Consider the following 50850-nt stretch of genomic DNA (forward strand, 5'->3'; position numbering starts at 1 on the left):
TTTTTTTTGTAGAATGCCAACTTCATTACAAATTTTAAGGAGAAATCATGGGATTTAAAAAGAGTATAAAGACAAGTGTTTTATCATTGGCACTTATTTCTAGTATGGCTTATGCCGATGGATTAAAAGAGGAAAAAAGTGGTGGTTTTGTTGGTTTGCAGGCTGGGACTTCGCTTTTGCAACAGAAAAATGAGTATCATTGGAACAATCCATATAATAGAAATATTTCTAAATACAACTATACAACTGCAGCGTATGGTGTGCTTGGTGGTTATGAATATTGGTTTAGTAATAGTTTGGGTGCGCGTGGTTATGCACTCTTTAGTGGGGGCTAATTTCTATGTTATGCAATTTGGAGTTGGTGCTGATGTGATATATAACATTACAAATGTTGCTGATGGGAATCTAGGCGTTATAGCTGGTTTGCAATTAGGCGGTGTGTATTGGCTAAACTCATGGTATTGGTGGGGTAGCTCTAGTAATCAAAACTCACTAGCATTTGATATGGCATTAAATATTGGTGTGCGTTGGACTCAAAATGAGCATGTGATAGAAGTGCTTGGTAAGATTCCATTTATAGAGGCACATACTGGCACATATCTTTATAGTGATGGCGATAAAAACGAATATTATTCAAAAGAGACTTTCTCATTTGTTGCGCGTTATATGTATAGATTCTAGATTTATTATCTAACTTCACTTTTCGCCATGTTGTCATGGCATTTATCCTTATTTATGATTGCGTTGCTATTTTGTCAGATTATCAACGCAAGCTTTCCTTATCAAACAATAAAATGGCATAATAAACCTGCATTGCAATATACAATATATAGTGCATAAAATACACAAAATACATATTTACAATGCTTTTATGCTATAAAAAAGACAACTTTTTGTTTTTTTGTGTATGATATTTACGCTTACTTGTTTATCATAATATAAAAGGCTACTCAATGACAAAACTAGGAATCAACGCAAAGGTATCAATTAGCACGACTTTAATGGTGCTTGTGAGTTTTAGCATTTTGGCGTGGTTTGTGTATTTTAACGCACAAAAGACCATTACACTCATTGAGTATGAGACGCAAGAAAAGCAAGTAACGCAATTAGAAAATCTCATAGATGTCTATATTGATGAGAAAAAGCGGTTAATTCAAAAACTCGCAAAAGAAGCCCTTGCAAGTGGCTTAAATGAATCTCAAATGACACAAAATCTCCGCCTTATCCAAGAATCTGGCGATTTTAATCTCACTTATATCGGTATAGAATCTAGCGGGAGAATGCTACGGGGTAATGGCAAACACCAATACCCACAAGATGGCTATGACCCCCGCATAAGAAGTTGGTATCAAATCCCTAAAAATTCACTTAAAGATGAAGTGCTAAGTGAGCCGTGGATACAAAACTCATATAAGATTCCAGTTTTTGGCTTTGCTTCCCCACTGATTGAAAATGGTAAATTCATCGGTGTGGCTAGTAGCGATATTGCCCTAAAATCACTCAATGCCTATATCCACGCACAAGATGAGAATACAAGCGAACAAGAGATTATCATCATAGACAAAAATGGCAATTATGTCAGCCATAATGATGAGAGTAAGATTTTGCAAAGTGATGATTTTTCTAAGGCGATAAAAAGTAGCTTTAGCGCGGACACACCGACTTTTAAACTAGATTCTAATATCGCAACTTGCAAGGTAGAATCTCAAACGCAATGGCTGCTTTGCTCCATTATCCCAGAATCTCGCATTGCCGATAAGCTTAGTCAAAACAACAAGCCTATTTTCATTATGCTAGGCATTTTTGCCCTTATTCTCGTTGTCGCACTCTATGTGATTTTGGCGTATTTGCTAAAGCCCATTAGACGCATTAAAAAGAGTTTGCTAGAGTTTTTTGACTTTTTAAATCGCAAGCAAAAAAGTGTGAATCCTTTGAAACTCCGCAGCAGCGATGAGTTTCAAGAAATGGCAGAAGTGATTAATGAAAATGTAGAGACGATTCAGCAGAATCTCTTAAAGGATACAAAGAGTTTGGAAGACTTTTTTCAAGCGGTTGAGAGTATCAAGCAGGGGCATTTGCATTTGCAGATACAGACAAATGCGAACAATCCGCAATTAACCCAGCTTGGCGTGCTGTTTAATGAAATGCTAACTTCCCTTGATGAGAATGTCTCGCGTGTGCTTGTGATTTTGAAGCGATATGCAGACAATGACTTCCAAAAGCAAGAGAGTGAGTCGGCACAGAATCTGCAAGGCGAACTTCAAGCGATGAATGAAGGTGTGGGGTATTTGGGCGAAGAGATACGCAAAATGCTTTTTACTAGCCTTGATTTTGCAAAATCGCTAAATCTTAAGGCAAAAGAGCTAGAAGATTCTGTAATGGCGATGAGTGAAAGCACACAGAAGCAAAGTAAGTCGCTAGAAGAGACGGCAAATGCGGTAAGAGAGATTACAGAATCTATGCAGGGTGTTGATAGTAAGGCGCAAGAAGTGGTGCAGCAAGGCGATGATATTAAAAAGATTCTAGGATTTATCGCAGAGATTGCTGATCAAACTAATCTTTTAGCACTAAATGCAGCGATTGAAGCAGCAAGGGCAGGGGAGCACGGGCGGGGCTTTGCAGTCGTAGCCGATGAAGTGAGAAACTTGGCTGAACGCACACAAAAGAGTCTTGGCGAGATAGGGGCAAGTGTGAATTTGCTTGTGCAAAGCATTAATGATATGGGCGAGTCCATTAAGGTGCAAATGGAGGGTATTGAGCATATTAATGAAAGTATTGTTGAGCTAGAAGAGATAACAAGTCATAACACGCAAACCGCACATAAGACGCAAGAGATTAGCTTAGGTGTAGAACACATCGCACAAGATATTTTACAAGATGCAAATATGAAGAAGTTTTAGGGCTTTGGGGTATTGTGTTTGTAGGCTAAGATTCTAAGATTTTAGGAATCTTTGTTGAATTACAAGCAAGAAATTTTATTCCAAAAACTCTATTTTTTGTAGCGGTATAAAATAACTGCCTTAAAATCCCAAAGTAGAGTGGAATAAAATTTTAGTTAAATAACTCGCCATATTTACTTGAATCTTGTTAAGTCATTTGGGGGTAGGGATTTAAATTTAAGCATTAGATTAAACAAAAAACTTTTTTGTGTGAGCTAGAATTGCTTGGTTTGCGTTAAGAACACCCGCTTCTAAGTGTTTGGCAAAAGTTGGGGTGATTTATGAATCTATATGGATTTGTATAAGTTTTGGGATAGATTTTAAAACTTTGGAAAGTAAAATGAAAGGCTAGATTCTTATATTTTGAGTGGTTTAAGCGATGAGATTCTAGGCTTTGTGTTAGGTTTTACAAAGCCTATTTCTTTGTATGCTTGAATCTACGCACTTGCTTGATTTCCCACGCTCACTTGATTTTCCACATTTGCCCTACATATTTAATCTACATACCTAGCATTCCGGCAAAATCATTTTCAACACCAAGTATATCAAGCGCACCTGCAATCTGTCCGCGATGATGTGTAGCGTGATTTAATAACGCAAGGATTAAATGCGCCCTTGTTTTGCTAAAAGAGAGATTTTGCCCCAAATGCAAAGTCTCCACTTTATTAAAATCACTCATATTTGTGATAAGCTCTATCATCGCTGTGTCTGTGTCATCTTGAAGTGTTTGAAGGGCATTTAAATCCTGCAATAATGAATCTTTAAGCGTAAAGTCTTGCTGCAAATGTTGCAGTAAAGATTCTAATTTATTTGGTTTTTGCCACGCAAATGCACTAAATTGCCCCAAAAACAGCCCAATACTCCCGCAAAGGCTATGAGCCGCAGTGCCAATAATGCTTTTATAAAACAAGCCGCAATCTTTATAAAGCAAATCTTTTTTGCCATTTTTCACCATATCATTAAACACTGCAAACATCGCTCTATCCGCCATTTGATTGTATCTCGCCTGTAATATCAGCATATCTTTCATCTTCTCTCCTTTAGGTTGTTGTAGCCGTATTCTATCCTAGAAGCTTTTTTAAAAAATTAATATTGTATAAATTTATAGAATCTTTAAAATCACTTAAACAAAGCAATGCAAAGCTTAGAATCATATCTAACCCACAGATTCTAAACTTTTTTGCCAACCTTAAATAACCTTGTAAAAATATTCATAATGCCACCTTGATTTGTTTATTTTGCAAACAGAGATTCTGTTATATAAACATTACGATTAAAACTGATGTTTGTTATTCTGCATGAAAACTCAAAAATATTTGTGAATTTTTCACAGAATACTTAATTTAGAAAAACAAAACCTAAAACTTCTCCCATTCTGTGTGTTCTTTGCTTTTATCCATTATAGCTATACCCATATTTTCTAGAGTATTTCGTATAGAATCTGCTTTTACAAAGTCTTTTGCTGCCTTTGCTTCTAGTCGCTCTTTTATGAGAGTTTCAATCTTTAGCTTTTCTTCATCGCTTACACCAAGCTGAAAATATTCGCTATAACTTAAAGTCCCAAGTCCTAGCACAAAGTCGATTAATGCTAGATTTGCCTTTGCTTTTATCTTATAGGCTTTATCTTTTGGCTGTGTGTCAAGTCGCTCATTTGCCTCTTTTATGAACTCTTCAATTACACTCAAAGCAAGTGAGATATTTAAATCATCACTAAGAGATTCTAAAAACTTTTCACTAAAATCTTTTGTAGCTTGTTTTAGAATCTCACTCATATAAGGCTTAAAAAACTCTTCCCATTCACTTGCTTTTATAGAATCTGTGTCATTAGAAAATGGTAAAAATTTAGGTATAGAATCTTTTTCATAACCAAGCCTTTTTTTAAGGCGATATATTTTATCAAGCCTTTTTTTTGATTGCAATAAATCTTCTTCATTAAAATGCAGTGGGCTTCTGTAATGTGTGCCTATGAGATAGTTACGCAGTATTTCGCCATGATATACTTTCAATGCGTCTTTTATAAAAAAGCTATTTCCTAGACTCTTACTCATTTTCTCACCATTAATGGTAACAAAGCCATTATGTAGCCAATATTTCGCAAGCTCCTTGTTATGCAAACAGCGAGTTTGTGAGGCTTCATTCTCATGATGTGGGAAGAATAAATCCTGCCCACCAGCATGTATATCAATGCAAAATTCCTTGTCTTTATATGCTAATACAGAATCAATCATAGCAGAACATTCAATATGCCAACCGGGTCTGCCTTTACCTAGTATGCTTTCATAGCCTATATCATTTTCTCCCTTGTATGCTTTCCATAATACAAAGTCCCTTTGATCTCTCTTGCCCTCTTCTACCTCAACTCTATGCACTGAATCTGTATCATCTAAATGCTTACTTAATGTGCCATAACTCTTATCTTTACTCACTTCAAGGCAAATATCTCCATTAGGCAAACGATAGGCTATATCTTTTTGCAGTAAAGATTCTATAAAATTTGACATAGATTCTAAAAACTCTGTTGCACGAGGCTCAAAGTGGGCTCTTCTCACATTTAAAGATTCCATATCTTGCAAGTATTTATCGATATAATGCTTTGCTAGTTCATTGAGTGGAGTTTTAGTTTGAAAGGATTTATTAATCAGCTTATCATCAATATCTGTGAAGTTTTTAGCGACTATGACTTTATAGCCCTTTGTCTCTAAGAATCTTGCGAGTAAATCAAAGCTAATAGCACTTCTAGCATGTCCTAAATGCGCATCATCATAGACCGTCGGACCGCATATATACATGCGTATTTCATTTGAATTAAGCGGAACAAGATCTATTTTATCTCTATGTTTTGAATCATAAACTTTCATTGTCTTCCTTAGTGTTATGTAATGTGAAAAAATTGCTTGAAAATTTGTAATATACTAAATGTTACGCCAAGCGCTAAAAGTAGGTAAAAGGCGTATTTTTTATGCGAGATTATAGCTAAAAAATTGTGAATCCCAAATGCTTTTATATTGAAAACAAAAAGCACAACACCACCGATACTCCCAGCCAGTGCAACTATAAAATAACGCAATTCCCAAAGTATGCCATCTGTAATACTAAAATATCGCATGAAAAAAATAAAGATTCCAGAAAGCAGCGTGCCAACCGCAAGTGCGATGACAGAGTATTTTGCCGCTTTTGCTTGTTGCTTTTTCGCATAAAGCCAGAGGGAGAAAATCCGCGTTAAGCCAAAGGCTAAGAGTCCTGCCATATAGCCGATAAACGCCCATGCAACTTGCAGGGTATCTTCTCTTACAAAGTTTTTTCGCTCAAACAAAAGCCATACGATTTCATTACTCAACATAATGCCACCAAGCGTGCAAATAGAAAGCGTTATGAATAGAAACCAAAAAGCTGTTTTTAGATTCGCTAAAGCTATCTTTTCATCTTTTCGCTCAATCGCCTTTGCAATGGTTGGGAATAATGCACTAGAGATAGCAATAGCAAAGATGGCTAAAGGTAGCTGAAAGATTCTATTTGCAAAGTTTAGTGTGCTAACGCCTCCATCTGAATTTGGCAAAAGTGTGATAAGACTAGAGTCAATAATAGCAATAATTTGTGCGGTAGAAGCCCCAAGCATAGCAGGGAAAAATGCTTTAAAAAAGGCTTTAATGTCAGCAAGTAAGCGTAAGACATTATGTTTTGCTTTTGTATAGAATCTTTGATTCTGCGTTGTCTCTTTACTAAAGAAACTGCGGCTTTGCCTTGTTTTGGTGCTTTTAGTGGATTGTTCGCTCAAGGCTCGCTCACTTACCTTTAGGTAACCCCCTTCGCCTCCACCTTGAAAACTACAAAAATCACTCAAAGATACTTCCGCAGAATTTTTATCTATGCTTTTTTTAGAATCTATACTTTCAACTTTTGTAGATTCTAGAATCTTAGATGCTTCCGCAGTGGTGCTATTTGTGTTTTGACTAGATTCTAGATTCTGTTTAGAATCCATATTGTTTGCGTGGTTTAAAGTAGAATCTTTGGAATCTATGCTAGATGTTTCGCTACGCTCAACATGACAAGCAATAGAATCTTTATGCCCAAATCTTATCCCCCTAAAACTTATAGTCATATTAGAATCTCTATACCATTTTTTGAGTGAAAGCATACCAATATACTGCAACTTCCATAATCCCGCCCTATAAAGCGGATAAAAATGAATGAGTATTTGACACACACCGCCAATAAGGACCGCATAGCTTAGTATATACACTGCTTGAAAGAGTTCTTTTTCGGTTAAACTCGTTTGAAACTGATAAGGCAGCATAGCCACAATCATAGCAATATTTAAAAGTGCGGTATTATAGGCATTGACCCAAAAGATATTTTTATATTGCAGTAGTGTGCTTAGATAAGTTACAATAAAAATTAATATAAGATACCAAAAGTGGATACGCACAAGTGGCATAGCAAGATTAATCCTCTCTTCATCATAACCTAATGCTAGAATCTTTGTAATAAAAGGGGCAAACCACATAACAAGTATGCTTAAAATGAGAATGAAAAAAAGAAAAATCCAAAAAATACTCACACTAAATGCCCCCTTTTTCTTCGCACTAAGAAAAAATGGTAAAAAGCTTTGCACAAATGCCCCCTCACTCACAACACGCCGAAACATATTTGGAAACTTAAAGGCAATAAAGAAAATATCACTATAAATGCTTGTCCCAAGCACTGCTGCTTGAATGGCATCACGCAAAAATCCAAATACACGAGAACACAAGATTCCAGAAGCGTTGGTAAGAAAAAATCGTTTAAGCCTGTTTTGTTTTCTATTAAATTGTTTGTTGTTGTCTATCGTTTTAATGTTTTCGCTTGAATGTTTTTCTAACATTTTTTATACTCTTTACAAAAATATAGTAGAATATGCAATATTTTTTGGGATAACTATTGTAACAAACAAAATTTGATTTTAAGGTTAAGGCAATGACTTTTTTTGCGAAAAAGAAACTCAAAGGTGTGCGTGATTGGGTTAGGGAGCTTACGCAGTTTTGTGCTGATTCTGAATTGAGTTTTAATGATTGTAGCTTTCATGTTGCACATACACATACAATGTTAAAAAAAGATGATAAAGTTTTAGCCCCAACCTTTTTTAAAGAAACTTATAATCAAACAAGTGATGAAATCTATCAAACATTTGATATTGAAATCACACCAAAAGAATATGATTTTTCAAAGTTAAATTTTGCTTTTAGTTATCGCCATTTAGAAGCTGTTTTAATCTTAAAAGAAGGCTTTTTTGTCGATGATAGGGAGCAATATAAGGCTCAACTTGCTGACTATATCACCGCATTTCTTATACAAAAAGACATTATTATTACAAGCGTAGAGCAGATAAAAATGCGTGTGGATAAGATTATAAGTGAGAATTTTACGCCACCATGCACGATTATGGAAGAGAAAAGATTTATATTCTTACGCTCAAAAGCAGATATTAAAAAACAAGGCTTTACAAATCTTTTAGAAGAGAAATGGTGTAGAGAAAATTATAAAAGCCCCATGCCAAACGCACTTTATGCGGTTGCAGAGGGCGATCCTATCGGCTTTTTCTTAAAAGATTCCATACCTACTTCTGGTAGAAACTTGCAAGGTGAATTTATAGATATGAAAAACTTGCATTTAAATACACCAAAACATGAAGATGGCAAGGGAGATTCTAAAGAGTTTGAAAGTGGGACATTTAGGTATAAAGCCCCACCTGAAGCTGGTAATGGCATAAGAAAAGTAGAAGAAGGTCAAGTCGTTAAATACGAAGCAGATAGACATGGTATTGTAGAGTTTGCAGAGACTGGATTAAGGCTTATTGATATAGGCACTTTTCAGCAAGTTGGTCGCACAAATAGTATTTTGGGCGGTGTTGAAAAGATGGCAGAAGTAGATATTGACTGCCCAGACAAGACAAAAGATGCGGTGCAAAATGGTGCGATTATTGAAGCTGAAGTGGTAAATATCAAAGGCACGGTTGGCGAAAAAGTCATCATTAAAGCAAAAAAACTAACAATTAATGGGCAAACACATCAAAGTGCAGTTATGTATGCCGATGAAGCAAGTATCAATATCCATAAGGGAATCTTATATGCAAAGGAAGCTGATATCGATAAGCTAGAGAGTGGCAAGGTCTATGGTGGAAGCATTAATGTGCTTGATGCACAAGGTGCAAAGATTGTAGGCGATAGCATTGTGGTATCTAACCTGCATTCTAATACGCATATTAAATTTTGTGAGAAACTTCATCTAAAAGCGATTAATGGCAATGAAAATCAAATAAGCTTCGATGTCTTTGCTAATTTTGAGAATAGAGAAAAACTCTCAAGTATCATTCATCTAGACTCACTTCTAAAAGATGATATTAACGCACGCGTAGCGTTTTGCAGGGCATTAGCAGATAAAACACAAAAGCTAAAACCTATCATTGATAATCTAAAACCTGTTATTGACAGAAGTAAAAAGGAAGGCTTTGAGCTTGATGCAGAGACAAAGAAAACGCTAGGATTCTATGTGCTTTTATTGCGACAGATAAAAGAGCAAAAAGATATGGCAACACAGCTACAAAAGCTACGCACAGAAAACACACAAAAAGGCAAAATGATAGAAAAAATGCTAGGCATTGCAAAACTCACGACAGAATCAAGCTGGAAAGATAGCAATCAAATCATTTTAACACGACATTTCCCACCAGCAACGAACAAAATTTTTCCTCAAGATTCTGAAATGTTTGAAGTCGCCATTAATGATGATGGCGTAATGGAAAAGATTGGGCAGTAAGACAAACAGAGTTAGTTAAAGTGTTAAATATTGCTTTCAAGATTGACTTTGCCTTTATTAATTGTCTTAAAGCAATAGGACACTGAATGATTATGATGATTTTACAATCTTTAATCACACAAGCTAATACAAAACAAAGAAAAAGTAAAAATATACAAAACTCTAACATTTTTTAGGTATCATAATGACTATTTGCCTATGAAAAGTGAGGAATATATGCCATTAGGTGCGATGAGTGCATTAATCACCCCATTTAAGAATGGAAAGATAGACACGCAGACTTACGAGTATCTTATCAAGCGACAAATCAAATATGGTATGGACGCATGTGTGCCAGCAGGCACAACTGGTGAGAGTGCTACTATGAGTCATAGCGAACATAAAGAGTGTATAGAAATTGCCGTGCAGACATGTAAAAACACAGGCATAAAGGTATTAGCAGGGGCTGGGAGCAATAATACGACTGAAGCCATAGAATTAGCACAATTTGCAGAAAAGTGTGGTGCAGATGCCATATTATCAGTTGCCCCATATTACAATAAGCCCACGCAAGAGGGCATTTATAGACACTATAAGGCAATAGCAGATTCTGTAAATATACCTATTATGCTTTATAATGTCCCATCACGCACAGGCTGTAATATCGAGGTAGAAACAGCGATAAGGCTTTTTAAATCAGTGAAAAATATATATGCAATTAAGGAAGCAAGCGGTATGCTTGATAAAGTGTATTCGCTTATGAATATGCAAGAGGCTGATTCACAGAAGAGATTCCATGTTTTAAGTGGTGATGATGCGCTTAATTATGGGATTTTATGCAGTGGTGGAAGTGGCGTTGTATCAGTAACGGGCAATATTTTCCCACAAGATATTGCTAACCTTTGTCATTTTGCAATAGAGCAAAAAAATGATGAGAGTTTAGCTATTTCTAATAAACTTTATGGTATAAATAAAGCTTTGTTTTTTGAGAGCAATCCTATCCCGATTAAAGCGGCGATGTTTTTGCAGGGGCTTATCCCTACTTTGGAATATCGACTGCCATTGTGTGAGCCAAGCAAGGAATGCAAAGCGTTGCTTGAGAAAACTTTACAACATTATGAGGTGCAAAAATGAAAGAACAACTGACAAGTGAATACATGAAAGGCAAGACTCTAGTTATAAGTGGTGCTACTCGAGGTATCGGCAAGGCTATTCTTTATCGCTTTGCACGAGAGGGTGTGAATGTAGCTTTTACTTATAATAAGAATGAAGAGGAAGCACAAAAAATCGCACAAGATTTAGAATCTAAGTATCAAATCAAAGCAAGATATTATCCGCTTAATGTATTAGAGCCAGAGCAGTATGTAGGGCTATTTGAGCAGATTGATAAAGATTTTGATAGAGTGGATTTCTTTATATCAAATGCTATTATTTATGGACGAAGTGTTGTCGGTGGGTTTGCGCCATTTATGCGTTTAAAGCCTAAGGGGTTAAATAATATTTACACAGCAACCGTGTTAGCCTTTGTCGTTGGCGCACAAGAGGCGGTTAGGCGTATGCAAAAAGTAGGCGGTGGCAATATTGTAACACTTAGCTCCACAGGGAATCTTGTCTATATGCCAAACTATGCAGGGCATGGCAACTCTAAAAATGCGGTAGAAACAATGGTAAAATACGCCGCACAAGACTTAGGTGAGTTTAATATCCGCGTAAATGCAGTGAGTGGCGGACCTATTGACACAGACGCACTAAAAGCTTTTCCAGATTATGATGAGGTAAAAGCAAAGGTTGAAGAACAAAGTCCATTAAAAAGAATGGGAACGCCAAATGACTTAGCGGGGGCTGCATTCTTTCTTTGTGATAATACGCAAAGCTCTTGGCTAACAGGGCAGACAATCGTCATTGATGGTGGCACAACTTTCGTGTAAGATTGAAGTTTTAAAGTGTGTATTTTGGGTGCATAATGCAGGTATTGAATGCAATTATACGCAAGTATAGGGCATTTAAGGACTTTTGGCATACGCATATTGCTACTTATACTTACATTGACTTATATCCGCATTTAAAGACTTCTTTAGATACTAATAATTCTACACCAAATAAAAAATCTGCATGTAATACTGCCTACAATAACGAGAGAGACGCTATAGAATCTATCCAGCCTTATGTAGCACAAAATGAAACAGGTCTAGAATCTAGCATGAGTTTCGAAGGCTTAAGTGATTCTAAGGATAATAATGAGAAGTTAGAATCTAGCAATTACGACTTAAGATTGAGTGCTAGTTTAAATAATAATGAAAGTTTAGATTCTATACATTCCACATTACAGAATACAGCTATCACGCAAACAACAGAGAATTTAGAGTCTAGTCCAAATGGGTGGGTGCAGGGTGTAGTGGTACAAAATAGGGAAAATCTAAAACCTAGCCTTAGTGTCAGCAAATCGCAAGATTCCATAAGTAAATCAACACAGAATCTAGATTTCAATACGACAGCTTGTCATATTGACCTTGAGCAAAGCGAAAGGGAAATATCTAGCATAGAGCTACAACAGAATCTAGATTCTAAAAATTACGCTCTAAACCCCGCAGCCCACCCAAATTCAGCACAGAATCTAGATTCTAAACCACCTTGTTATGTTGAGCGTAGCGAAACATATAATATAGAATCTAAAACAGATTTTTTGCTTAACGCTCAAAATGACAATAAACAAAATCTAGATTCTATAAATTCTATGTCTCAAAGTTCAGTATCCGCACAAGTAGCACAAAACCTAGATTCCAAAAATCATGCCCTAAACTCCCAGCCCCAAGCAGATTTAACACGAAATTTATACTCCACACAATACACACAAACAACAAATAAAAATCCCAGCACAAAAGATACAATCCATTCCACACAGAATCTAACTCAAGCAAATCTAATCCCCTTGCTCCACGCCCTAAAAAAGCCCTATATCACATTAGATCAATTAAATAGCAATCACACAAAGCCACACCCACTAGCAAATATATTTCATCGCAAGAAAAGTATGAGAATGTATTATACAATCCTGCCGCTAAACTCATTAGAAGCAAGTAATATTGACATTGAAAAAAGCGAGTTAAAAAGCCCAAATATGCTAGATTCCATCGTGCCACTAAAAGCAAAAAGCAATGGATTAATACCTTACAACTATGAATGCAAATATTTCTTACAGAATCAAAACAAAACACATTTTAACTTTCAGCTTTTTGCGATAAAGAGCGAACTTCTAGAATCTTATGCCCTAAAGTATTCAGGCAAGATTCTATGCTTAAACCCACTTGAAATGTTTTCATCGCTTTTCACACTCTACCCGCATTTAAAACGCTACACCATCATTTTTCAAGATTCTAGCAAACATGCCTTATGCCATTACGCACAGGGCTTTTTAACCATAAGCATTGTGCTAGACCGCACAGAAGCCTTGCAGAATTATTACTCATTGATTGAGGATTTTGGTGAGATTTTTTATTGTGATTTTAGCGGTAAGGCGGATTTATTGCTAGATTTTAAGGACATTGTAAGCCTATTTAATCTGCCTTTGAAAGAATGTTTGCAACTACTTGCATTAGAGTATATCCGCGCAAAACCAGCTTATATTCACTTTTATGCAAGGGCATTTTATAGTATGCGTTCATTCCTAAAAATGCTTTTATTTGCAACTTTATGTATATTTATATTCTATTTTTTAGCACTTTTTTATCATAAATATGAGTATTTTCAATATCTAAGGCATGAAGCCCTTACACATAGCACGCAAATAGATTCTCTCTATCACAAAAAGCAGCAATATCCACTCATGTATGAAAAACTTTTTGAAAATCTTTTAAATAAGCAAAGCCTAAATTTTTGCCTACAACAAGACTATAACGAGATAGAATCTACATGGATACAAACAGATTGTAATAAACCTTGATAGCTAATAATGTAAAGTTTTTACTATTTTTGTAAAAATATTTTACATTTATATTGACAATATATGTAAAGCGTGCTAAGATTTCAAACATAAAGGACATAATATGGATAAAAATAGCACATTAAGAGATCGCCTGCGGGAGTTAGGCATAAAGATTGTAGATTTAGCAAACATGCTAGATATATCACGCCCTACACTCTATAAGCATATAGAATCTTATGAGACAAATGCGTTAGAAAATCTAGATTCTAGTTATATCGCATTGTTTAACTACATTACGCAAAATGAGTTTATCAACGCGAAAAATGTCTTTATCTATATCACGCAAAATATCTTAAGACTTAAAGAGAGAGATTTGCAAGGCAGCATGGCAATGGGTAGAGTGGCAATCACAGGCAACGCACAAAAAGATGCTTTCATTACCCTGCTTTTAGAATCTAATCGCTTTGATGACTTACTTGGCTATTTTATTTCATGTTATGAACTTTTGCAAAAAGACACATTGAGCGATGAAAGCAAGGCGTTTTTACAACCACTTTTAAAGCTTTATGAAAGTCTTGGTTTAAAACTTTAATTTTATTATAAGGAGCATATTATGGCAAAGAAAGAAACACAGCAAAGAGTTTTGGTAATCAAAAACTTCAAAAATATCGGCGTTAGTCAAATGGATTCTAATTATAACTTAAGCGATAAGCTAGAGAAATTAGTCCTAAATACAAGCTATAAGGGCGATCATCATGGCGGTTTAGTAACTATTATTGGTGAGAATAACACGGGTAAGAGTAATGTAAGTGGAGCCATAGATAAATTTGCTTTTAAAGATGAAACTACATTTAATGAGAATGACTTCCCTAATTTCTCAAATTATGAAGCTTGTGAGCCAGATTTAAATCTTATGCTAAGAGATTATACACAAGCAGCAGCGACAAACAATGGGGGGGGGGGGGGCAAAATATGTCTCTCATACTTTAGCGACAATGCAACAACAAAATGGCGAGATGCAATATAAGTTTTGTAATAATAAAGAAACCTTAAAAGCGGCTATTAGAATCTACACAAAGACCCTATTAGACAATAAGGACTTTGACTCCAAGAAAGTAGAGATATTAGACCTATCTAATAAGGCAAAAGAGAGTAAAACTGAAAAAGAGTTATTGGCAATTTATTCAAAGCTAAAAAATATGGAAACAAATAGTGTTGAGATTCTTAAAGCTAAGGAAAAATATCAAAATGATATAAAGCAAGCATATAATGAGCTATTAGAATCGGCTAATAACATTATAGAGGAATTTGAGCTGGAGGTTGATGATTATGGTATTTTTAGTTGTATACAAGATACATATCGAGAGCAATGGCAAACTATTAAGAATAATATAAAATCTAGCAAAGATTATGACAAAATGATACAAGCCTATAAAGAAATGCAGAATTTTATACAAAAAGTAAGCACAGAATATAAGAAAGAAGATGATGATATGTGGGAGAAAGAATTTGATTTCATAATCCCCAAAAACATAAAAGATCCTACAATAACAAAAAAATATGAAAATGTAGATGAAGTGCTAGAGGAAGTGTTTGAAGATAGTGCAATAGAAAGTGAGAGTAAAGATTCTCTCTTTTTACCCCAAATCTTTAACTACAATGATATGACAGATGAATTTAAGAATGATGATTTAATTGTTTCACTTGATAAGCTTAGTGAAAGTAGATTTTTCCAATCTTTGTTTAATGCGATTAATCAGCCAATGTTTAGCGTCCTTAATGCGTATAAAAAAGCTAAAACCACCCCAGCTTTTTTAAGCAACCAAGAAAGAGTCATAAATGAGAGGATTAAGAATATTGTAACAAAAAGGTTTAATGAACTCTTTGGGAAAAATGATAAGAATGGATATGATTTTGAGATACGACTAGAAGAGCATAGAATCTCTTTTGCCGCTTACAAAATTAATGGAGAAGGTGTAACCGATCGTGATGTATTAATCCTAGAGCAGCAATCCACAGGTTTTAAGTGGTTTTTTAACCTATATTTTAATCTCTTAAATGGCAAGATTCTAAAAAGTGGGGATATTGTGCTAATGGACGAACCAGCACACAATCTCTCGCCTAAGGCAAGGAAAGAGTGTGCGGAGTTTTTACGCAAATATGGCGAAGAGAATGGGATCACCTTTGTGATTGTAACGCATGATTTATTTTGGATAGATTCTGACTTTTTAAATGAAGTAAGAATCATTAAAAATCGTGAAGACAAAGAGCTAAAAGGCGTTAGCATACAAAATGACTTTTCACGCATACAATCAAGCGATACAGATACATTTTTAGAGATTAAAAGGGCATTTGGTGTAGATATGCATGTATTCTATCCACCGAATGTAAGGCTTGTTTTTGTAGAGGGCATTACAGATTACAACTATTTGAGCGCCTTTAAGCTTTTATTGCAAAAAGAGAGAAATGAAGAGTTAGATATTGTATTTTTGCCAATATGTGGTTTAGGTAAAGATTCTAGCGAAAAAGCCATTGTATTAGAAAAGCTTATGGGACAATGTAAAGATCCTATCTTGCTCGTAGATTCCGATGAAGCAAGCAAAGAGATTGAAAGCATAAAGCAAGAAAAGGGTTATGATAAGCTAGATATTATTAAACTTAGCGAAATAGATTCTAAATTTAAAGAGATAGAATCTCTATTCAGCAAAAAAGATTATGAAAAATATGGTTTAGAAAAGAAAAGTAGTGGTATATCATCAGCGTTTAAAAAGCATATTCTATGGGCAAAAGATGATGAAAATGCAAAAGATGAGCGTTTAGAGAAAACCACAAAAGATAACTTTTATAAAGTTTTAGAGCATTTACTAAAAAATCTTTAAAAATATAAAACACAGAATCTTAAGATTCTATGCGAGATTAAAATGTAGTTTTATAAAAGCTAACAAATAGTTACTAAACATATATATTTTATTTTAAGTTTATTTTATAGAGAAATAATGTAAAATTTCACAGAATATTTCGGCAAAAGTGGGGTTTTATGCGTTTTGTATTCTTTGTGATGGCTACATTTTCTGTGTGTTTTGCAAATATACTAGATTCCATACGCACAGAACACCCAAAGAATTTCAGCAAAGAGACTTGGGAAGTCCATACGCAACAATGCCTTAATAAAAATGCAGAATCATGTAAAATCGTCATTGAAATCGGCTTAAAAACCCTAGATGAATGCAAGGCAAAAAATGAATGTAGCGTGATAGGCGAAATATTTTTATATGCAGATTCTATAAAACGAGCAATGTCCTATTTTGAAAAAGCATGTGGCAAAAAAGATATGAATGGTTGCTACTTTATCGGCTTATATAAAGCACAGAATAATAATTTTGTAGAGGCAATGCCATATTTTGAAAAAGCATGTGATAAAAAACACGCCCCATCATGTTTTATGAATGCCAACTTTTATGAGCATGGCAAAGGTGTAAGACAAGACTATGAAAAAGCCGCTACACTCTATAAAAAATCATGTAAATTAAAGTATCCTAATGCCTGTTTCACACTTGGCAACTTACATGAAGCAGGAAAAGCCTTAGCACATAATCTATCGCTTGCAAAAGAGTTTTATGGCAAGGCATGCGATATGGGTATGCAAAAAGGTTGTGATTCCTACAAAGAGCTCAATCAATCTGGAATCCCCTCACTTTATCAAGATAAAAATGTGTTTGATTAAAACATGCTGGATAAAACACTTCATGACACGGCACAAAAATGTAACGATGGTAAGAATCTTTAGAATCTAAACACAAAATCCAGTGATAAGCTGAAATTCTCTATAAAAAGCTATTTTTCTGGCGTTTTATTGTAATATTACACTTTTACTTTATTGCGATATGAAGGATAAACATGCGACATTTTCTAACTATCAATGATTTTACAAAGCATGAGATTCTAGAAATGCTTGCACTTGCGATAAAAATTAAAACTGAATATACAAATGGTATTGCGACACCATATCTTAAGGGCAAAACCCTTGCAATGATTTTTGAGAAAAGCTCCACTCGCACTCGCGTTAGCTTTCAAGTGGGGATCTATCAGTTAGGCGGCTTTGGAATCTCTTTGTCAAATAATGAATTACAGCTTGGCAGAGGGGAAATCGTCCGCGATAGCTCGGCTGTTATTAGCTCTATGGTGGATATGATTATGGTGAGAACGCACATGCACGAGAGGCTAGAAGAGTTTGCAAGGTTTTCAAGTGTGCCTGTGATTAATGGGCTTAGCGATGTGTTTCACCCTATGCAGCTTTTAGCAGATTATCTCACTATGATTGAATGCGGTATATTTGTGCCAGATTCTATACTGCATGATGTGGGAGCAAAAAATAGTATCGCAAAGCCCATTGTAGCCTATATTGGCGATGGGAATAATATGGCAAACTCATGGCTTATGCTTGCTTCCAAGCTTGGCTTTGAGATACGACTTGCCTGTCCTAAGAAGTATATGCCTAGCAAGGATATTGTAGAAATCGCAGAGAAAAACGCACAAGAGAGTGGTGCAAAAATAGTCATCACTGATGATATTTTTAGTGTTGCAAAAGACGCACATGTTATCACAACAGATACTTGGGTATCAATGGGGCAAGAGAACGAAAAAGAGACGCGTATGTGGGACTTTAAAGATTATAAGGTAGATTCTAAAATCATGTCTTTGGCACATGAAAATGCGATTTTCTTGCATTGTCTGCCCGCATATCGTGGATTAGAGGTAAGTGAAGAAGTAATTGATGGGAAACAAAGCAAGATTATTGAAGAAGCACACAACAGACTTCACGCACAAAAAGGAGTAATGGTATGGCTAAACGAACAAAATACGACAAGAAAAAGCTAGTAGAAAGCCTGCAAACTCTGAGTAATGTAGCCTATATGGCAAAGCTAGATGATGCTAGATGGTTGCTTGAGTTTGTAGAGGGGGGTTTTAATGAAAATGAAGCGTGGTTTCTAAAGACCACAGAGGGAAAGGAATTTGTCGCCCTGCCACAATTTGCCCTTCAGAATCTTTTAGGACATATTCAACAACATAATGAAGAGAAGTTTTTAATGCTTTTGCGTTATGAGATAAGAGAGCTTATGCCAATTGATTTAGAAGATACAATGGCAGTAGCCCTGCATGAGTTTCATTCCTACAAGCAATCAAATGGAAATATTCAAGATATTGATGCAAAGGCATTTGCAAAGAATATTAAGTTGGCACACCCAAATCTTTTCTTACGACTGGATAGTATATTTAAGCTTTAATTCATATTTGTCTATATATTTTACAAGCATGTATAAACTAAGCGATGTGTATATGAGTTTCTTAGCGTTAAGATTTTATGATAACAATCTTACTTAGAGTTACTAAAAATTAAGAAAATTATACTTTATGTCGTTAAAAAGAGAGCTGCGTAGCCTATTTGAGTAGCACAGAAAAAGGATCAAGGGGCATGAAAGTTTGAGTTTGTGTAGAATCTGTGCTTGTTTGAGTATTGTGATTTCTATACGCCCATTCAAATAATGTAGCCATAACAACTAGTCCATTATATGCTAAAAGGGGTGCTAAAAGAGTTTTTTCATGTGTATTAAATGGCGATAAAACATAATTTGCCACTTCTTTATCGCCGCTTTTTTGATATGAAGAAAAGAGATTCATAATAGCTTCGTAGTCTTCTTGTTTTATAGAATCTATTTTTTGTGTTAAGTTTGTGTTTGGGGTGGAAGTTTTAGAATCTTTATTCTGTGTTGTTGTAACGCTATTTATAGAATCTGTGCTTTGAGTAGATTCTAAATTCTCATTATCTTGCACCCCTACGCCCTGCACCCGCTCAAATGGTTGAGATTCTAAAATCTTATTATATTGAGTTGTATTTGAAATATCTTTTTCAAAATTTTTGTTAGATGTTTTGTTGCATTCAACATGACAAGGATTAGAATCCATGCTAGACATTTGCTGACACCCAATATTAAAATCATTAGAGTCTAAATTTTTATCCATAAAAATTTTAGATTCCATAACTTTAAAAGGGCTTTTTGTTTTAAAGATTTTTGCCATACATAGCTTTTCTAAATAGGTTTCATAAAAAAGTGTCCTAAAAGATTCTATACTTACTCGTGTATTATGTGCTACAAGAGAATCTAGCATGTCATGCAATATGATATTATTGCCAATCCCAAGCTTTACACGCAAATAATCTCTCTTCACATATTCATGGATTGATTTTAAGCCATTGTGTCCGCCACTTCCGCCTTTATAACGAAAGCTAAGATTCCCAAAACGAGTATCTAAATCATCATAGATAACAATCATTTGGGCGATATTACACTTCTTTTCAATGCTTTGAAGTGCGATACCACTTCTATTCATAAATGTGGTTGGAGCGATACACAGAATCTCATATTCATTTGATAAACTTCCTAATTTCTCTCTAAAATTTTTTTGTAGTTCTAGGCTATCTAAGGGCTTTTTATGTGGATTTAGACATTTGAGTTGAGTTAAGAAAAATGGAAAATGCTCTAAGGGTGCTACAAAGTCTTTAAGGCTAATTTTTGCTTGAAAGCTTTGCATGCTTTTTTGATTTTGCCATTGCATTATGCCCTTTTTTTTATCTACAAGACTTTCAAGATCGCCAAGTAAAGTTTTAGTATTTTGATAGTCCAAAGAGTTGTGTAGTATATAGGGATTATTTAGCATTTGCGTGATGGCATACAAGCTTAAAAAGCCCATATTATGCCTTGTCATCGCATATTTTGTGCCGATATTGCCCAGACCTACGATAGCTATTGTTTGCATGTTTATCCTTTTGTTATTTTCTTGCATAATTATAACAGACAATAAAAGTAGCTTTTATAAATAATAGATTCTAACACTTTCTTAAGTCATATCTATGAAAATATGTAATTTTAGAATATAATAGCAAGACTATTGAAATAAAGGGCAAAAATGTTTAGCGGTATGGAATCTGATTTACACGCATTGTTTGTTGGGGCTATCGCTGTAACTGCAGTCTTAAATCCTTTTGGTAATCTCCCGCAATTTATCTCAATGACAGAGGGCGTAAAAAAGCCCATGCGGAAAAAGCTGTTTAGAAATATCGTTTTTACTGCTTTTTGCATTGTGCTTGTGTTTTTATTTACCGGGTCTTTTATTATGAAATATTTGTTTCGTGTAAGCCTTGATGATGTGCGTATTGCAGGGGGTTTGATCCTTATTGTTATGAGTTTAAAAAACCTGCTTTTTTCTTCCACAATACAAGATTTTTCAAGCTATCAGAATCTAAAGTTTGATGAATTATTCCGCAAAAGCATTATCCCTATGGCATTTCCCATGCTTGTGGGTCCGGGCACACTTGCGACTATCATTGTTATCGCAGAAGATAAAAGCATGTTAGTTGCCATTGGGGCGATTATGTGTGCGTTCTTATTTATGTTTTCATTATTTCATTATGCAGCAACTATTGAAAAAATATTTGGCAAACTTATTTTATATATTTTTTCACGCATAGCCCTTGTGTTTATCATTGCTATGGGAGTGAAAATGATTATTTCTGGGCTTCGTGGAATAGGCGTTATTACGACTTGATTTTATTTAAAGTTATGCTACAATAAAGCCCTAAAATTCATACAAGGTTAGACAAGAATGCTAAATAAAAAAGTAACGCTAAATACACTTCGTGCAAAAAAAGGTAAAGAAAAAATTGTAGCAATCACGGCTTATGATGCACTTATGGCGAGAATCTTTGATGGTGAAGTCGATGTGATTTTAGTCGGCGATAGTCTTAAAATGAGTTTTGGCGGTGAGAGTGAGACTTTGCGTGCAAGCCTTGATGAGATGATTTATCACACAAAGGCAGTGTGTGCTGGAGCAAAGCATTCTTTCATTCTTGGAGATATGCCCTTTGGGACTTATGCGACAAAGAAAATGGCATTAAAAAATGCGCTTAAATATTATAAGGAATGCAGTGTTGATGCACTGAAAATAGAAGTAGATTCTACTAAGCTTGATATTGTAAAAGCCCTTTGTAGTGAGGGGATCGCAGTTATGGCACACATTGGTTTAAAGCCGCAATTCATGCGATTTGAGGGTGGGTTTAAAGTAAAAGGCAAAAATGAATTAGAAGAAAATGAATTGATAGAGAGTGCTATTGCTATGCAAGAAGCAGGGGTCTTTGGCATACTTTGTGAGGGGGTAAAAGCAAATGTCGCACAAAAGATCACACAAGCAGTGAAAGTGCCTACTATTGGCATTGGTGCAGGGGTGCATTGTGATGGGCAGATTCTTGTATGGAGTGATGCTTTTGGCTTTTTTGATGCGTTTAAGCCTAAATTTGTAAGGCAGTATTGCGATGGTAAAAGTATGCTAAAAGAAGCTGTGCGTAACTATGCTAATGATGTAAAAAATGTAGCTTTTCCTAGTGAGAGTGAGAGTTATTAGTGTTTATTTTAATTTAGCAATATTATATGCTTTTTGTTTAGAAACTGACTTTATACAGGTTTGCATTGCTGTTGTATTTTAATATTTTTGTGAAATTTTTTATATAAAATATGACGAGCTAAATTTTTTAGTTTTTTTAAATCCATCAAAGATTTTGTAAAGGAAAATTGTGAGTTTCATACAGCTAGATTCTATAACAAAGACTTATGGCAAGGGTAAAAATACTTTTCAAGCTCTGCATGGTGTCAATTTAGAGATTAAAAAAGGTGAGTTTGTAGCCCTCATGGGTCCTTCTGGGTCAGGTAAATCGACAATGGCGAATATACTTGGCTGCCTTGATATTGCTACAACGGGCAAGTATTATTTTAATGGTGTTGATGTATTTACGCTTACACGGACACAAAGGGCATTATTGCGGCGACATTATATGGGATTTATCTTTCAAGGGTTTAATCTTTTATCAAGGACTTCCGCGCTTGAGAATGTGGAGTTACCGCTCATATATCGCGGTATGCACAAAAGAGAGCGGCAAAAAATCGCACTTGAAGCACTTGATATGGTGGGACTTGCGAACTGGTCGCATCATAGTAGCGGAGAGCTTAGCGGTGGGCAGTGTCAGCGCGTAGCCATAGCGCGTGCAATCGTTATGAAACCTTTATTTTTACTCGCTGATGAGCCAACAGGTAATCTTGATACAAAAAGAAGTAATGAAGTTATGGAGATTCTAACACGACTAAATCGCGATATGAATATCACGATCCTTATGGTAACGCACGAGCCAGACATGGCACAATACGCACACAGGGCAATTCACTTTTTAGATGGAAATATCCATGATGAAGTGATTTTTCAATAAATATGCTTTATACAATTTAATCATTAGAATCTAAAACAACCTACCATTTAAGCACAGCAAAGCTTTAAACTAATCTTGTGATTGGCTAGACTTTGTGTTATCGTTCTGTGATAAGTCCTTGCTTTTAGATTCTATATCTTTTTTTAAGGGTTGCTTCATCTTGCATTCCTTTTATTTACATTATTGCTTGATTAAGCTTAAAAGTGCTTGTTTATAGGCTGATAGTTTTTCTTCTGTATAGGCTTCAAAACGCGTAACAAGTGTGGGTGTCGTATTACTCGCACGCACAAGCCCCCAGCCATCTTTAAACACAACTCTCACACCATCAATGCTAATAATCTCTACAATCTCGGGAAAATCTGCTGAAAAGTCTGTATTGTTACCCTCTTTTTGCGCCTTTAGAATCTCTTGCAATCTAGTCTGCAAACTCGCTATAATGTGAAACTTCTGTGCTTCATCTGTTTTTATTTTCTCTTCTTGTGTGCTATAAGTTTTTGGCAGGGATTTTATGCTTTCTTCTAATGTCTCAATGGGCGTTTTTAGATTCTTATGAGTTTGCTTTTCTTTATAGATTAGCTCCAGAATCCTTAAAGCCGCATATATCGCATCATCATAGCCAAAATACCTATCATTAAAGAATATATGCCCACTCATCTCACATGCAAGCTGTGCGTTTAACTCTTTTAGCTTGACTTTAAGATTACTATGTCCTGTTTTATACATTACACTTTTGCCTATCGCATTAATGCTATCATACATGACTTGAGAGCATTTGACCTCGCCTATTATCGTTGGATTTGTAATAGTCTTTGCAATGTCTCGTGCGAAAAGTATAGCCAACTCATCGCCTTTAAAATTGTGATTCTGTGAGATTAGGGCTACTCTATCGGCATCGCCATCAAATGCGATACCAATATGAGCGTTGTGTGCTTTTAGGGCATTTTGTATATCCACTAGATTATGCTCTTCACTTGGGTCTGGGTGATGATTGGGGAAAGTGCCATCTGGCTCAAAATATAAGGGAATAGTATTTAAGCCTAGATTTTCTATAATCTTTGTCAAAGCAATGCCCGCCACGCCATTACCGCAGTCAAATATAATAGTCTCTTTTAAATCTTTTAATATCGCAAACTCTTTTGTCATGTAATCTATGTAAGATTCTAAAACATTAAGCTTTACTGAATCTTTTTGTGTGATATGTGGCACATTGGCACTTGCCATTTTTTTGCCAAGTGCTTGAATCTGTTCTCCATAAAATGGGGCTTTGTTGATTGTGATTTTAAAGCCATTGTATTGCGGTGGATTATGCGAGCCTGTAATCATAATCGAGCTTTTAATCTCTGTGCTAAAAGTGCAGTAATACGCAACAGGCGTGGGAATCATGCCAAGATTAAAGACCTCTAATCCACTTGCTTGTAGTCCATAGCTAAGCCATTCAAAGAGAGTAGGACTATGTGTCCTTGCATCGTATCCAATGGCGACTTTATTATCATGCTTTTTAATCTCTTCTCCAAGTAAATAGCCAATTTTTACTACCACTTCTTTTGTTAAATCAACTTCAAAAATCCCTCGAATATCATATTCACGAAAAATCGACATACATTCCCCTTAAAACTCAAATAAAACATATTGTAGCATAAAGCTTTATAGCTACGAAAAATGGGGATAAATTTTGTGTTAATGTGCATGTAAGCTTTGTTTTGATGAGATAATTTATTGCTGCAAGGCTTTCTATATGAACTCATAAAGCATAAAAAACTATAATATATGTTATAATCTCGACTTATTTTTGTTTTTGTCAAATTTTAATTATCAAATACTAAATGCTAGCTTAAAATAATATTCAAGGATTTACATGAAACCCATTCTCTCACTATTTATTCTGCTATGCCTATCACCTAGCATAGCATTTGCCTATCTTGATCCGGGCACTGGCTCTTTATTGCTTTCATCTGCCATTGCTCTTTTTGCTTCAGCTATCTTTTTCTTCAAAAGTATTTTTTATAAAGTTATTTCTTTGACATCTGGCGGGGGAGTAAAGCTTAAGAAAGGTAAGCAAGAAAATCATAAACTTGTCTTTTATAGTGAGGGCAAGCAATATCACAATGTTTTTAAGCCTATATTAACTTATCTAGATTCTATCTCTTATCCTTACACTTATCTTACTTCATCAAAAGAGGATTTTGAACTATATACAAAAGATTTAGATTCTAAAAAAGATTCTATACAGAAGCTAGAATCTACAACCACTTGTCATACTGAGCCTTTGGGCGAAGTATCTAACATAGAAACTAAAAAAGATATTTCGCACTTACGCACCCAATATGATAAAAACCTAGAATCTAATAACACAAACAAACACACAACGCAAAACCACAACCCCAACGCACAATTTGAATACATCGGTAGCAGCGATAGTCCTAAAGCTATCTCTCGTCTTAATAGCCTTAGGGCTGATATTGTAATGATGAGCACACCACAGCTTGATATACTCCAAATCAAGCGAAGCAAAGGCGTGAAGCATTATAGCCATATTATCCACTCACTCCCGCACGTAGATATTTATGAGGTATTTGCCCTTGATTACTTTGATAGTGTTTTTACAAATTCAATCATACATACAGATTTTATCCACAAAGTAGAAAGGGTAAGGAATCTCAAAACAAAAGAAGTTGTTATCACTGGCTGCACTTATCTTGATATTTTACAAGAAAAGTTACAAGACTATAAAGGGCTAGATGATGAGAAAAAGATACACTTTTTTCCAAAGACAGATACAAAGACTACTATACTTTTAGCACCATCTTGGGGGAGAGAGGCTTTGCTTAGCAAGTATGGTATGAAGCTTATTCAACCTTTTATAGATTCTAATTTTAATCTTATTATCCGTCCCCACCCACAAAGCTATAATTCCGAAAAGGAACTGCTAGATTCATTGCAAGCCCAAACCAAAGATTGCAGCAATATCGTATGGGATAATAATAGGGATAATATCTATGCCTTACATCGTGCAGATATGATGATAGGGGATTTCTCTGGTGTGATATTTGACTTTGTATGTTTGTTTGAAAAGCCTGTGCTAACACCTACATTTGATTTTAATATTATAGGCTATGACTTAGAAGACATTTATGATACCCCTTGGGTGAAAGATGCCCTAACTAAGATAGGCAAAAGCATTGAACCGAGTGAGTTTGATAGATTGCCAAGCGTTATAGAATCTTTACTGCAGGATAAAAAGGGCTATGACAAGTTAAAAGAAAATATTAGAGCGATGAAAGCACTTCTTTGGGAGTATCAAGGTGTGGGTGGCATCAAAACCGCACAAGAGATTTTAAGAATAGAAAAAGAGATTCTAGAATCTAGATTGCAAGATAAACTAGAGCTACATAATGAGATAAATGCTATCAATAAAGTATTAGGGAATGCAGCAAATGGTATGTGTGAAGATTCTCATATTATTTTGCAGGATAAAAAAGATTCTATACAGAATCTAGATTCTAAAAAAGACATTGCAAAGGATAATATATGATTACTGAACTTCTCTACTATATCTTCATATTTCCTTTAGAGCAAGTCCTTGAAGTTGTATTACACAATATACTTAAGATAATACCAAGCTATGGCACAAGCATTATTTTATTAAGCCTTGTAGTCAATCTCTTTTTGCTTAAAATCTTTCTCTATACTGATAAAAAGGCACAGCAAGAAGCAGATTTAAAAGAAAAACTAGATAAAAGGGTTAAATCGTGGAAAAGCGTATATAAGAGGGCAAAACTTTATGCTTTTACACAAACGCTATACAGACAGCATAATTATCACCCTATTTATGCTCTGCGTAGTCTCGGTGGATTAGCCCTGCAGATCCCATTCTTTTTTGCAATGTATGAGATTATTAACAAAGCTGAATATCTACAAAGTGTCCGCTTTCTATGGATAGATGATTTAAGCAAACCAGATTCTATTATGTTATTTGGCTTAAGTATTCACATACTGCCTTTACTGATGACAGCTTTTACTTTAATTAATGTCTTTTATAGCTCAAAAGAGTTAGGTGCGAGAGTGCAAGGGAGTTTGATTGCCCTATTATTCCTAGTATTGCTTTATAATATGCCAAGTGCGTTAGTATTATATTGGACTTGTAATATGGCGTTTGCGTTGTTTAAAGAGATATTTAAACACAAAAAACATTCATCTTTGAGTAATCATTCGCAAGATTGTGTGTCTTTGGAGGCAGTCATTACCACTAAGGTAACTCCTGCCCCCAAATCCACACAAAACTCACAAAGCAATACTGCAATTACTAGAATGTGTGAAAGTGCGGATAGGGTTGGCGTAGAATGCCAAGTTTCTAATGTTTCAAATCTTAACCAAGATACTAGAATTGCGGATTCTACAACAGATTCTAAAATTACACAAACACCAAATCAAAATCTCTACAAACTCATTCAATATATAATTATCAGCCTAAGCTTTATGATATGCGTATCTAGCCCCTATGCCCTGTATGTAACGGATTTAAACGCCTTTGCACTAGAGACAATACCACCAACTTTAGCAGCATTGTTTGGGTTTTTTATACTTACTTCATTTATGCTTATCTACATCATAAGCTTTGTAAATCACAATAGCAGAATCTTTATCTTTATTTTATGGCTCATAGCGTGGATATTTTTAGCTCTTATGTTATTAGGCGTGAGTTATGGCTTTGTTTTGCGTGGTGATTATGGCGTTATGAGTCATTTTTTCTTTGAAAAAAGTATTGGAATAGACAGCAAACATGAGATTATTGATGGAATAATGATTGCCTCATGTTTTGTTGTAGCCTTGTTGCTATTAATCTTTAAAGTGACAAAATACATTATTCAAGCATGTAAAATATTTTTAGCTATAGTAATAGTGAATGCAACATTTTCTTTAGCAATGGCTGTGAATTATACTGCAGAACGAGATAAAGCGCAGAATTTAGTGACAGATAAGGCAACGAAAAAAACACAAATACTTGATTTTGCAAAAGAACATAACAATATTTTAGTGTTAATATTAGATAGATCCGATGGGTATGTTGTTCATGATTTGTTTAAAGAAAATGAAAACTTAAAAACTTCTTTCAAAGGCTTTATTGACTTTACAAATGCGTTGAGTACATCTGGGCTAACACTACCAACATTAACAAGTATTATTGCCGGAAAATATTATACCGCCTTAAATATTAATGCAAGAAATATTAACGATGGTCTAGCAAATGAGATTGCAAGGGGTTATGCTAGCACCTTAAATACTTTTGAAAATGCTGGTTATGCGGTGTCTAGCACACTTGATTTCCCAACAGATGAGGTGCATTTATATCCGTTGTTAAAAAATACAAACACCAATGTTTTTGATACAACTGATTTGCAAAACATATATGTCGAAAAATATTTAGGTGGAGTAAAAACTGATGAAATGCCTGTGCGACAATTGATTTCTTATGGTTTATTTAGAAGTGCAACTTATGTCATTAGAAAAGGTATATATCGTCGTGGGGTTTGGCTCTTTAGTAAGCAGGGGGTAGTGAGTATGAGTTCGCTAAGAGGTGTGGCTGAACTTAATGTGTTGGCAAAGGAAACAACAATAGAAGCAACAAAACCTACATTTAAGTTTATTCACAATAGTATTACGCATAATCCTTATGGATTAGATTCTGCCTGCATGATTAATCCAAGGGAAATCGCCTCACCACAAGATAATGTTTATGGCGTATCGGAAGGGCATTACAATAGTGAAAAGTGTGCGTGGCAATGGGTAGCCCAAATACTAGAGAGACTGCAGGAGTTGGGCGTATATGATAATACAGAGATTTTTATCACGGCAGATCATGGCGCACAAAGTAAGTTTCTCCCCGCACAGACGAACTTCCACATTCCGCTATTTTACAAGCCATTACATTCTAAAGGTGAAATGAAGCAAGATTCTAGAATCATTACAAACTATGATATCCCTGCATTATTTTGCAAGAATCTGAAAGAGGGCTGCCCCAATATAGACTCAATTACACTTGATTCCATTCCACACAAAAGAAGACTTCAGTTGATGATTATGGGGGGTGGCTGGAATCTTGAGAGTCAAAATAAAAACAGCTTTAAAGCCTCAAAGCTTTATATATTTGATGGTAGCGATATTTACGATGAAAAGGCATGGCAAGTGCAAGAAGCGGAATTAAATAAATAAAAGAAGTGGGGGCTTAAGTATTCTTAAGGCAAAAAAGTATTACACAAATCACAAAATTGCAAAAGCATATGGGAGAAAAGATGGAGGCTTACAAAAGTTACTATTTTCAATATTTTGTCCCGACAAGATTTTTGAAGTAATTGTATCAATTCGATTTTACGCATTATGGTTGTCAGAATCTACATTTTTATTTTCACGCAAATATAGCTACCCCTGTAAGATTTTAACGACACTTAAAAGCCATTAAGCTTAAACACATCGACTTAATAAACAGCAAATTCTCCAGCTGTCTCATGCAATCTTAGGTTTTGACAGCTAAAACCACTATAAGCTAACAATATCTGTAAAACAATATACAAGCCACAAAAAAAGTAAAAAAATGAATTATTCATAAAACTTATTATCCAGCAATATGAAACATCACACAACACACTAAGTGTTGCACAAAAAAGAGTATATGAAAAAGGAGAAAATGTCTAGAAAGTATATTTCAATTCTGTTCTAGTCTTAAAGAAGTCTATATCGCCTGCCAATGTTGCTGCTAGGAAAGAAAGCTCTAGCTTATCAAAAAACTTATAGGTAATATGTGGTGTAATCTCTACAAAACTTGCATTTTTAATAAATTCCTGTTTAGCTACCTTGTTGCCACTTGTATTTGAACCAAAATAATTATTCATTGCATTTCCAGAATTATTTGGCGATACTTTAAGTTCTGGCATATAAGTATTACCAAACACATACGCTACATCAAGTCCCACTTTTAATGGAATCTTAAAGCCATATTCAGCTGCTATATAGGCGACATTGATACTTGAGTTTTTAAAGCTACCAGACCCTAGCATACCTAAGCCCTCATAGGTTGCTGTAAGATTGCCATTCCATATTTTTCCTGCGGTATCAATGCCACCTTTATAGTCTAAAAGTGTGCCATAGCCATCGCCAAAGCTTCCTAGATATCCAGCTTTTAGAGAGAATTTATCAATAGCAAGTTTTGCTTGAATGTTATAAAGTCCGCGAAATTTTGCTGCATTTGCCAATTCCGTATCAAATACTCTTTCTATGCTTTTTCCATTTAGTCCAAGATAAAGATGGGGCTTACCATTTAATGCCGCCATGCTTGTTTGTGCAAGGATTGAAAGATTCATAGAATCACCCAGCTTCATGCCATACTTTGCCTCACCATAAAGCAAAAAGTCCATAAAGCCATAGATATTTCCCACATAGGCATTAAAATCTAAAGCCTTATTCATCACATTACCACCCATACCAAGCAATGTGAGATTATTACCTATGCCAACACCCGCTGCGTCCATGTGTTTATCGCTTGCCATTCTTGTGCGGATATTATATCCTACATGATCGCCACTCCAGCTATCATAGAATGAAGCGTGATATTTGATGCTACCACCATCTATTTTTTGCTTTGCATTAGCCACAAAGCCTGTGCCTAAATCCACTTTATTATCACTCAGTGGTGAAGAGATATTAATCTTTCCTGCATCAATCTTTGTGCTAAAAGAACCTATATCAAATTCTTTACTTGCAAATATTTGTGAGATATTGAATCTATCTGAAAAGTTATTTGTAAATGCAGTCCCACGACCACCTTGCACAGCACCATTTGTGTTGCTTCCTACATCTGGTGTGCTTGACCCTTGAGAGAAGAAAAGACCAGCAGTCGCACTAAAGCCATATATCTTACCACTTGTTACATCAAGTTTGATTCTATATTGCTGACTTTGCCCATTTTGTCCAATATTATCAAATCCATTAATAGTAAAGAATCTTGCAAAGCCAAAACCACTAACTTTTGCATTTGTTACTAAATCTTTTAGTTTATTCTCTTTTTTTGCAGGTGCTACTGCTACTTCTTGTGGGGCAGAATCTTGTGCTACTTGTTCATTATTTTGTGTTTGTGTCTCTGCAAACGCCACTTGGAATAATGCTCCTGCAAGCACTACTGAAAAAACTTTCTTCATCATGATCTCCTAATCGTTGAAATGTTGGCGGTATTGTAAAAACCCTTTGTAAAAGCAAAAGTTCGTCTATGTAAAATGTGTATCAAATCTCATTTTTATATTCGTTTTAGAATCTAAATAATGCAAATAACTAAAACTTGAAATATAGCTTTTATAATTAAGGTATTTTGTATAGAAAGGAATGATATGCGTTGGGTTAAATTTATCAGCGTTGCGTGCATTGTGCTGTGTTTATTTGCAGGTGGTATTGCCTTTGATATTTTTGTGGTGCAGAAATTTACACATAAAAATGTGGTAGAGGCAACACAAAATAATCACATAGAAATCTCATAATCCATTGAGACTTCAAAAGACATTAAGTCAGATTTATTGCAAATGGAGCTTAGCATAGTAGAAAGCAAGATTCTAAAAAATACCCCCACACTTACAGAATCACAAAGAGAGCATATCACAAAAAAGCTAGATTCACTCATCACTCTAGCCCAAGCAAACAAGGATATTTGTAAATATAGCCCTTATACTTTTGGACCAACTGAAACCTATGACTACAAGAATGAAATGAAAGCTGGATATAGCATTGCCTTAAACATAAAATGCAAAATGAAAGAAGAAACTTATAAGCAATATGAAGAGTTTGTATCGCAAATAAAAAAGGTTGTATATCAAGATGAATGGCTAGATTTTAGAAATCATGCGTTTAAATTTGTTTTGTCGGATTCACTCCAAGAGACACAGAAAGTTGCACTAAGAGAGCAAATCATAAAACAAGCAAATATGCTAAAAGATGAATACAGCAAAAATCTCAATGCAAAATGCAATATTGCAAATATGTCATTTCTAAACATTTCACTCTATGACAATCCAATGTATGCGGTGGATAGAAAAATACTAGGTTATAATGCAAATGATTTTACAAGTCAAGGCAATGTGGATTCTAAAATCGATATAAAAAGTCTTATGGAATCTTTTGTTGTTCCATTAAAACTTAGCATGAATGTAAAATTTACATGCAATGTGCTTTAGCTATAGTTGGGATATGTGGTAAAACAATTTTTGTAATGGGTAAATGATTAATGCGGTAGGGCTAGTTTGATATGGTTGTAAGATTGAGCCAATAAGGCTTATATATAAAACAAAAAAGAGTTAGAAACCGAGTAAATAATATAAAACATTAACTACAACAAGTAAATGAAATAATCTCAAAGCAATATAAACTTTTTAGATAATTAACAAAAGCGTTATACAATTACGCATTGCAAATTACAAAAAAGGAATATTATGAAGATATCTTATTTTATCTCACTAAGTCTGCTTGGATTAAGTCTCACTTCTCATAGCATGATGGCACAAGATTCTAGCAAGGTGGTCCAGAAGTTTTTAAAAGAAAATACAAAGCTAGATTTTAAGGTTATCTCCAAGACACAAGAGCCATTAAAAGATGCTTCAGTTATCATTTTAGAATCTCCAAATAAAGAGAGAATGGCACTACTTGTAAGTAAAGATGGTAGCTACATTATCCCTTTAGCAGAGGGCATTGCGACAAGTAATAGTGGTAGTGCTTTGCGTGTTAGCATTGATGGGGTGAATAAATATAATAAGGATATGAAAGATTCTAAAATATTAGCTTTATTTAAAAAACATTCAAATTCAGTATTAAAGATAGAATCTACAAAGCCATCAAAAAACACCATATATATGGTTTTAGATACCACTTGCCCTTATTGCTTGCAAGAAATAGCACACCTTGATGACTATTTAAAAGATGCAAATCTTGAAGTGTTAATGGTGGGTATATTAGGACAAAAAGCACAGAATAGAACCGCTGGATATTATCAGGAATTGCAAAGTGCTAAGAATAGAGACCAAAAGATTGCGTTATTAAAAAAGGTATTTCGTGCTGATTATGCACCAAAGGTTGGTAACAATGATCTTATGACACGCATTTCAGAAGAGAGCCTTGCTGCAGGTGTGCAGAGTGTGCCATATATCATAAGGACGACAAAATAATTGAAGGCTAATGCCTAAATAGCGTAGTATGCTAGATTCTGTTTCTGTGGAATTAAGGCGGTTTTTATGAAATATACTATACAATACAAGCCGTTTAAACCTAGTAATAGCAGGGGTGTATAATGTTAGAAATTTTAATGATTGAAGACGATGTTGAATTAGCCGAAGTATTGAGTGATTATCTGAAGCAACATGACATTCATGTAACAAACTATGATGAGCCATATACGGGCATGTCAGCACTTGCAACAAGGCATTTTGATCTTTTATTACTTGATCTTACTTTGCCAAATCTTGATGGACTCGAAGTGTGCAAAAAAGTCGCAAAGCAAAAAAACATTCCTATAATCATATCATCAGCAAGAAGTGATGTAAATGATAAGGTAAAAGCCCTTGATAGCGGCGCAGATGACTACATCCCAAAGCCTTATGATCCAAAAGAGCTTGTAGCGCGCATTCAGTCCCTACTCCGTCGCTATTCACAAAAAATGGCAGAAGAAAAGATAGCAGATAAATCTGTGATATTCTCCATTGATAAGGACACAAGGGAAGTGTTTTTCAAAGATAAAAAGCTTGATTTAACAAGGGCTGAATATGAGATTCTAACCTTGCTTATCAGTAAAAAAGGGCATGTTTTCAGTAGAGAAGCAATCGCTATTGAATCTGAGTCTATTAATCCAGAAAGCTCAAATAAAAGCATTGATGTTATTATCGGCAGATTACGATCAAAGATAGAAGAGAATCCTAAAAATCCGCAATATATCATTTCTGTGCGTGGTGTCGGCTATAAGTTAGAAGCATAAAGATTATAATGTATAGTATGTAATATGTGCATGTTTGTTGTGTGATAGTTTGCATATTTCCATGTATGTTGAAAGTGTGGGTTTAAATAGACATTTTTAAGGTAAGTGAGAGGGATTATCTCAATATGACAAGAACTTTAGAGTGGATAAGATTCATAACCAAAGAATAAAACTTGCTTTATTGTGCTATCATACTCTCTATGGTTGCTTGGAATCTTTTTTGCTTTTATGATTTTAGATTCTATAAGGATTTTGTATCTAAGGGATTTTGATGTTAAGATTTTTTATTTCAATAAGATTTGTATCACTGCTTTTTCTTGCGTTTATATTTGCAGCTTGTTCTCAAGGTAACTATAAAGCAGAGTATTATTCCACCGTGTTGCCAACCTATGATTTTGATACAAATGCACCGACAATTATCGTATCAGACCCGTGGGATCTTTCATCAAAATACTATGCAGGACAAGCACTACTAGCCTTTAAAAAAAGGGGATTCAATAATATCTATATGCAAGGGCAGATTGATACTTCCTATGCTAGAAATGTGATCTACATTCGCGTTGCTAAGGAGCAGTTAGATCCAGCGAGCAACTATCAATATACATTTAATGCAACGGGTGTTTGTAATGTGATAAATGGTGTCCCTTCATGTAGTATTGACACAAAGAATGGAGAATCTACAAAGAAAAACACAAAGCGAGTTGTGCGTGATGCCTATCGCGTAGCATTTGATTGGTATGATGTGTATAAAAAGACTAGGGTTTTATATGTAGCAGGGAATGCAGCCGTTGATAGCGGACAATACACAGATTTACATGTCTTTACAAACTTGATTAACGATACTATATCGAGAATGGAGTTTCGCAAACCTGTGCAATATATCTATAATGGCTCTTTGAGTTCTGATCATTAATCATGTTGATACCCAAAACACTTTCACCACAATGGGTTAATCTACTTAAAGATGAGTTTAGCAAACCCTATTTTTTAGAAATCATAAAGCATTATAAACAAGCCTTACAAACGCACAAAAATGCGGTATTTCCGCAAAATGCGATATTTCCACCAAATGAGCTGATTTTCAACGCATTTAATCTCACGCCACCAGAATCTGTTCGCATTGTAATCTTAGGGCAGGACCCCTATCATGGTAGCATTTTTACACAAGATGGAGAAATACCGCAGGCTATGGGCTTAAGCTTTAGTGTGCCAAAAGTCGTGCCAATACCACCTAGCTTAAAAAATATTTACAAAGAGCTTGAAAATAGTCTAGGGATTTGTATGCCAAATCATGGTGATTTAACACAATGGGCTACAAAAGGTGTGCTATTGCTTAATGCTATCCTTAGTGTGCAAAAAGGCACGGCAGGTTCGCATAAGCATTTTGGCTGGGAAACTTTCACAGATTCTGTAATTTATGCTCTCTCAACGCATTTTAGCGGTATTGTATTTATGCTATGGGGGAATTTTGCTAAAAAGAAAATCTCTCTAATCGATAGCACAAAACACGCAATCATCACAGCCCCACATCCTAGCCCACTTGCTAGGGGTTTTGTAGGCAGCGGTGTATTCTTGCAGGCAAATAAAGCTCTGCAAGATATGGGTAAAATGCCTATGGATTGGCGTATTGTGTAGGGTTTTAAAATCCTATATATCTATAAAAAAGCTAAAAATAGTTTCATGAATCATATGGCATATACACGCATAGATAAATCCCTTAGTATTTTGTTAAAAACATTGCATAAATTAATTTTATATATTGTTCTTACTTACTTCTATGTTGCATGTTTTAGCAATTTATGCAGCATTGTGCAAAAACTTAAAATATGTTATAGTCCCACCCAAAATACCACATTAATTCCTTGTATGAGAAAATACAATCAAAATATATAAATCTCATAAATGCTTCAAAGCCAAGAGACTTGACTTTGTATATATTATTGTGCTATAATACGCTTTCTCTAAATGTCAGGGTAGCTCAGCTGGTTTAGAGCGCTGGTCTCATAAGCCGGAGGTCGGGGGTTCAAGTCCCCCCCTTGACACCATGTATCTGCATAATCTCTTATTAATTTTTACTAGTTATAAAATCATTTCAGTTTTATTTCAGCAGTAAGTTTTTTGTAAAGTCTTAATGGATAAATATTATCAATAGATAGATTATTTCGCCAATGCAAAAATTACATAAGGTTATAAGATTGTGTGTAAAATCTTACTAGATTCCAAACACACATTAAAATAATATCCCCTCCAATAATTACAACACTAAATACTCTTTAACAGCATTTCATGCACGCTATCAACATAGCTTTTAGAATCTTTTAGGCTTTGCCCCTCAAGTATTTTTGCACCATTAAAGAGTATAAGGCAGTATTTATCGCGTAAATCCTTAGGCATATCTTTAATCTTTTGTATCAATTCATGGTTTATGTTAATCTCTACATTCTTTTTTGGTTCTGGCATTTCCTGCCCCATTTGCCGCATGATTTGCTCCATATAGCTATTTTGCATACCTTCATCAGTGAGTGCTAAAGGTGAGGTGAGACTATCGCTAAGATTTACTTCATTTACACCATCTAGCCCTTTAAAAGATTCTATAAGAGTTTCAAAAGCTTTCTTTTGCTCTTCACTAATCTCACTTTTAATGCCCTCGCTTGCCTCTTTGCTATTAATATCAAGCAGCTTTGTGCCATCAAACTCGCCAATTGCAGGAATGACAAAGTTATCCACCTCATCGGCAAATAAAAGCACATCATAGTCTTTAAATTTCTCTAACACAGGATTATTTTTCAGCGTTTCTAAATCCTTGCCTATTGCATAGAATATACCTTTTTGCTCTGCAAGCATTGCTTCTTTATAGGCTTTAAGGCTTATATACTCGCCCTTTTTCAGTGAATACGCACGCACAAGTTGCAATAGCTTCTCTTTATTTTCATAATCGCCATATAGCCCCTCTTTTAGCACTTTGCCATATTTCGCGTAAAAATCTTTATATTTTGCTTCATCTTTTGTGAGAGATTCTATCATGCTTAATACTTTTTTAACTGATGCACTTTTGATTTGTTCTAAAATTCTATTTTCTTGCAATATCTCTCTACTTACATTTAATGGCAAGTCATCGCTATCAATTATCCCATGTATAAACCGCAAATATGAAGGCAGCAATTCCTTATCATCATCGGTTATAAACACGCGTTTTACATATAGCTTCACATGTGATTTATAATCCATTCTTTGCATATCAAATGGCGGTGTCGCAGGGATATAAAATAGGCTTTTATACTGCAATTTCCCTTCTGCGTGAGTGTGTATGTAGCTTATCGGCTTTTCCTTATCATAGGCAAGCGTGCCAAAAAAGTCTTCATAATCCTCTTTTTTTAACTCGCTTTTTGACATAGTCCAAAGGGCTTTTGCTTTATTGACTTGGTCTTCTTTTTCTTCCTTAATAGTCTCTTCTTTACCCTCTTCTTTTTTCTCTTCTGTGTATTGTAAAAATATAGGGAATTGAATATGATTTGAATATCGCTTAATCACATCTTCAATACTCCATTTGTTGCAATACTCTTTTGCATCATCTTTAAGATAAAGTGTAATTTCTGTGCCAAAGTCTTCCTTACTTGATTCTAGAATCTCATATTCGCCATCACCGCTACTTATCCATGTGTATGCCTTTGTGTCGAGTGCCTTTTTCGTATTCACAACCACTTTATCAGCCACCATAAAGCTTGAGTAAAAGCCCACGCCAAACTGCCCGATAAGATTAGAATCTTTCTTTTTATCGCCACTTAGATTCTCTAAAAAGCTTTTTGTGCCACTTTTTGCTATCGTGCCAAGATGATTGTTTAGGTCATCTTCATTCATACCGATACCATTATCAGCGATTTTTAGAATCTTTTTTTCACTATCAAAGCTAATAGTAATTCTTGGGTTAAACACAAGGCTTTTATACGCATCATCGCTTAGTGTGAGATGATTTAGCTTATCGAGGGCATCACTTGCATTTGAGATAAGTTCGCGTAAGAATATTTCTTTATTAGAATAAAGAGAATGTATCATTAAATCAAGTAATTGCTTGATTTCTGTTTGAAATGCTTTTTTTGCCATATTAAACTCCTAATTTCATATTTTGAGTTAGCAATTATAACATAAGTTTGATAAATAAATACAACCTTTAGTCAATATTATTAACTTTAATTAGTATATTGATATAATGTTTTTTTAGTCATTAATTATAATATACTGCTATGTTTCTATAAGGCAGGGATTAAAAGGATTTATCAGCATACATTATGTCTAGCTCTACAAACAACATAGGGATAAATGGAGAGAATCCGCATTTTTGAAGTAAAAAGTGTAATTGAAGCATAAGGATATGACTTTTATAAACATGCTACACCAATTGTGTCGCATAAAAGTAAAATCAATTTGCATTATTTATGGTTATAATTATAAAATTCATAAAACACAGCAATACATTAAAGGATAAAAATGTCAAAAAAAGAATTTGTAGTAGGCATTGTAGGCGTTACAGGTGCAGTTGGTGAGGAATTGTTACGGATTTTAGATGAGAGAGACTTCCCGGTGAAAAGGCTAGTCCCACTTGCTAGTGCGCGTAGTGCTGGTGATAGCATAGAGTTTAAAAATCAAAAAATAAAGGTTTTAGAGACAACAGATTCAGTATTTAAAGATGAAGGCATAGAGATTGCCTTTTTTAGTGCTGGTGGGAGTGTGAGCGAGAGATTTGCTAAGAGTGCGGTAAAAGCTGGGGCAATTGTGATTGATAATACAAGCTTTTTTCGTATGCAAGATTCTATCCCGCTTGTTGTACCTGAAGTAAATCCAGAAGACATTAAAAAAGATTCTACAATTATTGCAAATCCAAATTGCTCTACCATACAAATGGTGCATGTATTAGCCCCCTTGCATAAGGCATTTGGCATTGAGAGAGTAGATGTTAGCACCTATCAAGCGGTAAGTGGGGCGGGTAAAAAAGGCATGGAAGAACTCATCATGCAAATGCAGAAATTCTTTGCGTTTGAACTTGATTCTGTTATCCCAAAAGCCTTTCAGCATCGAATCGCCCTAAATCTTATCCCCCATATTGACACATTCCTTGATAATGGCTTCACAAAAGAAGAGATGAAAATGATAAATGAAAGTCAAAAGATTATGCACGCAAACTTTGAGATTTCAGCGACTTGTGTGCGAGTGCCGATTTTACGCAGTCATAGCGAGACTTTAAGCATTCGCTTTAAAGATGAAGTGAATGCAGACAAGGCAAGAGAGATTCTAAAAAAGGCTGAAAGTGTCGTAGTGATAGATAGCCCAAGTGATAATGAATACCCCATGCCACTCATCGCCACAGATACCGATGAGACCTTTGTAGGCAGGATAAGGGTAGATAACTATGATAAACGCATTTTACATTTATTTTGCGTAGCAGACCAAGTGCGTGTTGGTGCGGCGACAAATGCCGTGCGTATCGCTGAGAAGTGGATTGCCCTATAACGCATATTATTAATAACCTATGTAACATTCACCACAAAGCTTAATGTGTTTTATACACAATAGATAAATCTCTCTCAATCTCTTTTTGCCTAATCCACAAAGAGATAGCAAATATACATAAGCTTTGCTATAATTAAAACTTCATATATAAATCTTAATATACGTAATAAGGCAACATCATGCGTTCATGTGGCAAGATATGTTCTATACATACTTATATCATAATTTGTTTTTTTTGCTTTTATATCCCACTTTACGCAGACACAAAAACACTCGCACAAAATATATCTAGTCCCGAAATATTAAACACACAAGATTCTATATACAACTCACTACCAGCAGATAGCCTGAAAGAAACACAATTACCAAAAGACCCAAGCCTACTCAAAATGCAGCAAGACCAAATGGACTTAATGCGTAAGGAATATCGCGGCAATCCCGCAGAAACAGACCTTATCTACTACAAGCAAAGAGAAGCACAAAAAGAGATACAAAAAGATAGTGCACTAAAGATTAAGCCAGAATATGGCATAGATAAAGATAGCATTGCAGAAACAGAACAATATGAATTTATCATGCAATATTTTTTCAAAATCATTGATGAAATACCATATGGCGAGGACTATAAAATCTCTGTGCCACTGCATTCATTAAGGCTAAATCAAAAGAGTCCTGCAAAAACTTGCGAGATAAATACAAAAGAGCATTCACTCACACTCACGCATTACAATCACTACACAAAAGCAGAAATGCAAGCAAGTGTGAGAAAACAAACACAATATTTATTGTATAATTTGCTACAAGAATACAAAGCGGAAGTGTTAGAATGCCTTATGCTAAACCAAGCACACCTTGATGATATGAATACCGCCCTAAATCTAGAATCTCGCACCAAAACACTCACAAAAGTGCGTTCCTATGTGCTTGTGGATTTTCATGGTGGCATTTTAACCTTGCAGGTATTTAATCCGCCAAATAGAAAATATTAAAGGAAAGTCATGAAAATAGCCATTGTCGAAGATGATATTAATATGCGAAAAAGCCTTGAATTCTTTTTTTCAGATTACAAAGACCTAAATATCGTAAGCTTTAAAAACCCAAAAGATGCGCTAAAATCCCTTGATGATAGCTTTGAGCTAGTCATTACAGACATTAATATGCCTCAAATGGACGGGCTAGAGTTTCTTAATAAGCTCAATGGGCGATATGAAGCCATCGTAATCACAGGCAATGCCACGCTTAATAAAGCTATAGAATCTATCCGCCTTGGCGTAAAAGACTTTTTTCAAAAGCCATTTGAACCACAAGAATTACTTGAAGCCATATATCGCACAAAAAAGCTAGTGGAATTTAATAAAAATCATAAGCAAACAACACAAAGCACAAAAAAGATTCTAAGCAAAGAAAAGCTTTTTAAATCAAGCTCAAAAAAGCTAGAAGAAGCAAAAACACTAGCCCTCCGTGCCGCCCCAACTGATGCAAGTGTCTTGCTACTTGGTGCAAGCGGTGTGGGTAAAGAAGTCTTTGCGCGTTTTATCCATGAAAACTCAAAGCGTAAAGACGCGCCATTTCTAGCATTAAACATGGCTGCCATACCAGAAAATCTTTTAGAATCTGAACTCTTTGGCTATGAAAAAGGTGCATTTACAGATGCCACAGCCCCAAAGCCAGGACTTTTAGAATCTGCACAAGGTGGAAGCATATTTTTAGATGAAATCGGCGAAATGCCTATGGGATTACAAGCAAAGTTGCTACGAGCCTTGCAAGAGAGAGAGATTATGCGATTAGGCAGTGCAAAGCCCATAAAAATTGATGTGAGATTCATCGCTGCTACAAACGCAAATATACAAGAAAAAATCGCAAATCAAGAGTTTAGAGAAGATCTTTTCTTTCGATTGCAAACCGTGCCTATTAAGATTCCACCACTAAAAGAACGCACAGAAGAGATTTTGCCACTTGCCCTAAGCCATGTAGAAGAGGTTTGCACGCATTATGGCTTTCAGCAAAAGACTTTTAGCAAAGACGCACAAGAAAAAATGTTAGCATACACTTGGCCGGGTAACATACGAGAACTTTTAAGTGTCGTTGAGAGATCATGTATTCTAAGCGAGGGCGATATTATCGAAGCAAATGATTTATACCTTGATGAGCGAGAAAAGGGATTGTTTAACTAGGAATGATTGTGTTCTTATGGGATTCTAAAATAGCTTTTATGTTGTTAGGTTTAAAACAATATATTGTTTTTTTGTTGCTGATTGCTTAGAATCTACACAAACCCTAATGCCTTTTTGCAGAGTGATGAAAGCGGTTTAGATTCTAGCTCTTTTTGTGAGAAAAAATGTAGCTTTGTGTGTGGCAGGGATTGCGTTAATAGATTTAAGTGTTTAGAATCTAGTTTATACACATTTGCGGTGATAGCGTATTTTGTGTAGTGGTGCTTGAAACTGCCGCATTTATAGAATCCCTTTTTGTAGAATCTGTGCTTATTTGCAAGTGCTTCTAGCTTAAGTTGTGGGAGATTGTATAAGCCTTGATATAAACCGCCTTTTTTATCTTTTTTATCCCCTTTTTCATACACAAAAGCAATCCTGCCTTGAGAATCTGCATAAATGATAAGATGAAGTGTGAGTGGGGTTAAAGAAGAAGTTTTTGGTGTGGGATAGATGGCTGGATTTACCTTGCCATTGCAGAGATTTTGCACGGGGCAGATAAGGCAATTAGGCGATTTTGGCGTGCAAATCATCGCACCTAAATCAAGCAAGGCTTGATTATAATCAAAGCTATGTTTTATGTCTAAAAGCAAAAATGCAAGCTCGTCTAAAAGCTTTTGGTTAGGTTCGCGTAATGCAAAGATTCTACACAAAACTCGTCTAATATTCCCATCTACAAAACTCACACTCTGCCTGAAACCAAAGCATAAAATAGCCCCTGAAGTATATGCACCAATTCCGGGCAATGTAAGCAAATCTTGGCGTGTATTAGGCAAAGTAGCATTATGCTTTTCACAGCAAATAATCGCCGCTTTTTGCATATTCCTTGCACGGGAGTAGTAGCCTAAGCCCTCCCATTGCTTGAGTATAGAATCTAGCGGGGCTTTTGCTAAGGATTCTAGTGTGGGAAAGGCGTTTAAAAATGGGGTAAAGTAGTGTTCTTGCACTCTTTTTACTTGCGTTTGTTGCAACATTATCTCACTTACATACACGCCATAAGGGGCATTTTCACCTTTTAGGATTCGCCAAGGAAGAGATTTTCTACCATTTAACGCATACCATTCTAAGAGTTGAATCTGGTATTGTTTAGCAATGCTTTTTGCTTTGTGTATAGAATCTTGTGTGATTTGTGTAGGAAAAATATTTGCATTCATAAAGAGAAGTATAGCAAAAATATTATTCTCTTAAAATAGCAGATTGTGCGTAAAACTACTAGTTATTTTATTTTTTATTGCTACAATTATGATTTTATTTTGCGTATTGAAAGGTTTATTATGAAGATTTTAGAAGGTAAAATCGCATTGCAAGGCAATGAGCGGATTGCTGTTTTATGTAGTCGCTTTAATAGTATGGTAACTGAAAGATTGATTGAGGGGGCAAAGGACTGCTATTTGCGACATGGTGGGAGTGAAGATAACTTTACTTTGATACGAGTGCCCGGAGCCTTTGAGTTACCTTTTGTGCTTGAAAAAGTGCTTGAAAATGGTGATTATGATGGGGTGTGTGTGCTTGGGGCGATTATCCGTGGTGGCACGCCGCATTTTGACTATGTCGCAGCAGAATCTACAAAGGGCATCGCAAATGTAACGCTAAAGTATGGTGGGGCGGTTAGTTTTGGCATTTTAACAACAGATAGCATAGAGCAAGCCCTAGATCGTGCGGGTTTAAAGGTCGGTAATAAGGGCTTTGAAGCGATGGCAAGTCTTATTGAACTCATCGATATATATAGGCAGCTTGACTAATGGCGACAAGAAAACAAGCAAGAGAAGCTATCATTCAGATTCTATACGCAAAAGAATTGGGCAATGATAAGGCGATAGAACAAGCAGAAGCCTTTCTCAACGCACAAAAAATACGCAATAAACAGCAAGAATTTGCCCTTAATCTACTGCATGGAATCTGTAATGAAGAGAGAAAAATCGCAAATATTATTAATGTATTCTTAAAAAGTTGGGATTTAAGTCGTTTGGGCGTGATTGAGAAAAATATCATAAAGCTTGGTGTGTATGAGCTGCTACAAACAAATACGCAAAAAGCAGTGATTATCAATGAAGCCATTGAGCTTACAAAGTCTTTTAATGTGCAAGATGCGTTTAGATTGGTGAACGGCATACTTGATTCTGTGGCAAAGATAGATTCTAAAACGCTAGATGAATTGATACAAAAACAAGAGCAAATAAATACTGAAAAATTAACACAAGATTCTATAAAACAAACTCATATAGAATCTAAAAAGCCCATAAAACACAAAATAGATTCTACACATTCTACAAAAAGACAAAGGGTTAAACAAGCTATACAAAAAGAAATAAAGCAAGATTCCGCACAAATACCAGCAAAAAAGACAGATATGACTCATGTAAAATCAATCCAAATAAGTGCGAGTAAAAAAGAGAGAGAAGCACAAGGTGTAGATACAGAATCTAAGCACGAGAGAATGTCTAAGAAAGCTAGTTATGTTAGTCAGTCTAAAGATTCTAAGCGAATAAAAGATTCTAAAAGTAAATTAGAATCTAGAGGTCATAAAGATACTAAACCATTAAAAGATTCTAGGCTTAAGTTAGAATCTAAACAGAATAAAACAAACGATTCTAAAAACAATTTAAAATCTAAAACTACACAGGCTATAAAATCAGCAAAACAAACTTCGCAAAAAAAAGATTCTAAACAAGCTAAAGATTCTAAAAACAATAAAGCAAAACATGCGACAAAAGACTCTAAACAAGCAGAAAATTCTAACAACAATTTAGAATCTACAATGAAATTAGAATCTAAAATCAACAAAGATTCTAAAACAAAACAAAAAACTATTCAAACTAAAGATTTTCAAAAAAAATCAGATTCTAAGCAAACTAAAGATTCTAAAAAAGCAAAGGTTTCTAAAGTTAGTTTAGATACTAAGAAAGTAAGAGTTTCTAAAACTAATTTAGATTCTAAAAACAATAAAGAAAAAGATTCCAAAACAACAAAAACTAGCAAAAAGAAAAACACAAAAAAGGATTAGCATGAAGTTATGTATCGCCCTTGATATGCCAAGTATGCAGGAAAATCTTGCTTTAGCAAAAGAAGTTAAAAAGCATTTTAGTAACGAAGAGATATGGCTAAAAGTTGGACTGCGTAGCTTTGTGCGTGATGGCAGGGATTTTGTGTGTATGTTGCAGGATTTAGGTTTTAAAATCTTTTTAGATTTAAAGATTTATGATATACCCAATACCATGCTTGATTGCGTCCATGAGTGTCATCAACTCGGCGTAGATATGATGACTATCCATGCAAGTTGTGGTAAAGAGGCGATGAAGTCTATTGCTAAATTTTTACGCACAGAATCTTCAAATATGCGTGTTGTAGCTGTGAGTGCTTTAACAAGTTTTGATGAATCTGGCTTTAGAGAGATATATAATACTTCTATTAAAGAGGGTGTAAAATCCCTTGCAAATATCGTGTATGAAAGCGGGATTGATGGGCTTGTATGCTCGATTGATGAAGTCTCACTCATAAAAAGCATATCAAATACGCTATGTTGTGTAACGCCGGGCATACGATTAGAAGATTCTAATAATGACGATCAAAAAAGAGTGGCAAGTGTGAGTGTAGCAAAAAAAATGGGAAGTGACTTTATAGTTGTTGGGCGACCTATTTATAATGCAAATGATAAATTCAGCGTGATTAAGCGGATTTTAAGTGATATGTAGCTATAAGTATTCTACTTTAAAATAAGGAATGGCAATGATTACGCAAGTGCAAATATTTACCGCGAAAACAACAGAAGAGTTACAAAAAAAGATGAATGAATTTTGCGTGGATTTTTTCCCCGAAGAGATTGTAAATTTTAAGGTAGCAAAGATTTATACACAAGCACAAGAAGAAGAACAATGGCTAGGCTATATTGTGTATAAAAAGAATGAATACTAATGTTTTGCATTAATGCAAAATTTTTGTTTGCTTGAGTATAGATTAGGCAAATAAGAGATTCTTGCCCTACAAGGCAAAATCTGCAAAGCAAAGTCTATTGTGTGCTAGAATATCAATGAACCTATGAGTGAATCTATCAATCAATAAAGGCATATAATGAAAGCTAAAAAAAGCACACTTTATGAATGTCAGCATTGCGGTTGGCAAAGTAGCAAATGGCTTGGTAAATGTCCAAATTGTAGTGCATGGGAAAGTCTTATCGAGTTAAAGGGTGAAGAGTTAAGCTACGCATATTCTAGCAATAACACACAAACTACACACTCTAGCACAAAAGCCCTGCCTATCACGCAAGTGCAAGAAGAAGTGCTAGATAGGTTTAGCTCCACGCAAAGTGAGCTTGATATTGTGCTTGGTGGTGGGATAGTGCGAGGTGGGCTTTATCTCATCGGTGGGAGTCCGGGTGTTGGTAAATCTACTTTGCTTTTAAAGGTGGCAGGTGGATTGGCAAATGGCGAGTCTTATAATATAGATTCTAATCCTTACACAAATAATCTGGCTTTAAACACAGAATCTAGTGCTACTTTTCATACAAATGATACAAGTTTAGATAATCAAGCAAATTCTTATAATAGCTTTTCAAATACAATTCAAAGTGAGAAGCAACAAAATCTAGATTCTAATCCTTGTCATGTTGAGCGTAGCGAAATATCTAGCATAGAATCCAACAAAGATATTTCGCCTTTTTCAAAGGCTCGCACGAGCAAAGCTCTTGCCCATACTTGCAAATATGACAATATGCAAAATTTAGATTCTAAAAATTACACCCTAAACCCTGCAACCCACCCAGATTTGACACAGAATCTAGAATCTAATCAAATAACACAAAAAGCTTCGCACCAGCCCATAAAGACAGAGAATCTAAACTCCAAAACCACACAAAAAACCGGCAGAAAAGTGCTTTATGTAAGCGGTGAAGAAAGCCTTAGTCAAATACATAATCGTGCAAAACGATGTCATTGCTTGAGTGATAATCTCTATCTATTAAGCGAGATTAATATCTTAGAGATTAAGGAAAATCTGTTAAATGGTGGCTTTGAAGTTTGCATTATAGATTCTATACAAACGATTTATTCGCCTAATCTCACAGCAGCACCCGGCTCTGTCTCACAAGTGCGAGAGATTACATTCGAGCTTATGCGACTTGCAAAAAGCTTTAATATCGCCATGTTTATCATCGGGCATATTACAAAAGATGGGCAGATTGCAGGTCCTAGAGTGCTAGAACATATGGTTGATTGTGTGCTGTATTTTGAGGGAGAGAGAAGCAATGAGCTAAAGATTTTGCGAGGGTTTAAAAATCGTTTCGGCACGACAAGCGAGATTGGAATCTTTGAGATGAAAGCACATGGTTTAGTGAGTGCAAATGAAGCAACAAAGAAGTTTTTTAACGCAAAAAAGGATATGTCTGGTAGTGCAGCAGTAGCGATTATGGAGGGAAGCAGATGTATAGTCGTAGAGATTCAAGCCCTAACTTGTGAGAATGAATATGGTGTCCCAAAACGCCTTACAAATGGCTTTGATAGCAATCGGCTTAATATGATTCTAGCCTTGCTTGAGAAAAAGCTAGGTATCCATTTGCATAAACATGATGTTTTTGTGAATGTTGCTGGTGGGATTAAGATTAGTGAAACAAGTGCGGATTTAGCCCTTATTGCAAGCATTTTATCAAGCTATAAAAATCGCCCATTAAGATCAAGCACAGCTTTCATTGGCGAAGTAAGTTTGATTGGTGATATTAGAGAGGTGGGTGGGCTTGAGTTGCGATTGAAAGAGTTGGCAAACTTTGGCTTTAAAAATGCCATAGTCCCAAATATCCCAAAAGGCTATAAGGGGCAGGTAAAATGCACTCAAGCATTAGAGGTGGCACAGATTATTGAGTGGATGTGATTTTTCTTAGGTATTGGTATATTTTATTCGGGCGTAACAAAATATTTTAATGCTACAATTACACGCAAAAATGAAGGAATGCTATGGATAATGTTACGCAATTACAGAATCTTTTTACCACAAAACAACCCTTATTTATATTAAGTAGCACACGATATAAAAAGGAATTTTACCTGCATTTTAAGGCGAAAAGCAGTTTAGATTTTAACCTGCATTTAAATACAGAATCCAATGAAATACTCAATAATTGCTTTATGCTATTTGATACAAAATCTCATCAAACATTTAATAATAAAGATTCTATAATTCTGCCTTATGCCCTAAGTATAGATGAGTTTTTCACAAAAATAACCTTTAGTGATTACGCTATGATACCCAATAATGTGCGTGATTTTTTCATGTTTCAAGCCCTGCAAAATGTAAAGCAAAAAACAAAAAACACACAGAAAAAAACACAGGACTTTTTAAACTTTGAAACAAGCTTTATGCTATTTTTACAAACTTCTTCTGTGCTATTGCAATTTTATGATGAGTTAAGAGAACACAAGATTGCAATAACAAAAGAGAGTTTAGAAGAGTTTGCAAATATCGATAGCTATGAGGAATATAGCGAGCAATTAAGCCTTTTAGCAGAGATTTATGCGGAGTATAACTTATTATTAAAGGCAAATGAACTCACAGATTCTATATACAGCGACACAACACAAAGCTATAATATTTTTAGTGAATATATACAGAGTTTTTCAAGCATACATATAGAGTTAGAGGGCTTTATATCGCCACTGCAATATGAGATTCTAGAGCGTGTGAGTGGCATTACCCCAGTCTTTCTTTACTTTAAGACAGATAGCTACAATATGGGGCATTTTCAGTTTTTAAAGCAAGAATTAGAATCTTTTAAAAGCTATATTTATAATTTGCAGACTAAAGATTTATTTACACAAGACACAAAAAGATTAAAAAGACAAAATATTAAACTCTACAAAACTACAAAAAGACTAAGTCAAGCAAACCTAGCCCTAGCCTTAGCCAACAAATGGCAGGAAGAGATATTACAAAACAAGGCAAGTGAAAACGACTTTGCAATAATTTTACCTAGCGAGAGTTTCTGCAATCACTTATTAACACTAGATTCTAATCATATCTTTAACTTTGCGATGGGGATACATATCGCCTATTTAGAATCTTATAATCTATTATTATCCTTATATGATTCTTATATGCAGACAAAAGTATTTGATATAGCCCCGCTTTTAGAAAGTGATAGCTATGATACACAAAAGCTTAATGAATTAAAAGAGCAATGTTTGCAAGATTCTACAATTATTTCCAATCCAAATATACTGCATTTAGAAAAGATTCTAATGCTATTATTTGAAAATGAAGAAGCCCTATTAGCACAAATAGCACAAATACTCTCAACCTTTAATCATATCGCAAATAGAAACTTTTTTAATGTCAATACATTGCATTTTGAGAATCTTTTTACTTTGTTTATGCGTGAAATTGCAGGGTTAAAAATCAATCATGTAGCAGGTGGTAAGATAAAAGTCATTGGCACACTAGAGGCAAGAAATCTGCATTTCAAAGAAGTGCTAATACTTGATTTTAGCGATAATTTTGTCCCAAATGTTACACATGATGATATGTTTTTAAACTCTAAGATTAGATCTCACTATGGTATGCCGACAAGAAAAGATAAAGAAAATCTCTATAAGCACCACTACTACAATATTATGAAAAACACAGAAATAACGCATATTAGCTTTGTAAATAATGAAGAACAGATAGAATCAAATATGCTATTTGAAATCGGCTGCAATACAGAATCAGCCCAATCCATTGACACACTTTATAGCTACTATGATATGACTAAACAAGCTAATATAACATTTTATGAAGATGAATATAAACCATTTGGGAAAGTAGAAAATTTAAGTGCTACCGCATTGAATGTATATAATGAATGTGAGCGTAAATTCTACTACCGCTATGTTGAGGGTTTGAAAGAAGAGAGAACGCAAAGTCAGTATTTTGGCAGCGTTATACATGAATGGCTTTGTGAATCTTATAAACCTTATATTGAAGAGACATTAACACTAGATTCTATAAATGCAATAGAATCTAGCTTTTTTTCTAAATTTTATGCCCTAAATACTTTACTTACACAAAACAACCAAGAAGAAAGCATAGAAATAGATATGAAAACTTTCGTAAAACTTGATAGCTTTACCCCATATATGAGAGCCTTTTTTGAGTATGAGAGAGAGAGGGTAAAAAAGCATTCTATAAAGATTCTAGGACTTGAATATACTTTTCGCATAGAAAACTTCCGCATAAATGCCACTCAAGATACAGACTATACACTCAATGGGGCAATAGATAGGATAGATATGGTGGGTAATGAGATTGTGCTATATGATTATAAAAGCGGGGCTAGCTTGCCTAAGAGTTCTGACTTACAAATGCCTTTTTATGCGATGTGTGCGAATGAAATGCCACTCTTGCAACCACATAATGGCTTACATACAAAATTAGCATACTATCATCTTGGAGCAAAGGATATAAATAAGATTCTAGTATTTAATGATGAAAAGAAATTGAATGAGAATATACAAAAGATTCAAGAAATACTTAAGACTTTTGGTGAAACAAATGAAATGACAGAGAAATTATCTACATGCAAAGATTGTCAATACGCTCTTTTGTGTAATAGGGCATAGGGGGGTTTGGAATCTAAACTTTGCTAGATTGAGTATTATTTTTATCAGCAATGTTTTCCATAAGTGTAAAAATGCAAAAATAAGCAATTCTAGCAAATAAAAAAATAATTAACTTTGGAATTCAGTAAAAAAATATGTTAGAATACAAACTTTAATTCTATAACAAAGGGTTACTTGCCAAAGGGATTTATATGGAAACAAATGTGATTGTTATTGTTGGAAGTTTTGTTGTTGTTGTTGTGTTATTTATCTTTGCACTTTTTAAGTTTGTGCTATCGAATAAGCCAAAAGAAAGAGAGTTTGACATTGATTTAACAGGTGGATTTAGTGTTGAAAGTGTTATGATGGTGTTAGATTCTAGCTCTAGCTCACTAGACGATTTACAAGAAGTGCTAGATAAGCTTTTTAGCGAATATGATAAATTGGAACTAAGCAAACTACAAATTAAAAACATTCTCATTGCCCTATCTCTCCACAAAAACGCACAAAAAGATATTATTATCGAGACTCAAAAAAGATTTGAAGAAAAACACCCAGAACTTGCTATGGAGTTTGAACGATCTGTAAAAAAGGGGCTTGATGCAAGGGGGAGAAGATAGGGGGTTATAG

41 protein-coding genes, 1 tRNA gene and 2 pseudogenes are annotated in these 50850 nt (G+C 35.0%); 36 read left to right on the plus strand and 8 right to left on the minus strand.

Going from position 1 to position 50850, the window contains the following annotated elements; translation table 11 throughout:
- The first annotated feature begins 47 nt into the window (after positions 1–47).
- From T368_RS16545 to T368_RS0103980, 3 genes are all read left to right on the plus strand, one after another.
- Positions 48–335 carry a hypothetical protein gene (locus T368_RS16545; RefSeq protein ID WP_004084039.1) on the plus strand — a complete coding sequence of 96 codons (288 nt, stop codon included), beginning with the start codon at positions 48–50 and terminating at the stop codon, positions 333–335.
- Entirely contained in the window at positions 313–681 is a 369-nt protein-coding gene (locus T368_RS16550) for an outer membrane beta-barrel protein (RefSeq protein ID WP_027338308.1), read from the plus strand. Before T368_RS16545 ends, T368_RS16550 begins: the two co-directional genes overlap by 23 nt.
- Positions 682–953: 272 nt before the next feature.
- Complete coding sequence (locus T368_RS0103980; protein WP_027338309.1) at positions 954–2900, plus strand: methyl-accepting chemotaxis protein; 1947 nt, start codon at positions 954–956, stop codon at positions 2898–2900.
- Positions 2901–3438: 538 nt separating this feature from the next.
- Here T368_RS0103980 and T368_RS0103985 read toward each other — a convergent pair.
- The 3 genes from T368_RS0103985 to murJ all read right to left on the minus strand — a co-directional run bounded on the left by T368_RS0103985 (position 3439) and on the right by murJ (position 7800).
- Positions 3439–3969, minus strand: a complete 531-nt coding sequence (locus T368_RS0103985; RefSeq protein ID WP_004084032.1) for a DinB family protein — start codon at positions 3967–3969, stop codon at positions 3439–3441.
- 328 nt (positions 3970–4297) lie between these two features.
- A complete protein-coding gene (gene cysS / locus T368_RS0103995) occupies positions 4298–5797 on the minus strand; it encodes a cysteine--tRNA ligase (protein ID WP_004084031.1) in 1500 nt (499 codons plus the stop codon).
- 14 nt (positions 5798–5811) lie between these two features.
- Positions 5812–7800 (minus strand): murein biosynthesis integral membrane protein MurJ, encoded by a 1989-nt coding sequence (gene murJ, locus T368_RS0104000; protein WP_004084030.1) that lies wholly within the window; start codon positions 7798–7800, stop codon positions 5812–5814.
- Between the two features lie 92 nt (positions 7801–7892).
- Between murJ and T368_RS0104005 the strand changes: the two genes are divergently transcribed.
- The 10 genes from T368_RS0104005 (at position 7893) to T368_RS0104055 (ending at position 18917) form a co-directional block, all read left to right on the plus strand.
- Entirely contained in the window at positions 7893–9731 is a 1839-nt protein-coding gene (locus T368_RS0104005; protein ID WP_004084029.1) for a hypothetical protein, read from the plus strand.
- A gap of 216 nt (positions 9732–9947) precedes the next feature.
- Positions 9948–10844, plus strand: coding sequence for a 4-hydroxy-tetrahydrodipicolinate synthase (gene dapA / locus T368_RS0104015; RefSeq protein ID WP_004084024.1), 897 nt, complete (start codon positions 9948–9950; stop codon positions 10842–10844).
- Complete coding sequence (locus tag T368_RS0104020) at positions 10841–11638, plus strand: enoyl-ACP reductase (RefSeq protein WP_004084022.1); 798 nt, start codon at positions 10841–10843, stop codon at positions 11636–11638. The genes dapA and T368_RS0104020 overlap by 4 nt, the downstream gene beginning before the upstream one ends.
- Positions 11639–11673: 35 nt before the next feature.
- A complete protein-coding gene (locus T368_RS0104025) occupies positions 11674–13650 on the plus strand; it encodes a hypothetical protein (RefSeq protein WP_004084020.1) in 1977 nt (658 codons plus the stop codon).
- Between the two features lie 103 nt (positions 13651–13753).
- A complete protein-coding gene (locus T368_RS0104030; RefSeq protein WP_004084019.1) occupies positions 13754–14224 on the plus strand; it encodes a helix-turn-helix domain-containing protein in 471 nt (156 codons plus the stop codon).
- A 21-nt stretch (positions 14225–14245) separates the two neighbouring features.
- Positions 14246–14659, plus strand: a complete 414-nt coding sequence (locus T368_RS0104035; RefSeq protein WP_027338311.1) for a hypothetical protein — start codon at positions 14246–14248, stop codon at positions 14657–14659.
- The gene (locus T368_RS0104040; protein ID WP_237022140.1) at positions 14583–16511 is read left to right on the plus strand and encodes an AAA family ATPase; all 1929 of its coding nucleotides are present in this window, start codon (positions 14583–14585) and stop codon (positions 16509–16511) included. The genes T368_RS0104035 and T368_RS0104040 overlap by 77 nt, the downstream gene beginning before the upstream one ends.
- A 158-nt stretch (positions 16512–16669) precedes the next feature.
- Complete coding sequence (locus tag T368_RS0104045; protein WP_004084017.1) at positions 16670–17356, plus strand: tetratricopeptide repeat protein; 687 nt, start codon at positions 16670–16672, stop codon at positions 17354–17356.
- A 173-nt stretch (positions 17357–17529) separates the two neighbouring features.
- Positions 17530–18510 (plus strand): ornithine carbamoyltransferase, encoded by a 981-nt coding sequence (argF, locus tag T368_RS0104050; RefSeq protein ID WP_004084016.1) that lies wholly within the window; start codon positions 17530–17532, stop codon positions 18508–18510.
- Positions 18474–18917 carry a DUF2603 domain-containing protein gene (locus T368_RS0104055; RefSeq protein ID WP_004084015.1) on the plus strand — a complete coding sequence of 148 codons (444 nt, stop codon included), beginning with the start codon at positions 18474–18476 and terminating at the stop codon, positions 18915–18917. The genes argF and T368_RS0104055 overlap by 37 nt, the downstream gene beginning before the upstream one ends.
- Positions 18918–19071: 154 nt before the next feature.
- Here the strand turns inward: T368_RS0104055 and T368_RS14490 are convergent, their stop codons facing one another.
- Positions 19072–20448, minus strand: coding sequence for an aminoacyl-tRNA hydrolase (locus T368_RS14490; RefSeq protein ID WP_004084013.1), 1377 nt, complete (start codon positions 20446–20448; stop codon positions 19072–19074).
- Positions 20449–20598: 150 nt separating this feature from the next.
- Here T368_RS14490 and T368_RS0104065 point away from each other — a divergent pair, with 150 nt between their 5' ends.
- The 3 genes from T368_RS0104065 to T368_RS0104075 all read left to right on the plus strand — a co-directional run bounded on the left by T368_RS0104065 (position 20599) and on the right by T368_RS0104075 (position 22945).
- Positions 20599–21237: a MarC family protein gene (locus T368_RS0104065; protein WP_004084009.1), complete on the plus strand. Its 639-nt coding sequence runs from the start codon at positions 20599–20601 to the stop codon at positions 21235–21237.
- Between the two features lie 57 nt (positions 21238–21294).
- Entirely contained in the window at positions 21295–22089 is a 795-nt protein-coding gene (gene panB / locus T368_RS0104070; RefSeq protein ID WP_004084007.1) for a 3-methyl-2-oxobutanoate hydroxymethyltransferase, read from the plus strand.
- A 169-nt stretch (positions 22090–22258) separates the two neighbouring features.
- Positions 22259–22945: an ABC transporter ATP-binding protein gene (locus tag T368_RS0104075; protein WP_004084005.1), complete on the plus strand. Its 687-nt coding sequence runs from the start codon at positions 22259–22261 to the stop codon at positions 22943–22945.
- 180 nt (positions 22946–23125) lie between these two features.
- On the opposite strand, the gene T368_RS0104085 is transcribed toward T368_RS0104075, so the two are convergent.
- Positions 23126–24544 (minus strand): phosphomannomutase/phosphoglucomutase, encoded by a 1419-nt coding sequence (locus T368_RS0104085; protein ID WP_004084003.1) that lies wholly within the window; start codon positions 24542–24544, stop codon positions 23126–23128.
- Between the two features lie 256 nt (positions 24545–24800).
- Here T368_RS0104085 and T368_RS16555 point away from each other — a divergent pair, with 256 nt between their 5' ends.
- On the plus strand, positions 24801–26477 hold the full coding sequence (locus T368_RS16555; RefSeq protein ID WP_004084002.1) for a CDP-glycerol glycerophosphotransferase family protein: 1677 nt from the start codon (positions 24801–24803) through the stop codon (positions 26475–26477).
- Positions 26474–29155 (plus strand): membrane protein insertase YidC, encoded by a 2682-nt coding sequence (yidC, locus tag T368_RS0104095; protein WP_004084000.1) that lies wholly within the window; start codon positions 26474–26476, stop codon positions 29153–29155. Before T368_RS16555 ends, yidC begins: the two co-directional genes overlap by 4 nt.
- Positions 29156–29631: 476 nt before the next feature.
- On the opposite strand, the gene T368_RS0104100 is transcribed toward yidC, so the two are convergent.
- On the minus strand, positions 29632–31134 hold the full coding sequence (locus tag T368_RS0104100) for a hypothetical protein (RefSeq protein WP_004083999.1): 1503 nt from the start codon (positions 31132–31134) through the stop codon (positions 29632–29634).
- Between the two features lie 186 nt (positions 31135–31320).
- Here T368_RS0104100 and T368_RS15340 point away from each other — a divergent pair, with 186 nt between their 5' ends.
- The 7 genes from T368_RS15340 (at position 31321) to T368_RS0104135 (ending at position 35989) form a co-directional block, all read left to right on the plus strand.
- A complete protein-coding gene (locus T368_RS15340) occupies positions 31321–31467 on the plus strand; it encodes a hypothetical protein (protein ID WP_004083997.1) in 147 nt (48 codons plus the stop codon).
- A 42-nt stretch (positions 31468–31509) separates the two neighbouring features.
- Positions 31510–32157: a hypothetical protein gene (locus T368_RS0104110; RefSeq protein WP_004083994.1), complete on the plus strand. Its 648-nt coding sequence runs from the start codon at positions 31510–31512 to the stop codon at positions 32155–32157.
- A gap of 255 nt (positions 32158–32412) precedes the next feature.
- A complete protein-coding gene (locus T368_RS0104115; protein WP_004083993.1) occupies positions 32413–33141 on the plus strand; it encodes a hypothetical protein in 729 nt (242 codons plus the stop codon).
- A gap of 122 nt (positions 33142–33263) precedes the next feature.
- Positions 33264–33944: an acid response regulator transcription factor ArsR gene (arsR, locus tag T368_RS0104120; protein WP_004083992.1), complete on the plus strand. Its 681-nt coding sequence runs from the start codon at positions 33264–33266 to the stop codon at positions 33942–33944.
- Positions 33945–34215: 271 nt separating this feature from the next.
- Complete coding sequence (locus T368_RS0104125) at positions 34216–34857, plus strand: hypothetical protein (protein WP_004083990.1); 642 nt, start codon at positions 34216–34218, stop codon at positions 34855–34857.
- A 2-nt stretch (positions 34858–34859) separates the two neighbouring features.
- A complete protein-coding gene (ung, locus tag T368_RS0104130) occupies positions 34860–35579 on the plus strand; it encodes a uracil-DNA glycosylase (RefSeq protein ID WP_004083989.1) in 720 nt (239 codons plus the stop codon).
- Positions 35580–35911: 332 nt separating this feature from the next.
- Positions 35912–35989, plus strand: a tRNA-Met gene (locus T368_RS0104135).
- A 217-nt stretch (positions 35990–36206) separates the two neighbouring features.
- Here the strand turns inward: T368_RS0104135 and htpG are convergent.
- Positions 36207–38045: a molecular chaperone HtpG gene (gene htpG, locus T368_RS0104140; protein WP_004083988.1), complete on the minus strand. Its 1839-nt coding sequence runs from the start codon at positions 38043–38045 to the stop codon at positions 36207–36209.
- A gap of 384 nt (positions 38046–38429) precedes the next feature.
- On the opposite strand from htpG, the gene T368_RS0104145 reads away from it, so the two are divergent.
- The 3 genes from T368_RS0104145 to T368_RS0104155 all read left to right on the plus strand — a co-directional run bounded on the left by T368_RS0104145 (position 38430) and on the right by T368_RS0104155 (position 41623).
- Positions 38430–39449, plus strand: coding sequence for an aspartate-semialdehyde dehydrogenase (locus tag T368_RS0104145; protein WP_004083986.1), 1020 nt, complete (start codon positions 38430–38432; stop codon positions 39447–39449).
- A gap of 179 nt (positions 39450–39628) precedes the next feature.
- Positions 39629–40438 (plus strand): hypothetical protein, encoded by an 810-nt coding sequence (locus tag T368_RS0104150; RefSeq protein ID WP_004083984.1) that lies wholly within the window; start codon positions 39629–39631, stop codon positions 40436–40438.
- Positions 40439–40447: 9 nt separating this feature from the next.
- Positions 40448–41623, plus strand: coding sequence for a sigma-54-dependent transcriptional regulator (locus tag T368_RS0104155; protein WP_004083983.1), 1176 nt, complete (start codon positions 40448–40450; stop codon positions 41621–41623).
- Positions 41624–41715: 92 nt separating this feature from the next.
- Here the strand turns inward: T368_RS0104155 and mutY are convergent, their stop codons facing one another.
- Positions 41716–42813 (minus strand): A/G-specific adenine glycosylase, encoded by a 1098-nt coding sequence (gene mutY / locus T368_RS0104160; protein WP_004083982.1) that lies wholly within the window; start codon positions 42811–42813, stop codon positions 41716–41718.
- Positions 42814–42933: 120 nt separating this feature from the next.
- On the opposite strand from mutY, the gene ribH reads away from it, so the two are divergent.
- From ribH to T368_RS16565, 8 genes and pseudogenes are all read left to right on the plus strand, one after another.
- Positions 42934–43401, plus strand: coding sequence for a 6,7-dimethyl-8-ribityllumazine synthase (gene ribH / locus T368_RS0104165; RefSeq protein WP_004083981.1), 468 nt, complete (start codon positions 42934–42936; stop codon positions 43399–43401).
- Positions 43401–44663, plus strand: a complete 1263-nt coding sequence (gene nusB, locus T368_RS14495) for a transcription antitermination factor NusB (RefSeq protein ID WP_004083980.1) — start codon at positions 43401–43403, stop codon at positions 44661–44663. Before ribH ends, nusB begins: the two co-directional genes overlap by 1 nt.
- A 1-nt stretch (position 44664) precedes the next feature.
- Positions 44665–45351 carry an orotidine-5'-phosphate decarboxylase gene (gene pyrF / locus T368_RS0104175; RefSeq protein WP_004083979.1) on the plus strand — a complete coding sequence of 229 codons (687 nt, stop codon included), beginning with the start codon at positions 44665–44667 and terminating at the stop codon, positions 45349–45351.
- A 34-nt stretch (positions 45352–45385) separates the two neighbouring features.
- Entirely contained in the window at positions 45386–45571 is a 186-nt protein-coding gene (locus tag T368_RS0104180; protein ID WP_004083978.1) for a hypothetical protein, read from the plus strand.
- Positions 45572–45727: 156 nt separating this feature from the next.
- Positions 45728–46087, plus strand: a pseudogene (locus tag T368_RS17275) (DNA repair protein RadA); the annotation flags it as partial.
- A 423-nt stretch (positions 46088–46510) separates the two neighbouring features.
- Positions 46511–47518: pseudogene (gene radA, locus T368_RS17280) on the plus strand (DNA repair protein RadA); the annotation flags it as partial.
- Positions 47519–47601: 83 nt separating this feature from the next.
- The gene (locus tag T368_RS0104190; protein ID WP_004083976.1) at positions 47602–50241 is read left to right on the plus strand and encodes a PD-(D/E)XK nuclease family protein; all 2640 of its coding nucleotides are present in this window, start codon (positions 47602–47604) and stop codon (positions 50239–50241) included.
- A 191-nt stretch (positions 50242–50432) separates the two neighbouring features.
- Positions 50433–50840 carry a hypothetical protein gene (locus T368_RS16565; protein WP_004083975.1) on the plus strand — a complete coding sequence of 136 codons (408 nt, stop codon included), beginning with the start codon at positions 50433–50435 and terminating at the stop codon, positions 50838–50840.
- Positions 50841–50850: the final 10 nt, after the last annotated feature.

The sequence above is a fragment of the Helicobacter bilis ATCC 51630 genome, assembly GCF_000686565.1.
GTDB classification, from domain to species: Bacteria; Campylobacterota; Campylobacteria; order Campylobacterales; family Helicobacteraceae; genus Helicobacter_A; species Helicobacter_A bilis.

What these genes read in the sequence shown, in the direction of transcription:
- T368_RS16545 (WP_004084039.1), top strand. Translation starts at nt 48, where the DNA reads ATGGGATTTAAAAAGAGTATAAAGACAAGTGTTTTATCATTGGCACTT.
- T368_RS16550 (WP_027338308.1), top strand. Translation starts at nt 313, where the DNA reads ATGCACTCTTTAGTGGGGGCTAATTTCTATGTTATGCAATTTGGAGTT.
- T368_RS0103980 (WP_027338309.1), top strand. Translation starts at nt 954, where the DNA reads ATGACAAAACTAGGAATCAACGCAAAGGTATCAATTAGCACGACTTTA.
- T368_RS0103985 (WP_004084032.1), bottom strand. Translation starts at nt 3,969, where the DNA reads ATGAAAGATATGCTGATATTACAGGCGAGATACAATCAAATGGCGGAT.
- cysS (WP_004084031.1), bottom strand. Translation starts at nt 5,797, where the DNA reads ATGAAAGTTTATGATTCAAAACATAGAGATAAAATAGATCTTGTTCCG.
- murJ (WP_004084030.1), bottom strand. Translation starts at nt 7,800, where the DNA reads ATGTTAGAAAAACATTCAAGCGAAAACATTAAAACGATAGACAACAAC.
- T368_RS0104005 (WP_004084029.1), top strand. Translation starts at nt 7,893, where the DNA reads ATGACTTTTTTTGCGAAAAAGAAACTCAAAGGTGTGCGTGATTGGGTT.
- dapA (WP_004084024.1), top strand. Translation starts at nt 9,948, where the DNA reads ATGCCATTAGGTGCGATGAGTGCATTAATCACCCCATTTAAGAATGGA.
- T368_RS0104020 (WP_004084022.1), top strand. Translation starts at nt 10,841, where the DNA reads ATGAAAGAACAACTGACAAGTGAATACATGAAAGGCAAGACTCTAGTT.
- T368_RS0104025 (WP_004084020.1), top strand. Translation starts at nt 11,674, where the DNA reads ATGCAGGTATTGAATGCAATTATACGCAAGTATAGGGCATTTAAGGAC.
- T368_RS0104030 (WP_004084019.1), top strand. Translation starts at nt 13,754, where the DNA reads ATGGATAAAAATAGCACATTAAGAGATCGCCTGCGGGAGTTAGGCATA.
- T368_RS0104035 (WP_027338311.1), top strand. Translation starts at nt 14,246, where the DNA reads ATGGCAAAGAAAGAAACACAGCAAAGAGTTTTGGTAATCAAAAACTTC.
- T368_RS0104040 (WP_237022140.1), top strand. Translation starts at nt 14,583, where the DNA reads ATGGGGGGGGGGGGGGCAAAATATGTCTCTCATACTTTAGCGACAATG.
- T368_RS0104045 (WP_004084017.1), top strand. Translation starts at nt 16,670, where the DNA reads ATGCGTTTTGTATTCTTTGTGATGGCTACATTTTCTGTGTGTTTTGCA.
- argF (WP_004084016.1), top strand. Translation starts at nt 17,530, where the DNA reads ATGCGACATTTTCTAACTATCAATGATTTTACAAAGCATGAGATTCTA.
- T368_RS0104055 (WP_004084015.1), top strand. Translation starts at nt 18,474, where the DNA reads ATGGCTAAACGAACAAAATACGACAAGAAAAAGCTAGTAGAAAGCCTG.
- T368_RS14490 (WP_004084013.1), bottom strand. Translation starts at nt 20,448, where the DNA reads ATGCAAACAATAGCTATCGTAGGTCTGGGCAATATCGGCACAAAATAT.
- T368_RS0104065 (WP_004084009.1), top strand. Translation starts at nt 20,599, where the DNA reads ATGTTTAGCGGTATGGAATCTGATTTACACGCATTGTTTGTTGGGGCT.
- panB (WP_004084007.1), top strand. Translation starts at nt 21,295, where the DNA reads ATGCTAAATAAAAAAGTAACGCTAAATACACTTCGTGCAAAAAAAGGT.
- T368_RS0104085 (WP_004084003.1), bottom strand. Translation starts at nt 24,544, where the DNA reads ATGTCGATTTTTCGTGAATATGATATTCGAGGGATTTTTGAAGTTGAT.
- T368_RS16555 (WP_004084002.1), top strand. Translation starts at nt 24,801, where the DNA reads ATGAAACCCATTCTCTCACTATTTATTCTGCTATGCCTATCACCTAGC.
- yidC (WP_004084000.1), top strand. Translation starts at nt 26,474, where the DNA reads ATGATTACTGAACTTCTCTACTATATCTTCATATTTCCTTTAGAGCAA.
- T368_RS0104100 (WP_004083999.1), bottom strand. Translation starts at nt 31,134, where the DNA reads ATGAAGAAAGTTTTTTCAGTAGTGCTTGCAGGAGCATTATTCCAAGTG.
- T368_RS15340 (WP_004083997.1), top strand. Translation starts at nt 31,321, where the DNA reads ATGCGTTGGGTTAAATTTATCAGCGTTGCGTGCATTGTGCTGTGTTTA.
- T368_RS0104110 (WP_004083994.1), top strand. Translation starts at nt 31,510, where the DNA reads ATGGAGCTTAGCATAGTAGAAAGCAAGATTCTAAAAAATACCCCCACA.
- T368_RS0104115 (WP_004083993.1), top strand. Translation starts at nt 32,413, where the DNA reads ATGAAGATATCTTATTTTATCTCACTAAGTCTGCTTGGATTAAGTCTC.
- arsR (WP_004083992.1), top strand. Translation starts at nt 33,264, where the DNA reads ATGTTAGAAATTTTAATGATTGAAGACGATGTTGAATTAGCCGAAGTA.
- T368_RS0104125 (WP_004083990.1), top strand. Translation starts at nt 34,216, where the DNA reads ATGTTAAGATTTTTTATTTCAATAAGATTTGTATCACTGCTTTTTCTT.
- ung (WP_004083989.1), top strand. Translation starts at nt 34,860, where the DNA reads ATGTTGATACCCAAAACACTTTCACCACAATGGGTTAATCTACTTAAA.
- htpG (WP_004083988.1), bottom strand. Translation starts at nt 38,045, where the DNA reads ATGGCAAAAAAAGCATTTCAAACAGAAATCAAGCAATTACTTGATTTA.
- T368_RS0104145 (WP_004083986.1), top strand. Translation starts at nt 38,430, where the DNA reads ATGTCAAAAAAAGAATTTGTAGTAGGCATTGTAGGCGTTACAGGTGCA.
- T368_RS0104150 (WP_004083984.1), top strand. Translation starts at nt 39,629, where the DNA reads ATGCGTTCATGTGGCAAGATATGTTCTATACATACTTATATCATAATT.
- T368_RS0104155 (WP_004083983.1), top strand. Translation starts at nt 40,448, where the DNA reads ATGAAAATAGCCATTGTCGAAGATGATATTAATATGCGAAAAAGCCTT.
- mutY (WP_004083982.1), bottom strand. Translation starts at nt 42,813, where the DNA reads ATGAATGCAAATATTTTTCCTACACAAATCACACAAGATTCTATACAC.
- ribH (WP_004083981.1), top strand. Translation starts at nt 42,934, where the DNA reads ATGAAGATTTTAGAAGGTAAAATCGCATTGCAAGGCAATGAGCGGATT.
- nusB (WP_004083980.1), top strand. Translation starts at nt 43,401, where the DNA reads ATGGCGACAAGAAAACAAGCAAGAGAAGCTATCATTCAGATTCTATAC.
- pyrF (WP_004083979.1), top strand. Translation starts at nt 44,665, where the DNA reads ATGAAGTTATGTATCGCCCTTGATATGCCAAGTATGCAGGAAAATCTT.
- T368_RS0104180 (WP_004083978.1), top strand. Translation starts at nt 45,386, where the DNA reads ATGATTACGCAAGTGCAAATATTTACCGCGAAAACAACAGAAGAGTTA.
- T368_RS0104190 (WP_004083976.1), top strand. Translation starts at nt 47,602, where the DNA reads ATGGATAATGTTACGCAATTACAGAATCTTTTTACCACAAAACAACCC.
- T368_RS16565 (WP_004083975.1), top strand. Translation starts at nt 50,433, where the DNA reads ATGGAAACAAATGTGATTGTTATTGTTGGAAGTTTTGTTGTTGTTGTT.